Annotated in this window: 45 protein-coding genes and 1 pseudogene (1 of these 46 running past the window's edge); 21 read left to right on the forward strand and 25 right to left on the reverse strand. The window is 57.8% G+C overall.

The annotated features are described in order from the left end of the window. The coding region (locus VGC62_RS04260) for a biopolymer transporter ExbD (RefSeq protein ID WP_331185820.1) at positions 1 to 382 on the forward strand (382 nt) is incomplete at its 5' end. A 175-nt stretch (positions 383 to 557) separates the two neighbouring features. On the opposite strand, the gene VGC62_RS04265 is transcribed toward VGC62_RS04260, so the two are convergent. The 3 genes from VGC62_RS04265 to VGC62_RS04275 are packed head-to-tail and all read right to left on the reverse strand — an operon-like array spanning position 558 to position 4,021. Continuing rightward, positions 558 to 2,153, reverse strand: coding sequence for an ABC transporter substrate-binding protein (locus VGC62_RS04265; RefSeq protein WP_331185821.1), 1,596 nt, complete (start codon positions 2,151 to 2,153; stop codon positions 558 to 560). Positions 2,154 to 2,183: 30 nt separating this feature from the next. Further along, a complete protein-coding gene (locus VGC62_RS04270; protein ID WP_331185822.1) occupies positions 2,184 to 3,035 on the reverse strand; it encodes an ABC transporter permease in 852 nt (283 codons plus the stop codon). Next, positions 3,032 to 4,021, reverse strand: a complete 990-nt coding sequence (locus VGC62_RS04275; RefSeq protein WP_331185823.1) for an ABC transporter permease — start codon at positions 4,019 to 4,021, stop codon at positions 3,032 to 3,034. The genes VGC62_RS04270 and VGC62_RS04275 overlap by 4 nt, the downstream gene beginning before the upstream one ends. 289 nt (positions 4,022 to 4,310) lie before the next feature. Here VGC62_RS04275 and VGC62_RS04280 point away from each other — a divergent pair, with 289 nt between their 5' ends. The 5 genes from VGC62_RS04280 to VGC62_RS04300 all read left to right on the forward strand — a co-directional run bounded on the left by VGC62_RS04280 (position 4,311) and on the right by VGC62_RS04300 (position 11,771). Then, complete coding sequence (locus VGC62_RS04280) at positions 4,311 to 5,552, forward strand: acyl-CoA dehydrogenase family protein (protein ID WP_331185824.1); 1,242 nt, start codon at positions 4,311 to 4,313, stop codon at positions 5,550 to 5,552. Between the two features lie 152 nt (positions 5,553 to 5,704). Then, positions 5,705 to 8,242, forward strand: coding sequence for a TonB-dependent receptor (locus VGC62_RS04285; RefSeq protein ID WP_331185825.1), 2,538 nt, complete (start codon positions 5,705 to 5,707; stop codon positions 8,240 to 8,242). A gap of 71 nt (positions 8,243 to 8,313) precedes the next feature. Next, the gene (locus VGC62_RS04290; protein ID WP_331185826.1) at positions 8,314 to 9,480 is read left to right on the forward strand and encodes an LLM class flavin-dependent oxidoreductase; all 1,167 of its coding nucleotides are present in this window, start codon (positions 8,314 to 8,316) and stop codon (positions 9,478 to 9,480) included. A gap of 31 nt (positions 9,481 to 9,511) precedes the next feature. After that, positions 9,512 to 10,573, forward strand: coding sequence for an LLM class flavin-dependent oxidoreductase (locus VGC62_RS04295; protein WP_331185827.1), 1,062 nt, complete (start codon positions 9,512 to 9,514; stop codon positions 10,571 to 10,573). After that, the gene (locus VGC62_RS04300; RefSeq protein ID WP_331185828.1) at positions 10,566 to 11,771 is read left to right on the forward strand and encodes a JmjC domain-containing protein; all 1,206 of its coding nucleotides are present in this window, start codon (positions 10,566 to 10,568) and stop codon (positions 11,769 to 11,771) included. The genes VGC62_RS04295 and VGC62_RS04300 overlap by 8 nt, the downstream gene beginning before the upstream one ends. Here the strand turns inward: VGC62_RS04300 and VGC62_RS04305 are convergent. The 4 genes from VGC62_RS04305 to VGC62_RS04320 all read right to left on the reverse strand — a co-directional run bounded on the left by VGC62_RS04305 (position 11,768) and on the right by VGC62_RS04320 (position 19,138). Beyond that, positions 11,768 to 13,360, reverse strand: a complete 1,593-nt coding sequence (locus VGC62_RS04305) for an ABC transporter substrate-binding protein (RefSeq protein ID WP_331185829.1) — start codon at positions 13,358 to 13,360, stop codon at positions 11,768 to 11,770. The two genes, VGC62_RS04300 and VGC62_RS04305, sit on opposite strands and share 4 nt — an antisense overlap. A gap of 116 nt (positions 13,361 to 13,476) precedes the next feature. Continuing rightward, positions 13,477 to 16,020, reverse strand: a complete 2,544-nt coding sequence (locus tag VGC62_RS04310; RefSeq protein ID WP_331185830.1) for a TonB-dependent receptor — start codon at positions 16,018 to 16,020, stop codon at positions 13,477 to 13,479. A gap of 225 nt (positions 16,021 to 16,245) precedes the next feature. Beyond that, positions 16,246 to 17,499, reverse strand: a complete 1,254-nt coding sequence (locus VGC62_RS04315) for an SfnB family sulfur acquisition oxidoreductase (protein ID WP_331185831.1) — start codon at positions 17,497 to 17,499, stop codon at positions 16,246 to 16,248. 49 nt (positions 17,500 to 17,548) lie between these two features. Beyond that, positions 17,549 to 19,138, reverse strand: coding sequence for an ABC transporter substrate-binding protein (locus VGC62_RS04320; protein WP_331185832.1), 1,590 nt, complete (start codon positions 19,136 to 19,138; stop codon positions 17,549 to 17,551). A 307-nt stretch (positions 19,139 to 19,445) separates the two neighbouring features. On the opposite strand from VGC62_RS04320, the gene VGC62_RS04325 reads away from it, so the two are divergent. From VGC62_RS04325 to VGC62_RS04340, 4 genes are read left to right on the forward strand one after another with little or no spacing between them, the layout of a single operon-like run. Further along, positions 19,446 to 20,465 carry an ABC transporter permease gene (locus VGC62_RS04325; protein WP_331185833.1) on the forward strand — a complete coding sequence of 340 codons (1,020 nt, stop codon included), beginning with the start codon at positions 19,446 to 19,448 and terminating at the stop codon, positions 20,463 to 20,465. Positions 20,466 to 20,468: 3 nt separating this feature from the next. Next, complete coding sequence (locus VGC62_RS04330) at positions 20,469 to 21,494, forward strand: ABC transporter permease (protein ID WP_331185834.1); 1,026 nt, start codon at positions 20,469 to 20,471, stop codon at positions 21,492 to 21,494. Further along, positions 21,491 to 23,281, forward strand: coding sequence for an ABC transporter ATP-binding protein (locus tag VGC62_RS04335; protein WP_331185835.1), 1,791 nt, complete (start codon positions 21,491 to 21,493; stop codon positions 23,279 to 23,281). Before VGC62_RS04330 ends, VGC62_RS04335 begins: the two co-directional genes overlap by 4 nt. A gap of 45 nt (positions 23,282 to 23,326) precedes the next feature. Further along, complete coding sequence (locus VGC62_RS04340; protein WP_331185836.1) at positions 23,327 to 24,349, forward strand: aldo/keto reductase; 1,023 nt, start codon at positions 23,327 to 23,329, stop codon at positions 24,347 to 24,349. A 47-nt stretch (positions 24,350 to 24,396) separates the two neighbouring features. On the opposite strand, the gene VGC62_RS04345 is transcribed toward VGC62_RS04340, so the two are convergent. Then, a complete protein-coding gene (locus VGC62_RS04345; RefSeq protein WP_331185837.1) occupies positions 24,397 to 25,620 on the reverse strand; it encodes an MFS transporter in 1,224 nt (407 codons plus the stop codon). A gap of 364 nt (positions 25,621 to 25,984) precedes the next feature. Here VGC62_RS04345 and VGC62_RS04350 point away from each other — a divergent pair, with 364 nt between their 5' ends. From VGC62_RS04350 to VGC62_RS04365, 4 genes are all read left to right on the forward strand, one after another. Next, complete coding sequence (locus tag VGC62_RS04350) at positions 25,985 to 26,977, forward strand: ABC transporter substrate-binding protein (RefSeq protein WP_331185838.1); 993 nt, start codon at positions 25,985 to 25,987, stop codon at positions 26,975 to 26,977. Next, positions 26,970 to 28,694, forward strand: a complete 1,725-nt coding sequence (locus VGC62_RS04355; protein ID WP_331185839.1) for an FAD-dependent oxidoreductase — start codon at positions 26,970 to 26,972, stop codon at positions 28,692 to 28,694. Before VGC62_RS04350 ends, VGC62_RS04355 begins: the two co-directional genes overlap by 8 nt. A gap of 25 nt (positions 28,695 to 28,719) precedes the next feature. After that, on the forward strand, positions 28,720 to 29,115 hold the full coding sequence (locus VGC62_RS04360) for a 2Fe-2S iron-sulfur cluster-binding protein (protein ID WP_331185840.1): 396 nt from the start codon (positions 28,720 to 28,722) through the stop codon (positions 29,113 to 29,115). Positions 29,116 to 29,193: 78 nt separating this feature from the next. After that, on the forward strand, positions 29,194 to 30,261 hold the full coding sequence (locus VGC62_RS04365) for an ABC transporter substrate-binding protein (RefSeq protein WP_331185841.1): 1,068 nt from the start codon (positions 29,194 to 29,196) through the stop codon (positions 30,259 to 30,261). 310 nt (positions 30,262 to 30,571) lie between these two features. On the opposite strand, the gene VGC62_RS04370 is transcribed toward VGC62_RS04365, so the two are convergent. Beyond that, positions 30,572 to 31,306 carry an SDR family oxidoreductase gene (locus VGC62_RS04370; protein ID WP_331185842.1) on the reverse strand — a complete coding sequence of 245 codons (735 nt, stop codon included), beginning with the start codon at positions 31,304 to 31,306 and terminating at the stop codon, positions 30,572 to 30,574. Positions 31,307 to 31,419: 113 nt separating this feature from the next. Here VGC62_RS04370 and VGC62_RS04375 point away from each other — a divergent pair, with 113 nt between their 5' ends. Continuing rightward, positions 31,420 to 31,782: a helix-turn-helix domain-containing protein gene (locus VGC62_RS04375; RefSeq protein ID WP_331185843.1), complete on the forward strand. Its 363-nt coding sequence runs from the start codon at positions 31,420 to 31,422 to the stop codon at positions 31,780 to 31,782. Positions 31,783 to 32,011: 229 nt separating this feature from the next. On the opposite strand, the gene VGC62_RS04380 is transcribed toward VGC62_RS04375, so the two are convergent. The 7 genes from VGC62_RS04380 to VGC62_RS04410 form a co-directional block, all read right to left on the reverse strand. After that, entirely contained in the window at positions 32,012 to 32,848 is an 837-nt protein-coding gene (locus VGC62_RS04380; RefSeq protein WP_331185844.1) for a CmcJ/NvfI family oxidoreductase, read from the reverse strand. A 534-nt stretch (positions 32,849 to 33,382) separates the two neighbouring features. Next, on the reverse strand, positions 33,383 to 33,904 hold the full coding sequence (locus tag VGC62_RS04385) for a hypothetical protein (RefSeq protein WP_331185845.1): 522 nt from the start codon (positions 33,902 to 33,904) through the stop codon (positions 33,383 to 33,385). A gap of 101 nt (positions 33,905 to 34,005) precedes the next feature. Further along, positions 34,006 to 34,641, reverse strand: coding sequence for an XRE family transcriptional regulator (locus VGC62_RS04390; RefSeq protein WP_331185846.1), 636 nt, complete (start codon positions 34,639 to 34,641; stop codon positions 34,006 to 34,008). A 461-nt stretch (positions 34,642 to 35,102) separates the two neighbouring features. After that, positions 35,103 to 36,203: a sigma-54 dependent transcriptional regulator gene (locus VGC62_RS04395; protein WP_331185847.1), complete on the reverse strand. Its 1,101-nt coding sequence runs from the start codon at positions 36,201 to 36,203 to the stop codon at positions 35,103 to 35,105. 8 nt (positions 36,204 to 36,211) lie between these two features. Beyond that, the gene (locus VGC62_RS04400) at positions 36,212 to 37,399 is read right to left on the reverse strand and encodes an acyl-CoA dehydrogenase family protein (protein WP_331185848.1); all 1,188 of its coding nucleotides are present in this window, start codon (positions 37,397 to 37,399) and stop codon (positions 36,212 to 36,214) included. A 474-nt stretch (positions 37,400 to 37,873) separates the two neighbouring features. Next, positions 37,874 to 38,911: an ABC transporter substrate-binding protein gene (locus VGC62_RS04405; protein ID WP_331185849.1), complete on the reverse strand. Its 1,038-nt coding sequence runs from the start codon at positions 38,909 to 38,911 to the stop codon at positions 37,874 to 37,876. A 183-nt stretch (positions 38,912 to 39,094) separates the two neighbouring features. Beyond that, a complete protein-coding gene (locus VGC62_RS04410; protein WP_331185850.1) occupies positions 39,095 to 40,474 on the reverse strand; it encodes an LLM class flavin-dependent oxidoreductase in 1,380 nt (459 codons plus the stop codon). 466 nt (positions 40,475 to 40,940) lie between these two features. Between VGC62_RS04410 and VGC62_RS04415 the strand changes: the two genes are divergently transcribed. Genes VGC62_RS04415 through VGC62_RS04430 form a run of 4 tightly spaced genes read left to right on the forward strand, consistent with a single transcriptional unit; the run spans position 40,941 to position 44,524 of the window. Then, complete coding sequence (locus VGC62_RS04415; protein WP_331185851.1) at positions 40,941 to 42,002, forward strand: ABC transporter substrate-binding protein; 1,062 nt, start codon at positions 40,941 to 40,943, stop codon at positions 42,000 to 42,002. A 14-nt stretch (positions 42,003 to 42,016) separates the two neighbouring features. Beyond that, positions 42,017 to 42,886 carry an ABC transporter ATP-binding protein gene (locus VGC62_RS04420; RefSeq protein WP_331185852.1) on the forward strand — a complete coding sequence of 290 codons (870 nt, stop codon included), beginning with the start codon at positions 42,017 to 42,019 and terminating at the stop codon, positions 42,884 to 42,886. Positions 42,887 to 42,888: 2 nt separating this feature from the next. Beyond that, positions 42,889 to 43,668, forward strand: coding sequence for an ABC transporter permease (locus VGC62_RS04425; RefSeq protein WP_331185853.1), 780 nt, complete (start codon positions 42,889 to 42,891; stop codon positions 43,666 to 43,668). Continuing rightward, positions 43,658 to 44,524, forward strand: coding sequence for a transporter substrate-binding domain-containing protein (locus VGC62_RS04430; RefSeq protein ID WP_331185854.1), 867 nt, complete (start codon positions 43,658 to 43,660; stop codon positions 44,522 to 44,524). The genes VGC62_RS04425 and VGC62_RS04430 overlap by 11 nt, the downstream gene beginning before the upstream one ends. Before the next feature lie 178 nt (positions 44,525 to 44,702). Here VGC62_RS04430 and VGC62_RS04435 read toward each other — a convergent pair whose 3' ends face one another. From VGC62_RS04435 to VGC62_RS04470, 8 genes and pseudogenes are all read right to left on the reverse strand, one after another. Then, positions 44,703 to 45,881, reverse strand: coding sequence for a PLP-dependent aspartate aminotransferase family protein (locus VGC62_RS04435; protein WP_331185855.1), 1,179 nt, complete (start codon positions 45,879 to 45,881; stop codon positions 44,703 to 44,705). Beyond that, on the reverse strand, positions 45,878 to 47,254 hold the full coding sequence (locus VGC62_RS04440) for a cystathionine beta-synthase (protein WP_331185856.1): 1,377 nt from the start codon (positions 47,252 to 47,254) through the stop codon (positions 45,878 to 45,880). The genes VGC62_RS04435 and VGC62_RS04440 overlap by 4 nt, the downstream gene beginning before the upstream one ends. A gap of 371 nt (positions 47,255 to 47,625) precedes the next feature. Further along, on the reverse strand, positions 47,626 to 48,081 hold the full coding sequence (locus tag VGC62_RS04445) for a VOC family protein (protein ID WP_331185857.1): 456 nt from the start codon (positions 48,079 to 48,081) through the stop codon (positions 47,626 to 47,628). Between the two features lie 57 nt (positions 48,082 to 48,138). Beyond that, on the reverse strand, positions 48,139 to 49,530 hold the full coding sequence (locus tag VGC62_RS04450) for an NAD-dependent succinate-semialdehyde dehydrogenase (protein WP_331185858.1): 1,392 nt from the start codon (positions 49,528 to 49,530) through the stop codon (positions 48,139 to 48,141). Between the two features lie 247 nt (positions 49,531 to 49,777). Further along, on the reverse strand, positions 49,778 to 51,076 hold the full coding sequence (locus tag VGC62_RS04455) for a site-specific integrase (RefSeq protein ID WP_331185859.1): 1,299 nt from the start codon (positions 51,074 to 51,076) through the stop codon (positions 49,778 to 49,780). 264 nt (positions 51,077 to 51,340) lie between these two features. Beyond that, complete coding sequence (locus VGC62_RS04460; RefSeq protein ID WP_331185860.1) at positions 51,341 to 52,780, reverse strand: CoA transferase; 1,440 nt, start codon at positions 52,778 to 52,780, stop codon at positions 51,341 to 51,343. A 270-nt stretch (positions 52,781 to 53,050) separates the two neighbouring features. Then, a pseudogene (locus VGC62_RS04465) lies at positions 53,051 to 54,319 on the reverse strand (sodium:solute symporter family transporter); the annotation flags it as partial. A gap of 124 nt (positions 54,320 to 54,443) precedes the next feature. Further along, positions 54,444 to 54,692, reverse strand: a complete 249-nt coding sequence (locus VGC62_RS04470) for a DUF485 domain-containing protein (RefSeq protein WP_331185862.1) — start codon at positions 54,690 to 54,692, stop codon at positions 54,444 to 54,446. Positions 54,693 to 55,209: 517 nt separating this feature from the next. Between VGC62_RS04470 and VGC62_RS04475 the strand changes: the two genes are divergently transcribed. After that, positions 55,210 to 56,124 (forward strand): LysR family transcriptional regulator, encoded by a 915-nt coding sequence (locus VGC62_RS04475; RefSeq protein ID WP_331185863.1) that lies wholly within the window; start codon positions 55,210 to 55,212, stop codon positions 56,122 to 56,124. Between the two features lie 71 nt (positions 56,125 to 56,195). On the opposite strand, the gene VGC62_RS04480 is transcribed toward VGC62_RS04475, so the two are convergent. After that, the gene (locus VGC62_RS04480; protein ID WP_331185864.1) at positions 56,196 to 56,657 is read right to left on the reverse strand and encodes an Lrp/AsnC family transcriptional regulator; all 462 of its coding nucleotides are present in this window, start codon (positions 56,655 to 56,657) and stop codon (positions 56,196 to 56,198) included. 211 nt (positions 56,658 to 56,868) lie between these two features. Here VGC62_RS04480 and VGC62_RS04485 point away from each other — a divergent pair, with 211 nt between their 5' ends. Beyond that, a protein-coding gene (locus VGC62_RS04485) for a cysteine desulfurase family protein (RefSeq protein ID WP_331185865.1) crosses the window boundary here: on the forward strand, positions 56,869 to 57,671 show its 5' portion. 364 nt of this gene lie beyond the right edge of the window; only the first 803 of its 1,167 coding nucleotides appear in the window; it begins with the start codon at positions 56,869 to 56,871; its stop codon lies off the right edge, out of view.

A 57,671-nucleotide genomic window follows, 5' to 3' on the forward strand; every position in this document is an offset into this window, starting at 1 on the left:
CAGCGATGAAGTGCTGAGCGAGATCAACGTCACCCCATTGGTGGACGTGATGCTGGTGCTGCTGGTGGTGTTCATCGTGACCGCGCCGCTGCTAACCAACTCGATCCCGATCAACCTGCCCAAGACCGAAGCGGTTGCGCCGCTGGAGCAGAAAGACCCGTTGGTGGTGAGCATCGACGACAAGGGCAAGCTGTTCATCAACAAGGACGAAGTGCAGCCGGACCTATTGGAAATCAACCTCAAGGCCGCCAAGGACAAGAACCCCGACGTGCGCGTGCAGTTGCAGGCCGACAACGGGGTGAACTATGGCGAAGTGGCACGGGCCATGGCCTCGATCGAGCGGGCGGGGATTACCAAGTTGTCGGTGATGACCGCCAAGTGATCAGGGCGTGAGGCGTTGCAAGCTTGCCAGCGAGTGAGGTTGAGTCGCGCAAGAGGCGTTGGAGGTTCCGACGCTTCTTGCGGGCAAGGCTTAAACAGGCTCTAAATCATTGTTCTATAGAGGTTTTTACAGGTTGTTCCTCTGGCAGGGGACAACCTGTTTTTTTGCTTGAGAATCAAGCCTTGATGTAAATCTCTGCCGCATTACTGCCCAGACCCTCGGCCCCGACAAAAAAGTTGCTCACGCGCTTGTCGTAGACGATGGGGTTGACCAGGGTTGATATGCCCAGATCGGGCAGGTCCTCGACAATGGTTTTCTGGAATTGGGCGAACAACGCAAAGCGCTTCTGCACGTCGGTCTCCACGGCGGCGGCTTCCAGAAGCTGGTCGACCTTGGGATTGCTGTAGTGAGCGCCATTGGAAAACGGCACGCCGGGCTGGAAGTTCTTCGACCAATACAGTCGTTGTACGCCAACGGTGGGGTCGAACAGGTTGCTCATGCCATTAAGCGTGAAATCGAAATCGCGGTCGGTGTAGACGCGCTTCACATAAGTGGCGAAGTCTTGCGAACGCAAGGTCACCTCAATACCAATCTTTGCCAGTGCCTGTTTAATGTAATCAGCGGTGCGTCGATAGGTTTCAGGGCCCGGCAGCGGATCGAGGGTGAGCTTGAAGCGAGTGCCATTGCCGTCGCGCGGATACCCTGCATCGTCCAGCAACTGGTTGGCCTTGGCGACGTCGAACGCATAGCGCGGCAAATCGGGCGCATAGAAGTTTTTCATGTCCGGACTGATCGGCCCATACAGCGGTTTGCCGTAGCCCAGGAAGATGGTTTTGCGGATGAACTCAAGGTTGATCGCATGTGCAATAGCGGTTCGCACCTCATGTTTTTGCAGGTACGGGTTATCGAAGTTGAACTCCACGCGGGTGATGCCATTGATGTAGGGTTCGCCGCGGTCTTCAATGCTCAAGCGTGGATTGCTCTTGATTCGCTCGATGTCACTGAGCGGCACGCCGCCTGTTGAAATATCGATTTCCCCGGCTTCCAGTGCCGCGACCGTCGCCGCCGAATCGGCGATGAAACGCACGATGATGCGGTCCAGATACGGCTTGGGCGCGTCCCAATAATGGGGGTTGCGCTCAAGGATCACATGGCTGCCGCGCACCCACTCCTTGAACACGAATGGCCCGGTCCCGATGGGCGCCGTAGCGTTGGCATGGGTTTCCGGGCGCGCCTGGCCATAGACGTGCTTGGCCACGATGGGCGATTCACAGGCGGCCAACGCGGTGAGCAAATACGGCGCCGGCTTGCTGAGCTTGAGCTGCACCAAATGGGGATTGATCGCCGTAACGCTGGCCACGTTGGCGAAGGTGGCACGGCCACGTGGGTTTGAAGCCTTGAGCGTTTGCAACGAATACACCACGTCATCGGCGGTGAAATCCTGCCCGTCGTGCCATTTCACACCCTGGCGCAAGCTGAACGTGTACTCAAGGCCGTCATCGCTGACGGTCCAGGCGGTGGCCAGTTGCGGCAGCGGTTTGAGGTCCAGATCGTAGGTCAACAGACCTTCTGTAATCTTGCCAGCGATGTACACCGTGGCGCCCGCGGTGTGGGTTAGGTTGACCAGGATCGGCGGCTCGATGGCGATGTGCATTTTCAGCGTGCCGCCCCGTACCGGCGTGTCGTCGGCGAACGAGAATCGTGGGGTCAACTGCAACAGGGTGGTACTGGCGCCGGCGTAAACCAGCAACTGGCGTCGAGTCAGGCTCATGATGATGTTCCGTTGGGGGCAGGGCCAAGGTCACTTATGGCCTTGGGCATGAGTGGGATTGAAGGCATCGGTCAGGCCGTCGCCAATCAGGTTGAAAGCCAGCACAGTGAGAAAGATCGCAAAACCAGGGATCGCCGTCAGGTACCAGGCGGTGCGGATCTGCTCGCGACCGCTGCCGATCATGCTGCCCCAGCTCACCTGGTTAGGATCGCCCAGGCCCATGAACGACAATGCCGACTCCATCAGCACGGCCGAGGCGACCATGATCGACGCCGTGACGATCAGCGTCGGCAGGATGTTGGGCAGCACTTCGAGGACGATGATCCGCAGGTGCGTATAGCCGACGCTACGAGCGGCGAGGATATATTCGCGCTCACGAATCGAGCGCACTTCGGCACGCACCAGACGCGCAACCGTAGGCCAGGAAATAACACCGATGGCAAAGATCAAGGTCGACACCGAAGGCTGGGCAATCGCCACCAGTGCAACCAGCAGCACGAAGCTGGGCATGGTCTGGAAAATCTCGATCAGGCGCTGCAACGCATAGTCGATTTTGCCGCCGAAATAACCGGCCATGGCGCCAATGCTCAGGCCCAGCAATACGCCGAACAGGCTGGCAAGAATCCCTACCAGCAGCGATACGCGCCCGCCATGTACGACCCCGGCCATCACGTCGCGACCCAATGCATCGGTGCCCAACGGATAGTGCCAGTCTTGTCCAGGCCATAGCAGCGCATCGGCTTCCATGTCGAGCGGGTCCCCCGGATAAAGCAACGGGGCCGTCAGCGCCAGCAGGGTGATTACGATCAGAAAAACCAGCCCGGCCAATGCCGTCGGGTTACGCACAAAACGTCGCAGCGCAGGGCTGCGCTGCCCGCTCATCGACGACTCCGGATGCGCGGGTCGAGCCAGGTTTGCAGCAAGTCCACCAACACGTTGGTAATGATCACCAGCAGCGACGAGATCAACAGGATGCCCAGCAGCACGTTGTAATCCCGGGCCATGACCGCGTCATACGCCAGCCGACCCAAACCGGGCAAGCTGAACACGGTTTCAATCACCACCGCGCCACCGAGCATGCCGCCAAAGTGCAGACCGGCCATGGTGGTGATGGGCAGCAGTGCATTGCGCAACACATGTTTAAAGGTAATCACCCAAGGTGAAAGGCCCTTGGCCGCAGCCGTGCGCACGTAATCCTGGGCGCCCGCTTCGAGCATCGAGGCACGGGTCAGGCGGGCATAGATCGCGATGTAGATCAGCGCCAGTGAACTGGCCGGGAGCGCCATATAACGCAAGGTGTCGAGGATTGCCGGCCAACCGTGTAAATCGGCACCGATGGTGCCTGCGCCGCCCGTGGGAAGCCACGCCAACTTGACTGAAAACACCACGATCAGCATCAGGCCGATCCAGAAACCCGGGACTGAATAGAAGAACTGCGAACACACCGACAACAGCCGGTCAGGCCAGCGACCGTGCCATTTGGCCATGAGCATGCCCAGCGCGATACCCAGCAATAACGAGAAAAACAAGGCGAGCAGCATCAGTGTCAGCGTGGTGCCCAGACGTTGCGAGATCAACGCCTGGACCGACGAGCCATAGCGAGCTGAATAGCCGAGATTGAGGTGCGCCAGGTTGCTCAAGTAATGCCAGAGCTGGAGGGGAATCGATTGGTCCAGACCAAACTGGCTGCGCAACGCGGCGAGGCTTTCTTGGGTGGCCGAGCCAGACTCGCCGGCCATCACATCTGCCGCATCGCCCGGCGCCAATTGCAGCAGCAGGAAGTTAATCAGAAGAATACCCAGCATGGTGGGCAGAGTGTGCAACAAGGTGCGCCAGAGTGCGTTGCTTAATGTCCGCAGTATCTTCATTGAATATTCTCATCAAGTGCGGCGCTATTAACGGTTTGCTTATAACCTTTGTCAATGACGGAAAAAGTAATAACGTTATGCGTTTGTGTTTATCTAAGCATAGATAAAAAAGATATACGCCTGCTAAGTCTAGGTGATTGACGCGTTGGTGACGGATGATTACTGTCGGCAACCTGTCAGTTAAATCCCGTTAGACAGCGAATTTTTATTCTTAAAAGTTATAGGGTCTGTCAAACAGTGATGGATCATTTTCCTTGATGGGTTTCTTAATTAGTTAGATGAGGCAATTGTGGCGCTCAATCACTTTATTGATGTTGGCTCAACCCAATTCGACACTTCATCCTCAGACATCCTGCAACGCCTGCTGGGGCGCATACCCGCATTGGTCGAGGAGATTGCCAAAGGCGCATCGACCCGTGATCTCGAACGAGAATTACCGTTTGAAGCCTTTGGGCAGCTTAGCGAGGCGGGGCTTGGTGCGTTGCGGATTCCGCGTGAATTGGGCGGACCTGGCGGCAGCGTCAGTGATTACATCGAACTGATTAGCACCCTGGCCAGTGCCGACCCTAATGTGGCGCACGCGTTGCGCTCGCATTTCAATTTTAGCGAAGCGGTGATCCACAGCCCTGACAGTGCGGAGAAGCGTGATTACGTCAGCAAGATCCTGGACGGCAAATTGTTTGCCGGGGCCCACACCGAAGTCGGCGCACCATTGGGCACAATCCTCACGCGGCTGACCCGAGACGGCGACAGCTACCGTTTGAACGGCAAGAAGTGGTACGCCACAGGCTCGGCGTACGCCGATTTTCTGTCCTTTTCTGCCACCGACGACAGCGGACAACTGATCTCCGTGCTGTTGCCAGCGGATCGCCCAGGCATCAACGTACTGGATGACTGGGACGGCATGGGCCAGCGCCTGACCGCCAGCGGTGGTGTTTTACTGGACAACGTCCAGGTGCTGGCCAGCGAAGTCAAAACCCGCAGCCATAACGCCGATGTCGGGCGCCACTGCTCAACGTTGCGTCAATTGCACTTGGCGGCCTGCGCTGCCGGTGTGGTGCGCAATATCCGCGAAGATGCTATCGGTTACGTGCGCAATCAGGCGCGAGCGGCGATGCACAGCCCGGCCGATATCGCCCGTGACGATCAATTCGTGCAACAGGTGGTCGGCGAAATTGCCGCCAATGCCTACGCGGTGGATGCCTTGATCGCTGAGACTGCACGCATCCTGGGTGACAGTTCGGTCGCACTGTTTACCGACGCCGACACATTGGATCAACAGTTGATAAAAGCCTCGATCAGTAATGCGCAAATGCAAGTGGTGGTCGCCAAACTTGCGTTGCGTTCGGCCGAGGTACTGTTCGAAGTGGGTGGCGGTTCAGCCACTTCGCGTAAATATAATTTTGATCGGCACTGGCGCAACATACGTACCGTGTTAAATCACAATCCGCTCTTGCATAAAGCCAGGGTGGTGGGCGACTTTTATTTGAATGAAACCACCACGCACCTTCGAGAGGGTTTGGTTTTCTAAGCCCTGATAAGTCGGTTACATGTTTCAACCCAATGTTCGCTAGTACCCCTAACGCGCAAGACCCCACCAGGTACCGCTTTTTCATAATCCTTGTTCGATGGCCAGGAACGTCCACCACGCCAGCAATAAATTGATTTTTTGCAGGTAGTCGCATGAATGCTCGTTTAAATACCCCACGCTCGCCCCTCGGATTGATGGTGTCGATTGGTGTGATGACACTGTGTGGCAGTGCTGCAGTGCTCGCCGACGATTCAACCGGCGCACGTAATGCGGCCCAATCCGGTAACGGCGACGATGCACTTGAAACCGTGGTAGTGACGGGGTCTCGGGCCGAGAAGCGCACCGTTGCGCAAAGCCTTGCGCCGATTGATGTGATCAGTGCCGACGACCTGGCCCGTTCAGGCAAGCAGAACCTGCGTGACGCATTGGCCGCACAAGTGCCCTCGTATACCAACGATGCGGGGTTCACCGGCGCGACCGGTATCGCCGTGAAGTCGGCGACCCTGCGTGGCCTGGGCGGTAACTCGGTGTTGGTTCTGGTCAACGGTAAGCGTCGGCACAACACCGCGCAGATATTCCATCAATCATCCTCGACCTCCAACGGCCAGTCGCCAGTCGATTTGGATCTGATTCCGGTCAGCGCCGTCGATCACATTGAAGTGCTGCGCGACGGTGCCGCCGCTCAATACGGTTCCGACGCCATCGCAGGCGTGATCAATATCATCCTCAAGCGCAATAACAGTGGCGGGCAGGCGACAGCGATCTACGGTCAATACGGACAGCGAGAAGGCCACAAGGGTAACTACGGTGCCACCGGAGAAAGCCTGATCAACCAGGGTTTTGAATTGCCCAACGACGGTTTTTTCAATCTCAGTGGCGACATCAAGGTTCAGGAAACCAGCAACGTCGCCGGTGCTGTACCGGACCGCACGAAAATCTATTCCGGTAACGATCCGCGAGAGTTTGGCGACAGCCGCAACCGGCAAATCATGGGCCAGCCTCGGGCGCAGACCTATAACTTTGCCTACAACGCCGAACTGCCGCTCAACGACGCGCTGGATTTCTACTCGTTCTCCACCTTCAGCCACCGTGACTCGACAGGCTTTGGCACATACCGTACAGCCAACTCCGCACAAAACATTCCGGAAATCTACCCGGATGGTTTCCTGCCTAAATTCCGCTCGGTCGAGGATGACCTGCAAGGCGTGTTCGGTATCAAGGGCCAGGACGTGCTCGGTTGGGATTGGGACCTGTCGACCAGCTACGGCCGCAACGACGTTCACTACCACAACGACGATTCGCTGAATGCCTCGTTCGGGCCGTCGAGCCCGACCGACATCGACAACGGCGAAGCGATTTTCAGCCAATGGACCAACAACCTCGACATCAATCGCTCGTTTGACACCGGCTTGTTCGCCAACCCGCTGCACGTGGCGAGCGGGATCGAGTACCGGGTCGATGGCTACCAGATTCGCAAGGGCGAATACGCATCCTATGCCGATGGTGGCTACATCTACCCGGCAGGCTCGCCGAATGCGGGTAAACGGCCCAGTTCGGGTTCGGCCGGTTGGGGCGGTTTCAGCCCCGAGGCCGAAGGCAGTTGGGATCGCAGTAACACCGCAGGCTACATCGATTTCACGCAGAAGCTGACCGACAAATGGGAGGCGAGCCTGGCGGGGCGTTTCGAGCATTACAGCGATGTTGGCGACACCACCAGCGGCAAGCTGTCCACGCGTTATCAGCTGACCCCAACTTTCGCTGTGCGCGGCGCCATCAACAACGGTTTCCGTGCGCCATCGTTGCAACAACAGCACTTTTCCTCCAGCACTTCGGCATGGAATGCTAACCCTGTCACCGGCGTGCTGTACCAGGCCGTGACCAATTACGCGGTACCGGGTTCGGCGACGGCTGCAGCCTTGGGCTCCGAGAAACTCAAGCCTGAGAAGTCGCGCAACTACAGCGTCGGATTCGTGGCTACACCTGCCAAGAACCTCGACGTCACGGTGGATTTCTACCAGATCGACATCAAGGATCGCATTCTGCAGACCAGTTCGTTGAGCGGCGTCACCGACCCGAATATTGCCGCCTTGTTGGCCAACGCTGGCCTGGACACCAACCAAAGCGTCGCCTACTACGGCAACCTGGCCGACACCCGCACCCGCGGTATCGATCTGGTGGCTGATTACCGTACCGATTACGGCCCCTATGGTCGCGGCAAATGGACATTGACCAGCACCCAAAGCCTGCAGGAAATCCGCAGCATCAAGGAGCCCGATTCGTTGGCCGGCACCGGGGTGCAAGTGCTCGGGCGCGACAAGCAGGGCAACCTGACCAGCGCGTTCCCGAAGAACAAGACCGCGCTGTCGCACACCTGGTACATCGATGATTTCGAGGTCTCGCTCAAGGAAACCCGCTACTCGCCGGTGACTGGCAAGAGCTACTACAACCCCAACCGCGACGAGAAGGTCAAGTCGGCATTCATCACCGACCTGGACGTGGGCTACAACATCAGCGATTCGCTCAAGGTGTCGGTGGGTGGCTTGAACCTCTTCAACGAACGCCCGGAACAGCTCACCGAGCAAGCCAAGCTTTATTACTTCATGCCCGTCGATAACCCGGCCTATAGCTGGTATTCGCCCTACGGCGTGGACGGTGGCTACTACTACGCACGACTCGACTACTTCTGGTAATCGCGGTGGCGGGCAGGCCATTGCAGGCTTGCCCGCCCCAGCCTTTCATTCGCCTAAAAAAGGACACCGAAATGGCTCAGCCACAGCTCGATTCTACGTTTGAACGTTCCGCATTTACGACGCCGCTGGACTATCCCGACAGCCCGTTGAGCAAGGCCCTCAAGCAACCGTTGCTGCTGGGCGTGTTTCTCAACATGCAGGACATTCGCCTGACCAATCACCCGACCTCCAACACCTGGACATTCGACTACAACGCGAAGATCGTGCAGCAAGCCGAAGCGCTGGGTTTCGATCTGGCCTTCAGCCGCACGCAGTGGTTGCCCAAGGGCGGCTACGACGGTGAGGCGTCGCTGGATTCGTTCATTGCCGTGGGCGCAATGGCAGCCATCACCCACAGCATCATTCTGATCTCGACCATCCATGTGCTGTACGGCCCGTTGCACCCGCTGCACATCGCTAAATACGGCGCGACCTTCGACCATATCGCGAAAGGTCGTTGGGGCATCAACATCGTGACCGGCCATCGCCCTGTCGAGCATGAGATGTTCGGCCACCCGCAGATCGAACATGACCAGCGCTATCAACTGACATCGGAGCTGTTCGATGTGCTCAATACCCTGTGGAGCAGCGACGAGAACTTCACGTACGAAGGCCAACACGGCTGGAAGATAAAAGACGGCTTCATCACGCCCAAGCCGTTGTACGGGCGCCCGGTGTTGGTGACGGCCACCGGATCGCAGGCCGGTATCGACTTTGCCAGCGGCCAGTCAGACCTGGTGTTCATCACCAACTCGTCGGGTTCCGGGATTCGCGAAACCCTGGAAGACATCCCTGCGCATGTACAGAAAATCAAGGCGCGGGCCCGTCAGTTCGGGCGTGAGGTATGCACGATCATCAATCCGATCATCGTCAGCCGCGACACCGAACAAGAGACCCAGGATTACCTGGAGGCGATTGTCGGGAATAAGGTTGAGGGCGCTTTTGGCAACCACAAGGCTTATGCCAGCGATGCCCATGCCTGGCGTGGACGCGCAGAAGGCTCGCGCAATACCGGGCTCGGTCTGGGCGGCAACATTGAGATCGTCGGCACGCCGGAGCAAGTGGTCGAGCAACTGGTGGCACTCAAGGCGGCCGGCATCGACGGTGTGCAACTGAACTTCCATGACTTCGCTGTCGACCTGGCGCATTTCGGTGAGCGAATCCTGCCGCTGCTCAAGCAGGCAGGCTTGCGTCTGTAACGCGCCCTTCAACCCTCATCAGGAGCAGACCATGAGTCTGGAATTCATCGGCCACACCAGCAGCCGCAGCGGCGCAGAGGTGATCGAAGCCACTGGACCGATCATCGATAAGGCCTATATCAAGCGCATGGCCCATACCGCCGAGGCCAACGGTTTTGACCGCCTGCTGATCGGCAGCTTCTCGACCTGGCCGGACAACAACCAGATCGCCGCCTACGTGCTGCACAACACCGAGCGCCTGGGAGTGATGCTCGCGCACCGGCCCGGTTTCGTGGCGCCGACGGTCGCAGCGCGGCAGTTGGCAACCCTGGATCAATTCAGCGAAGGACGGCTGGCGGTGCATGTGATCAGTGGCGGAACCGACATCGATCAACAACGCGACGGCGATTTTCTGGCCCATGACGAGCGCTATGCGCGTACCGCCGAGTACCTGACGGTGGTCAAGAAGGTCTGGCACAGCGATCAGCCGTTCGATCATCACGGCGATTACTACCGGGTCAAAGGCGCGCTCTCCACCGTCAAACCCTGGCGTGCGTCCGGTGTGCCGATCTTTTTCGGTGGATCTTCGGCGGCGGCGTTCGAGGTGGCGGGGCAGCACGCTGAAGTCTATGCACTGTGGGGCGAATCACTGGCGCAAACGGCCGAGACCATCGCCAACGTGCGCAAGGCGGCGGCCAAATACGGGCGTGAGGATCAGATCAAGTTTTTGCTGGCGTTTCGACCGTTGGTGGCCGATACCGAAGATGCAGCGTGGGCCCGCAGTCGCGAGTTGTTGGCCGCCGCACGGGAAAAATACCCGGCCGCACCGGCCTTGCATCAAAACGTCGGTTCGCAGCGCCTGCGCGAGGCCGCCGCGCAAGGCGCGGTGCTGGATCAGCGGCTATGGACCGAGTTTGCGGCCGTCACGGGCGCCCATGGCAACTCCACCGCATTGGTCGGTACGCCGGAACAAGTGACCGATGCGCTGCTGGAATACCACAAGCTGGGTGTCGATAAATTCTTGATTCGCGGTTTCGATCCGCTGCCCGACACCCTGGTTTTCGGGCGGGATGTGATTCCACTGGTACGCGCCGCTGTAGCACGCAATGGCTGAAATGACGCTACTCAATCAACTGTTTGGCATCGATGGGCTCAAGGTCGAAGGGGAGGGTTGGCCGGCTGCGATCAAGGTCAAACACGGCGCCTTGACGAGATTACCCGGCCTGTTTCAACAACCACTGCTCAAAACGCCGGAGCAACTGGCCGACCGTTACCGTGGGCCGCTGTCGTTTGGTCGCGGCTTACGTTCGCCACAGACGTTCGACAGCCACGCCAACGCGGCAAGCCTTCTGCGGTTGGGGCTTACCGTGTTTCTGCAAGACATTGCTGGCAGTCTGCCTGGGGCTACGGCGTTTTTGCGCCAGTTAGAGCGCGAGTTGGGCGTTGTTGAAGGCAGCGCCCGTCTTAGCGCTTTCGCCTCGCCCGGAGACGACGGCGTGTCCTGTCACTACGACGCCGAAGAGGTGATCTCGATTCAGCTACTGGGTCGCAAGACCTTTCATGTGGCGCCAATGACCGAGATCGAGTTGCCTTACGGGGCGCAATTCGGGCCAGACATGGTGGCCGTGGAAAACCTTTACGAACAGGCGCGCGAGGGGTTCCCGGACCCATCGCAGGTTGCGTTTGAAGCACACGACATGCGGCCCGGGTCGGTGCTGTATTTGCCGCGTGGCACCTGGCATCGAACGCAAGCGTCAGAACCCTCGTTGTCGCTGAGTATTGTCATTCGGCCGCCCGTGCTGGCGCAGGCATTGCTGGGTTGGTTGAAGCCATGGTTGCTCGGCGACGCGCGTTGGCGCTTACCGTTGTATGGCGAAATCGAGGCGCACACGCCTCGCCTGAAGTCGTTGCTCAGGGAGCTGGCGGCGCAGTTGACGCAGCACGCAGAAACGCCAATTTTGAGCTGGAACTCGGCACCGTCGGTAGACAGCACTGACTTGTTGCGGGTCCCCGGTTCGCGACTCGATTGGCATGAACTTGCAGCGCAGCCGCGCTCAATGTCGGAGAACGCCGTTGCGCGTCTTCGACTTCAGGTCACGGCGCTGGACCAGGATTGGCGCGAACGCGTCACGCTGGACACTGAAATCCCCGCTGTCTTGTTGCCGGTAATCACTTGGCTACAACACCGCAAGACCGCCTTCGATGTACAAGGCATCAACCAGCAATTGCCGCACCTTGCCAAAGGCGATCTGCGCCAATTGCTGGAGTTGCTGCTCAAGGCGCACGCGTTGCGGCAACTGGTGCCGCGTTAGCCCAAGCGCACTTCAGACAGATTGCCGATGAAGCCACCGCCAGTGGAGTCCGTCAGGTTAAGCACGGTAGTGCGTGCCAGCAGCGCGTCTTCGCTGGAAATGATCGGAATACGCGGCAAGTCCTCCAACACTTTTGTCTGTACCTGGTGGTAGAGCTCCCAACGATGTTTAGGGTCGTTGTCGACCTGGGCCTGTTCCAGCAAGCCGTCGACTTCGGGGTTTGAGTAGTGAGTGGCGTTGGAATAGGCCACGCCCGACTGAATGTTCCGCGACCAGTAAAAGCGCTGCAAACCGATGGCTGGGTCCGGCGCGGTGGAGGCTGGCGACAGATTTGTGTCGAAATCGTAGCGGCCGTAGATGCGGTCGATAAATTGCGCATAGTCCTGATTGCGAATCTCCAGCTTGACGCCGATTTTGGCAAAGGTGCTGCGCAGAAAGTTCGCGGTCTGCTGGTACACCGCCGAAGGGCTGGGGTCGTTTTTGATTCGCAGGCGAATGCCGTCCTTGTCCTTCTTCAGCCCTGCGGCTTCCAGCAGCGCTTCGGCGCGCTTGAGATCGAACGGGTAGTGCGGCACATCGGCGCTGTAGAACTGCGGGAAGTTTTTGGGGATCGGCGAATCGGCGGTGGTGCCCTGGCCCAGCAGGATGTTCTTGAGAATGAATTCCTTGTCGATCGCGTGAGCGAACGCCTGACGCACTCGTATGTCCTGGAATTCCGGGCGCTGTAGGTTGAACTCCAAGGCCATGATGCCTGTGCCGCCATAAGTGTTCAGTTGATCGTAGACAGTCAGGGCAGGGTTGTTTTTCAGCCGCTTGATTTCGCTGTTGGAGAGGGTGTCGGCATAGGCGACATGCACCGCGCCGGTCTCCAGTGCCGCCGACACCGACGAGGGATCGGCGATAAACCGGTAGACCACTTGATCAAGAAGCGGCTTGCCGGACTGCCAGTAATGGGGGTTGCGCTCCAGGGTCAGGTAATTGCCGCGCACCCACTCCTTGAGGCGAAACGGTCCGGTGCCGACCGGCGCGGTATTGGCCGGGTTATTCAGGATGTCGGTCCCGGCATACAGATGACGCGGCAATACTTGAGAGTCCCGGGCATTCAAGGCACTGAGCAGGTAGGGCGTGGGTTTGGACAGGTTCCACACGGCAGTCAATGGGTCCGGGGTCTCGACGCTTTGCACGTTGGGGAACGCCGAGCGGCCGCGTGAGCTGTATTTCTTCCACACCTGCATGACCGAGAAAGCGACATCCTCCGAGGTGAACGGCTGGCCGTCATGCCAGAGCACGCCGGCGCGCAACTTGAAGGTGACTTGCAGGCCATCGGGGCTAAAGCTCCAGCTTTCGGCAAGCTGCGGCTGCGGGCCGTTGGTTGGGCTCAGATACAACAGGCCATCGAAGAGCTTGGGCGAAATCAATTGGGTTGCCGGCGCCGTGGTCAGGCCGGTGGTCAACACGGTCGGCTCGGGGTTTTGCGCGATGATCAACGTCCCACCGGGGCTGTCAGCAAAGGTCAGGCGTTGCCCGAGCAAGCCAAAGGCTGCTGTGGATGCCAGCGAATAGCCAAGAAATGTGCGTCGCGTAACCATGCAGGTCCATCCTCTACTGATGTTGTTGTTGCGTAACACCCGCCCCACCTGTGCCAGCAAGCTCGCTCAGGCGGGGCGGGGTGAGGCGCTGTTCGGTGAGCTGGCGCGACCACCGCTTACCAGTCGTAACTCACGCGTGCGTAATAGAACCCGCCGCCAATGCCATACGGTGTGTTGCGATTGGCGTAAGGGTCCTCATGGTTGATGGTCGAGGCCAGGGTGTCGGGCTGGTCTGGCGCACGTTTGTTGAACAGGTTATTGGCGCCCAACGTCGCCTTCACGTTGTCGGTCACCAGATAACTGAGGCTGGCATCGGTGATGAACGAGTCGCTGGTGGTCGAGTCCTGGGCGCGATTGAGCACGTTGTTCACGGCGCGGGTTTTGGAGTAGTAATGCTCGGTCAACTGCACCTGAAACCTGCCCAATTGCCAGTCGAGCGAACCGCGCACGATGTTTTGCGGCAGGGCTTGTTCCAGCAGGGTAATGCGCTCGCGATCCAACAGACTGAGCCCGGCGTTGGTCAATACCGCCGGATCGTCGACGCTTTTCACCTCGTTCTTGTTGCGTGCATAGGACAAGCCCCAGTGCGCGCGACCGTACTGATCGTAATCGGCGTCATAGTCGACCTTCAGCTCAATGCCTCGGGTCTGGGTGTCGCCGAAGTTGGTGAAATAACGCACTTGCTGCTGGCTGGTCAGTCCGGCGTTGGTCAGTGCTTGCGCCACGGCGGCATTGTTGAAGCCGTTGAAGGCGCCGGTGAGAAAGATCCGGTCGCGGATGTCGATCTGATACACGTCAATCGATGCCGAAAGCCGGTCGGTAGGGGTGAACACCAGGCCAAAACTGACGTTGGTGGATTTCTCCGGCTTGAGTTTTTTAGCGCCCAGCGCCTGGGCGGCGGCTGAGTCCGGGCGCAGGGTGTCGTAGTAATAGGAAATGTACGAGGTGTTGGTGATCGGATCGTTGACCGGCTGCACCGTTGCGCTTTGGTAGTTCTGTTCGGCCAGCGACGGCGCACGGAACCCGTTGCTCAAGGTCCCGCGCAATGCCACCTGATCGTTGAACTGATAGCGGTTGGAAAACTTGCCCGCCACCGCCGAGCCGAAGTCCGAGTAGTCCTCGTAGCGCACCGCCAGGCCGGTGTCCCACTTGGAGGTTATTTTTTGCGAGAAGTCGACGTAATACGCGGTGTTGTGCCGCGACTCATCGAATTCGAACTGCGGGCTGAAACCCGTCAGGAACGCCGAGCCCGCACCGGCCAGTTTGCCGCGCAGGTTCACGGCCGGGTAATCGTCGGGGTAACGATAGCCGCCACCGGCATACGAGTAATACTCGCCCGCACCCAACTCAAGGCTGTCGTAGCGATACTCGGTGCCCACTGTCACGTTCAGCGGCGCGTCGAACAACCGGGTGTCGAACGCCCGCTGGCCCGACAGCGAGAGGATACTTTCGGAAAACTTCAGATCACCGGCGTGCATGTTCTGCAACGGCAACAGCGCGCCGAACGAGGGGTTGGTGGTGTTGAGAATGTTGATGTCGGCGCGGTTTTGGCCGTAGCTCAACCCGGCGTCCCAACTCCAGCCAAGAATGTCTTGGGCCTTGATCCCCAGGTTGAGCTGTAGGTCGTCTTCCTTGGTTTGCAAGCGCGAGCTGTAGCCGCCCGGCGTGGTAATGACGTTGGATGTCGCGTTGGTCTCGGAGCGAAACGAGCCTTTGGCTTCCGAGGTGCGCGGGCTGTAGGTGGCGAAGGAATACAGCGACAGGTTGTCGTCCAGCGGCAGGCCAAGGTTATAGGCGAAGCTGGTGCTTTCCTGGATGGGCACCACCTCGTAGTTTTCCGGCACGTTACGATTGGCGCTGGCCTCTCGTGGGTCGTTGGGGTCGGCGTAGATTTGCCAGATCGATTGCGTGGGTTGTTTCCACGGTCCGACGGTGTGGCTGTCGCCGGTTTTCAGGTACGACAGGCTCAGGTTGGCAAAGCCGCCGTTCTCCCCCAGTGCAAACCCGGAGTTCAAGCCACCGGTATAGGTCGCACCGGCATCGCCCAGATTGCCGACCTTGGACACGTCATGGTTGTACTCGCCATATGAAACGTCTGCCGAACCGCCCGAAGACGCCGATTTGAGGATGACGTTGATCACCCCGGCAATCGCGTCCGAACCGTATTGCGCGGCGGCGCCATCGGTCAGTACCTCGACGCGTTCGACCGCCGAGATCGGAATCAAGCCCAAATCGGCAGCGGATGATCCCAAGGTAGCGCCGCCGCTGTTGTTGATCATCGAGGTGCCGTGCCGACGTTTGCCGTTGACCAGCACCAATACCTGGTTACCCGACAGCCCGCGCAGGGAAGAGCCTCCGACGTTTTTGGACAGGGCGCCACCGTTGCTGTTGATGTTGATATAGGACGGCGCGACCTGCGACAGCGCCCGGCGCAGATCGCTGGCACCTGTGGCGCGCAGTGCATCGCCTTTGATCAATTGCACAGGAGCCAAGGCTTTGAGGGCGGTCGTTTCGACCCGCGAGCCCGTCACGACAACGGTTTCAAGACGGTCTTTCTCGTAATCGGTTTCAGCTTTGGCAGAGTCGATGGGCGCAAGACTGACGGCGCCCATGGAAAATACAACGCCCAAGGTATGACGTCTGGACTGAAGTGAAGACATAGATGTGTGCCTGGTATTGCTTCTGCATTCTTGGCTGTGGGTGCAGGAGTGATTCGACGCTGGCTGATTCTAGCCTGGCAAATAAAGGTGGTTTTTTGTGCGGGGTGAAGTGCTGTCTAGGTGTGGTGGTTTCCTTATTGTTGTGCCGAGCGAGTGGGCTAGGCGTTGCCGAAGGCTGCGACGCCAGCCAGTCAGGCAGACTGCAATCGCAGCCTTCGGCGGCATTTACGCAGTCGGGTGTTTGTCTGAGTCCTGGCCGAGCAAGTGGTATTTACCGATCAAGTTGAATTTCCAGGCCACAGGGTCGTGAACCGTGTGGGTGCGGGCGTTGCGCCAGTGACGGTCGAAACCGTATTCCAGGCGCGTGGAGCTGGCGCCGCCGAGCTGGAACAACTTGTTGCTGGCAAGCAGCGCCGCCTCGGTGGTGAGGATCTTAGCCACGGCTAACGCCGACGAGACTTTGGCTGAAGGCCCCGGGCCGTGTTCTGCGGTGACCTGGTCGAACAACGCCGCCGCTTGCTCCAGCACCGCTTCGCCGGCATGAATCCGCGTGTGCAAATCGCCGATGATTTCCAACACATACGGGTCTTGCTCGACCGCCGTCACGCCAGTGCGAGCATAAGGTCGGGCATGGTTGCGCACGTAATCAAGGGTGTCGTTGAAGGCTGCGCGGGCGATGCCCAGGTCCAGCGCGCTGTGGAATAAATCGGGAATGCCGTAGGTATTGGCGCAGGTTTTGCCCTGCTCGGTGTCCAGCACATGACTGTGCTCGACGCGTACGTTGTCCAGCAGCAGCGTGCCGCTGGCCGTGGTGCGTTGGCCGAAGCCGTCCCAGTCATCGATGATGCTCAAGCCCGGCGAATGGCGGTCCAGCACGGCGGTTTTCGACAGGCCGTTCTCGTCCACGCAACCTATGGAAATCAACTGCGAAAACAACGCGCCGGTGGAGTAAGCCTTGGCGCCGTTGACCCGGTAGTGATCGCCTTCTCGGGTTATTTGGGTGCGCGTGGTGCCGGCCGGCAGACTGCCGCCTTCGGCATGACCGTTACCCCAGCGATAGCCCTGAACGATCTTGCTGAAGAACAACTGTTTCTGTTCCTCGCGGCCCACCGCCTCAATGACGCTGCAGGCCAGGATGATGCTCAACAGCAGTTGCCCGATCGAGGCGTCGGCCTCGCCGATGATCGCGACCACACGGGTCAGCATCAGGTACGACACTTCGGCGCCACCATAGGCACGGGGCACCCTGATTGCCAGTAATCCGCTGCGTGCGCAATCTTCCAGCTCTTGCCACGGCAGATGCCGTTCAACATCGCGAACCTGCGCACCGAGCTTAAATTGCGCTGCGAGCCGCTGCGCCACTTGCAACGCCTCGGCTTCGCTGGCAATCACGTGAGCGGGACTTGCGGGCGGCAGCACCTTGCGATAAAGCGTTTCTGACGGCGTGACAGGCGGTGAGGCTAATTGTGTATCGGTCATGGGTGGGTCCTGTTCCTTGGGAGCGTCGGTGATTCAGGCTCAAAGCCGCTCAGGCCTGGTAACTCGCATCAGCGAAATTGCCGTACAGCGCCTCTGATGAGTTGAAAAAGTCCTTGAGCTGTTTTTGCGTGACCACCACCACAGTGGGGGAAACGATGGGGATCTTCGGCAGGTCAGTCAGCACAATCTGCTGGAACTCCGCGTACCAGGCCTTGCGCTTGACCGGGTCGAGTTCACCCTGGCCCAGGTCAAGCAGTTCATCCGCTCGTGGGTTGGCGTAACGTGCGCCGTTGGAAAAGGCGATGCCGGGTTTGAAGTTCGATGAGTGATAAAACCGTTGCGTACCCATCACAGGGTCCGGCCCTGCGGTGGCGCTGATCAGCGTGGTGTCGAAGTCGCGGCGGGTATAGACACGATTGACGTATTCGGGGAAATCCTGGGAGCGAATCACCAGCTTGACGCCGATCTTCGCCAGGTTGCTGCGCAGGTAGTGGGCGATTTGCAGCGTTTCGTTGGCCGGATTGGGGTCGTTGAACAGCGTCAGGCGTATACCGTCGGCGCCTTTTTTCAAGCCGGCTTCTTCAAGCAGGGTTTCTGCTTTGGTCAGGTCGAAGGGATATCGCGGGACGCTGTCGTCGTAAAAGTCGCTCATGCTCGCAGGGATTGCACTGAAGGCCGGTTTTGCGTAACCGAAGTAGATGTTCTTGACGATGAAGTCGCGGTCGATGGCGTGGGCAAATGCCTGACGTACTCGCACGTCTTGAAACAGCGGTTTTTCCAGGTTGAACTCAAAACCCACCAGCCCGGGGGAGTAGGGCGCGCTGATTTCAGTCACTTGCAGTTGCGGTATGCCGCGCAAGCGCTGGACGTTGCTCAGCGCCACCGAGGCCAACTGCACCGCCTGGGTTTCCAAGGCTGCCGACGCTGCCGTCAGATCAGGAATGATACGGAAAATCAACGCATCCAGATGCGGTTTACCCGCGTCCCAATAGTGCTCGTTCTTCACCAGATTGATCGACACGCCACGGTCCCAGCGTTCGAACTTGAACGGGCCAGTGCCGATGGGTTTGATGTTGTGCGGATTGCTCAACGGATTGCCGCTGTCGTACAGGTGCTTGGGCAGGACTTGAGCGTCGGTCGACGACAGCGCGCTCAGCAGGTAGGGCGCAGGGGACGACAGCGTCAGTACCACCTGCAAGGGTGTCGGTGTTTCGACCTTGCTGACCGGGGCGAAGGTGGTGATGCCCCGGGAGTTGAATTTTCGCCAGATATTTTGCAGGGAAAACGCGACGTCTTCGGCGCCGAACGGCTGACCATCGTGCCAGGTGACGCCTTGGCGCAGGTTGAACGTGTAGACCAGGCCGTCGGCGCTGACCTGCCAGTCAGTGGCAAGGCGCGGCACCGGCTGGCGTTGAGCGTCATAGGACAGCAGGCCGTCGAACACTTTGCTGGTCACGGTGTAAATAGTGCCGTCGGTGGTCAGCGCGTTGGTCAGCACGGTCGGTTCGGGAAATTGCGAAACCACCAGTGTTTGCTTGCCATCGACTGTGGCGAATATCCCCGATGCATGACTCAGTAATCCGGCACCCGCCGCCAGAATCATGGAATCCTTGATAAACGTCCTTCTGGTTAACGACATGCTGCACCTTTGGCAAAACAAGTAATAAGAGAGCGCGCTGGAATTTGGTTCTATGGTTAGAACCAGGCGGCGTTTATTAAAGTGGGGGGTGAATCGAAGTTCTGTTGGGCATCAGAACAGAGTCGCGAGCCTAGCTGAAACTTTCCGCGTTATTCAAGTGCGGACTTATAACGTTAAGTACAGTTTTAATGCCTTGATTGATAATAAGTTTAGAACTTTTTTGTCGGTGTTCGTTTTTCATAATTGCTGTATTAGTGTTCGCCGTTGAAACAGTCCCCGCTCAATCCGATTGTTTGCAGAGAACTCGATGCCGGTCAGCACTATTTATCAGCGTATTACCCAACGCTTGCATTCAGGACTGCGTGGCCCTCTGTTGCGGGCCGTTCCAACCGCCGTTGGGGTGATTATTCTTAACTTCATTCTGTTGCAGATGGTCCCGGGCGACGCAGTCGACGCGTTGGTGGCCGAAGCAGGCTCGGCCACCGCAGAAACCACCGCGTTGCTGCGCCAGCAATATGGGCTGGACAAGTCATCGCTGGCGCAGTTTGGCGAGTACATCAATCAACTTGCCCACCTAAGCCTTGGCGACTCACCGCGCTACGGCATCCCGGTGCTCGACGTCATTACCCAACGCCTGCCTAACACGTTGCTGCTGATGGGCCTGGCGCTGGTGATTTCGCTGGTGGTGGGCGTCAGTTTGGGCGTGGTAATGGCGCTGTGGAAGGGCAAATGGCCGGATCGCGTGTTGTCCTCGATAGCGTTCGTGTTGTATTCGACCCCGGGCTTTTGGATCGGCTTGATGGCAATTGTGCTGTTTGCGGTCAAGCTTGAGTGGCTGCCCAGCGGTGGCGACGGCACCATCGGCGCGGGCCTGACGGGGGTTGATAAGTTCGTCGACAAGTTGCAGTACGCGATTCTTCCGGCGTTGACCCTGGCCAGTTTCTTCGTCGCCATCTATGCACGCTTGACCCGCGCCTCGGTGCTTGAAGTGCTGACCCAGGATTACGTACGCACCGCTCAGGCCAAGGGCTTGTCACCGTGGCGCATTACCTGGCGGCATGTGCTGCGCAATGCGTTGTTGCCGCTGACAACAGTAGCCGGGGCGCATCTGGGTGGTTTGCTGGGTGGAGCGGCGGTGGCGGAAACCGTATTTGGCTGGCCGGGCATCGGGCGTCTGACTCTGGAAGCCGTCCAGGCCCGCGAATACAAGGTGTTGCTGGGCATCCTGCTGATGTCGTCGTTCATTGTGATCGTGGCCAACATTCTGGTGGATTGGCTGCATGCCAGGCTCGACCCGCGAATCGCTGCTCGATTGAAGGGGCTCTGAGCAATGAGCACCCAGACTCCCCATCCTCTTTCGCCCCCCGTTAGCCGGCATCCGAGGCCCGCAGCGCTGCCAGACAGCTCCTGGCGCCGACAACTGAGCGCTGCATTGCTCGGACGTTTCGCCTCGGGTGACAAATCTTTGGTCGTTGAGGACGATGGCCTGCCACGGGATGAACGGTCGCCCAGCAGGGGCTGGCCCATTACCCGGGCGTTACTGCATTCGCCCGGTGCGGTGGCGGGCGGCAGCGTATTGCTATTGATCGTGTTGGTGGCGTTGGCGGCTGGCGTTCTCTATCCCGGCGATCCGCTGGACATGGTTGCGCAACCGCTGTTGACGCCGGGCGAAGATTGGCAATTCCCGCTGGGCACCGACGCCCTTGGGCGCGATCTGGCTGCGGGCCTGGCCCACGGCGCACGCGTGTCGTTGTTGGTCGGCGTGACAGCCGCGCTGGTCAGCGTGCTGATCGGCACCGTGGTTGGCGCGGTAGCGGGGTATTTTGGCGGTCGCATTGATCGGGCGCTGACCTGGCTGATCGAGATTTTCCAAACGACGCCTTCGTTTTTGTTGGTCGTGGTGATCGTGTCCATCACCCAATCGACCGTGACCATTATTGCGGTGGTGATCGGCCTGACATCCTGGGACACCGTTGCCCGCTTGGTCAGGGCTGAGTTTCGCGCCTTGCTCAGCGCCGATTTCGTCCTGGCCGCACGCAGTGTTGGCTACAGCACGCGCTGGATCATCTTTCGCGAAGTCCTGCCCAACGCCTTGCCACCGATCATCATCACCGCCTCGGTGATCGTCGCCTCGGCGATACTCACCGAATCCTCGCTGTCCTTCCTGGGTGTGGGCGATCCGAACAACGTCAGCTGGGGCAGCATGATCGGCACCGGCCGCGACATGTTGCGCAGCGCGCTGTACCTGACCGCGATCCCCGGCCTGACGCTGGTGATCACGGTGTTTAGCCTGAACCTGGTGGGTGACGCCTTGATCAGTGCCTTGAATCCAAGACTGCGCGGGAGAACAGCATGAACGCTGTAGCCAATATCGACGACCACAGCCAGCCGTTGCTGAGCGTTGCAGATCTGCGGGTCAGCTATGGCGACTATCAGGCGGTCAAGGGTGTCAGTTTTTCCGTCGCCAGGGGCGAAACACTGGCGCTGGTGGGCGAGTCCGGTTGCGGAAAATCGACCACGGCCATGGCCATCATGCGCTTGCTGGGCGCACAGGCCGGGATCACCGGCAAGGTGGACTTCGATGGGCTGGACCTGTCGCGCATTAGCGACCCACTGATGCGCGGCCTGCGTGGCAACGACATTTCCATGATTTTTCAGGACCCGATGACCTCGCTCAATCCGGTGCTCAGTGTGGGCGAACAGATTGGCGAGGTGCTGCGCCGACATCGAGGGCTGTCGCGCAAGGAGGCCCGAGCCGAGGCCCTCAACTTGCTGAACAAAGTCCACATTCCGAACGCGGCGGCGCGCCTGGATGATTTTCCGCACAACCTGTCTGGTGGCCAACGGCAACGCGTGATGATCGCCATTGCCGTCGCCTGCAACCCACGGCTGTTGATCGCGGACGAGCCGACCACCGCGCTGGACGTCACCGTCCAGGCGCACATCCTGCAGTTGCTCAAGGAGTTGAGCGAAGAGTACGCCATGGGTTTGCTGCTCATTACCCACGATCTTGGCGTTGTCGGCCAATGGGCCGATCGCGTGGCAGTCATGTACGACGGGCTGATCGTTGAATCGGGCACCACCGAAGCGATCTTCACCGCGCCACAGCACCCTTACACCAAAGGTCTGCTCGGGGCCTCGCTGCGGCTCGACACCGGCTCGCATTATGCCAACGCCTCGCTGCCTGAAATCAATGTACGCAAGCACGCAAACGGCAGTACTGAGTTTGAGCTGCACAGCCATCCGCGCTACCTCACCACCCGCGACGCCGACACCGGCGTGCTCGACCGGCCGATCCTTGACGTACGTCACCTGAGTACCGAGTACAAGACCAGTCAGGGGCTGGTGACGGCGGTCGATGATGTGTCGTTCCAGATCAGGCCAGGCGAAACCCTCGGGCTGGTGGGTGAGTCCGGATGCGGCAAGTCGACGCTCAGCAAAACCATTCTTGGTCTGATCAGGTCCAGTTCCGGGGAAATTCTGCTCAATGGCACCAATATCGCGGTGCTCGGTGAACGGCAACTGCGTGCCCATCGTCCCTTTGTGCAAATGGTGTTTCAAGACCCTTACGGATCGCTCAACCCTAAACACAGTGTGTATCGCATCCTCGATGGGGTGCTGAAGAACCACGGTGAAAAGAATGCGCAGACGCGCAGCCAGCACATTTTCGACATCATCCACCGCGTGGGTCTGCCGCCATCGGCGGTGTGGAAATATCCCCATGAGTTTTCCGGTGGTCAGCGTCAGCGCATCGGCGTGGCCCGGGCATTGATCCTGCGACCTTCGCTGGTGATTCTCGACGAGGCCGTGTCTTCGCTTGATGTGTCGGTGCGCGCACAGATCCTTAATTTGCTGGCTGACCTTAAGCAAGAGTTCGGCCTGTCCTATCTGTTTATTTCCCACGATCTGTCGGTGGTCAAGTACATGGCCGATCGGGTCCTGGTGATGCATGACGGCAAGATTGTCGAGGAGGGCGCCCATGATTCTATCTGGAAGAACGCCCGCCATGCTTACACCAAAAAGCTGATCGGTTCGGTGCCGGTGCCGCGCTACACGGTGTCCGACGACGAAACGGTGCCTTATTCCGATTCGGCCTGGCAGGAATTGCCGGTGGCCATGCTGCTGTCGCGTTTTGCAATTTAGCTGAGCTGTTTCCAAAAACGATGAACAACCATTGAGGGAGAAAACATGAGCGCTATCGAGTATCGAAATCTGGGCCGCAACGGTATCAAGGTTTCGCCTATTACCCTGGGCACCATGATGTTCGGCGGGCAGACCGACGACGCCGTGGCAAAGCGCATTGTCGACAAAGCCTACGAGCAAGGCATCAACTTCATCGACACGGCCAACGGTTACAACGGCGGTGCGTCCGAGGAAGTGGTCGGGCGCTTGATCGCTGACCGTCGTTCGCAATGGATTTTGTCGACCAAGTTTGTCAACCCCAACCCCGGCGCGCTGGGCCCCAATGATCGCGGTGCGTCGCGGCACAACGTCATCCAGTCCGTGGACGCCAGCCTCAAACGCTTGAACACCGATTACATCGACCTGTTCTATCTCCACCGCGAAGACCACACCACACCCGTCGAAGAAACCTTGCGTGCGTTGTCCGATGCTATTCGTGCCGGCAAGATCCGCTCTTATGGCTTGTCCAACCATCGTGGCTGGAAGCTGGCAGAGTTCAGTCGTACCGCTGATTTGCTGGGGATCGAGCGTCCTGCCGCCAGCCAGCCGCTGTACAACCTGGCCAACCGGCAGATCGAAAACGAACACCTGCCGGCCGCTGAGTATTACGGGATTGGCGTCGTGTCCTACAGCCCGTTGGCCCGTGGCGTACTCACCGCCAAGTACGATCCAGCCTTGCCGCCGTCCGAAGGCACCCGTGCCGGTCGCAACGACAAGCGCTTGCAGCAGACTGAATGGCGCCCCGAGTCGCTGAACCTGGCGCAGAGGGTCAAGGATCACGCCCAGGCGCGTGGTATCACACCGGGCCAGTTCGCTTTGGCGTGGGTGCTCAACAACCGATTGATCACCTCTGCCATCGCCGGGCCGCGCACCGAAGAGCAATGGAACGATTACGTCCCGGCCCTCAATTACGCGTTTACCGCTGAAGATGAAGCGTTCATCGACGACCTGGTCATTACCGGGCACTCCTCGACGCCAGGCTATAACGACCCAAGCCATCCATTCGCCGGACGCAAATCCCGCGTTTGACGGCCGGGCCGGCACTGATCCCTGCATCAATCAATGCCGGCACCTGCTCAGCTTTTTGCCAGATCCCAACTGCGCCATTGCGGTTGTGCCAAAAGCAGGCTGGCAATTGTGACTGCCACCAGACCCCACGAGGCAATGGTGGTGGCCACTCCCAATTGGTCGGCCATGTAGCCGCCAACCAGCGTAGCCAAGGGCTGCAGCCCGAAACCAATGATACTGAACAACCCCATCAAACGCCCACGCATCGCGGGCGGCGAGAGAATTTGCACCATGCTGGTACAGGTCACCATGGCTTGGGAGGTGGCCAGCCCGAACATAAACAGCGCAATCAGTTGCAAATAAAGCCGGTCGCTTAGCGCGCTGACCACAAGCCAGGCGCCCATCCAGATCAGGGTCAATGACAGCGTCAGGCCCATGCGTTTGATGTGGCTGATCACCGGCGACAGAAAGAACGCATACACCAGTGATCCGCCAGCCGCTGCCGCCAACAGCAAGCCGGTACGTTGTGGGTCGCCGAGGGCGACAGCAGGCAGCAACGCCAGGGTTCCCAGACCGAACATCGTCAGGACGGCGCAGCAGATGTAGATATTGCGCAAAGGCAAGGTGTTGCGAATATGAGTGATGGCGTCGCGCAGCGAGGCCTGTTCATGGGCGTGCGCACGACTCTGCTCGATTGCGTGCAACGACAACAGCGAAATGATCACTATCACGTACGACAAGCCGTTGGCCCAGAAGGCCGCAGACATGCCTACTTGCGCCACCAGATAACCCGCCAGCGTCGGCCCCAGCGTGCGGCAAACGTTGAGGATCATCGAGTTGATGCTGATCAGCTTGCGGATGCTGTCGATGCCGGCCAGATCAAACAAAAACGCTTGCTGGGTAGGGAAATACACCGAGTTGACGCAGCCCATCAGGAAGGCGAAGACATAGATATGCAGCAGTTGCACCTGCTCGCCCTGGATCATCGCCGCGATGGCGAAGGTCAGGACGATCTCCACCAGATGGCAGCCGATCAATAACTTGCGGCGGTCGTAACGGTCAGCCAGACCTCCGGTAAACATGCTCAACAGCAGAAGCGGCGCGCTGGAGCACAGCGCGCTGACGCCCAGGGCAAACGCCTGACCGCCAGATAACTGATAAACCAGCAATGCCATGGCAGTTTGCTGTAGCCAGATACCAATCATGGAGACTGCCTGGCCTGAGAGATAAGTACGGGTGGGTGCAGAGTGCAGCGGGGTAAAGTTGTTCAGCCACAGCGAAAGGGCAGACATAAAGGTGTTATATCCAGCAAATGAGCGTTATTGGAGTGCGGCAGAAAGTGCGGTGCGGTATTGCGCGCGGCGAACAGGCTGCGCAATACATATTGCGCTGTCAATTAGCGCTCGGTCATAAACTCAGAACGTAACGATCTATGTAAGCAAAATGACTTTCCATTACACTCGCCAAACCTCGTACGGGGCGCTTTATAGACAATATTTCCAGTTTCTATTCAGTTCAATGTCGTGCGACCACGTCCGCCATTAATAACGTTTTGACTGTTTCAGTGTGCCCGGCTCGTTGTGGGCTCGCTGTCATCTTTTGCTGCACCCGCTTTTTATTCAATGGGTATTCAACGGCTATTTAATGGCGAAAAACATGACGGATCTAAGTCTCTGGTATACCCGCTGCCCTACGCCGACACCGCTTGGACTTGCCGTCAAGTTGGGCTTTCTGGAATCGGCACTGGCGCAACAATCGGTGCGCATACAATCGCTGCAAAGTTCGACGGATGAGAAAGTCCGGGCCAGCCATTTCGATCATTCGCAACCCTGGTCGTTTCGTCAGGGGGGCAATATCCCGCCGATCCATGCCAGGGCAAATGGCCGTGACACGCGGCTGGTGGGCATCACCTGGATAGACGAATTCCAGGCCGTCATCACCTTGCCGTCATCGGGTGTGCGCAACGTCGCAGAACTGGTCGGCAAACGGCTCGGTCTTCCACGCCAACCTCCCGGCATTATTGATTTCCAGCGTGCGACGGCGCTCAAAGGGCTGTTGTCGACCCTTGAAGTGGCGGGCATTGCGCGTACACAGGTGCGTTTTGTCGATGTGCTGACCCAGACCCCGCAGTTGGGCGGCACCACGCCGGGCTATCCGGCCGAGCTAAAACGTCGATTGCCATATGCGGCGGAATTTACCCAACTGATCAAAGGTGAGATCGATGCGTTCTTCGTCAAAGGTGCGGAGGGCCTGAGTGTCGCTCATCAATTCGCAGCGGTGATCCTCAGTGAAACGGGCAGCCACAGCGACGCAGCCATTCGCATCAATAACGGCACACCGCGCTTGTTAACGGTGGACGGCACGTTGGCGCGTGAGCGGCCGGACCTGGTGCAATCGCTGCTGGCCAGTGTTGATGAAGCCGGTCACTGGGCGGCACAAAACCCTGATCTGACTCGACGTTTCGTTGCCCAGGAAATCGGTGTTTCCGAAGAGTCAGTGCAGGCGGCGTTCGGACCGGACCTGCACCTGAAATTCACCACCTCAATCGATGCGCCGGGCCTGGAGGCGATTAACGCGTTCAAGCATTTCTTGCTCAGCGAAGGGTTTATCGACAGCGATTTCTCCATCGAGCACTGGCTACATGTCTGATCAGTCGACGGTTTGGGATGTCATCGTCCTGGGTGGGGGCGCGGCGGGTCTGGTCGCCGCGTTTCATGCGCGTCAGGCGGGTGCCTCGGTGTTGGTGGTCAACAAGGGGCTGGTCGGTCGCAGCGGCGCGACCATTACCTCTGGCGGCGGGGTCTCGATTGCTGGCCAAAGTTTAAGGGCAATGGGCCTTGAAGCCGACGCCAGCGACACTGAAGAACGCTTCCTGCACGACACCATTGCAGCGGGCTCATGGCTCAACGATCAGCGACTGGTCGACAGCATGGTCACCGGCATCGGCGCAGAGTTGCAGCGTCTGGTCGACTGGGGCATCAAGTTCACGGTCAACAAACGCGCGCCTGGCCACAGCAGCGGGCGCGGCGTGCATATCAGCGGCGTCGACATGCAACGGGCATTGACCCGCATCGCCGTGCAGGCTGGGGTCAGTTTTCGGGAAGACTTCCAATCAACCCAGTTGCTGCGTCGTGATGGCGCGGTAATCGGTGTGCTGGGGCTCGACCGCCGAACCGGCACCGTGGACAGCATTTACGGGCACAGTACGGTGATCGCCACGGGCGGCGCCACCTCCAACTGGAGCTTGCGTACTGCGCCCGAAGAGCTGTCGGGGGAGGGCCTGCGCATGGCGGTGGAGGCGGGCGCGACCTTGATCGACATGGAAATGATGCAGTTCTTGCCCTGTTGCCTGGCGGCTCCGGCGATTTGGCGCGGGTTGCAGTTTCCGTGGATTTTGGGCCCACAAAGCGGCATTCACGCCTGGTTGATGAACCGCTTTGGCGAGCGCTTCATGGCCCGTTGGGACCCGACGAGAATGGAGTTGGCGACGCGCGACATGGTCTCCGCTGCCTGCGCCACCGAAGTCTATGAAGGCCGAGGCAGTCCCAATGGCGGTGTTTATCTGTCCTGGAAACATTTGCCTAACGACATCATCGATAACTTTCCGGCAACGTCGCGTTCCATCAGCGCCCAATGGCAATGGGAGGGCTTTGACATGACGCCGTTAGTCGAGCGCATCAAACAGGGCTACGCCATTGAGGTGGCACCTGCGGCGCATTTTTCCCTTGGCGGTGTGCGCGTTGACGCTGGCGCATCCACTGGCGTGTCCGGTCTGTTCGCTTGCGGCGAAGTCACCGGGGCCATGCACGGTGCCAATCGATTGTCTGGCAATGCAGGCGCTCAGGTGTTGGTGCAGGGGCGTGTCGCCGGTCAGGCTGCGGCGCGCGATGCGCTCGAACGGCGAGCCCGTGATCAATTGGCCGATAACCATGAAGCGGCCCTGGCGGTCACCGCCGCGCCATTCGAACGCTCGCATGGCATTGCGCCGTTCGAACTCAAGAAAAGCCTCTCGCAACTGGCCGAAAAGTCATTGGGGCCCGTACGCACGGCACAGGCGTTAGGGGAGGGGCTGGCGACCTTGACGGACTTGAAAAATAACGTACTGCCAGAGCTGGCCTGTCGGACCCGCGACCTAATGTGGAACCGCGACTGGAGTGATGCGTTGGAATGTCAGGCGGCATTCACCGTCATCGAGGCGGCGTTGCTTGGCGCGGCAGGCAGGGAATATTCCATTGGTGCCCATCAGCGTCATGACCACAAAACCGCCGCTGCCGGGGTGCTGACTCACTCGCTGATCAGTTTCAGCGCCGGGGCATTGGCACGCCACACCACGCCCGTGGCTTTCCCATTCCTGGCGCAGCCGTGAACGATTGTTCTCTTGGGAGTTTTGCATGCTGATGCACTTGACGCTGTTGCGTGACGGCGAACTTCGGCAGTTGGACATTGAGCTGCCACCGCCTGCCGGTCTGGGTTTGGGCATCGATCGCTGGGAAGGCGCCTCGGTGAGCACTGCGCTGCAATATGCACAGCGGGTATTGGAGCCGAACCTTGGCTATGCGCTTTCCTGTCGCCGTGGCCTGTGCAAGCTCTGCGCAATGCGCATCGACGGCGAAGTCAAGCTGGCCTGTACCGTGGCGCTGCATGACGGCATCCGCATTGAGCCGGCCAAACCCAAGCTGGTCCTGCACGACACCGTGGTCGAGTTGAGCCTGGTCCGAGTCAAACCGGGCAAAGCCAAGCCCGACCGAGCCAGCGCCGAGCGCGTCAGGCCCACTGGCCACGCGTAACTGACACCATCAACCACCTGACTGCCTGTCGGGCTTGCACTTTCCACTCGCCAAGCGAACCCATTCAGGAGATAGATCATGTCTGAAGCACTGCTCAAACAAACGCCACACGATTCAAGCAACGCCGCACCTGCCACGATCTGGTACACCCGTTGCCCGGTGCCCACCACCTCGGGCATCGCGCAGCACAAGCACTGGCTGCAGAACGAATTCGCTCGCCACGGCATCACGCTCGATTCGATCCGCGCGTCGCAGGACCGCGCAGTGCGCGAGTCACACTTTCGTCACAGCCTGGCCGGCAGCTTCCGCGAGGGCGGTAACGTGCCGCCGATCTGGGCTCGCGCACTGGGCCAGGACACGGTCGTGGTCGGCATCACCTGGGTCGATGAAGAACAGCAGGTGTTTGTCCGTGGCGACAGCGATATCAAGACGGTCGCCGATTTACGCGGGCGCAAGCTCGGTGTGGTGCGCAAGGCTGCCAGCGACCTGGTGGACGTTGGGCGCGCCGAAGGTCTGCGTGGGCTGCTGACAGCCTTGCAATTGGGCGGCGTACCACGCGACAGCGTCGAGTTCGTGGACATCGCCTCGCCAGAATGGGACCTCAAGGAAGTTTCCAAGACCCGCGAGGACCATCACGCCATCCCGACACTGGCGTTACTCAACGGCACTGTCGACGCCATTTTCATTAAGGGCGCGGGGAGTGCGCGCGCGTTGGCCCAAGGCTTGCGACCGATCATCAACATCAACGAACAGGAAGACCCGTTGCTGCGCCTGAGCGCAGGTTCGCCGCGCCCGATTACCGTCGACCGGCAGACCCTGATCGATTCGCCCCAGATCGTGGCGCGTTACCTGGCTGTGCTGTTGAAGACCGCCGAGTGGGCCAAGGATCATCCACATGAGGTGGTGACCACCATCGCCGCAGAAACCGGAACCGATGAAGACAGCGTGCTGCTGGCGTTCGGTAATCAGCTGCATGTGTCGTTCGAACCCAAGCTTTCAGAGGTGTACGTCGAAGGCTTGCGTCGACAAAAGGATTTCCTGCTGGCCGAAGGTTTTATCGACAAGGATTTCGACATCGACAGTTGGATCGATCCATTGCCATTGCAACAAGCATGGGCAATCAAGGATGAAATCGTGCTCCAGTGATGGCGTGAAAAAGGCACTCGCCCAGACTGTGTCGAAGCATCTGCGGCGGGTGTTTTTTATTTCATGATGACGCCAGCACCGAGTTTTGCGGGACTACGCCGACACCCGATATGGCCCAGCCGGTTGTGGCACCGGACTGGAGTTGCCCTTCGCCCACGTTGAAGCCCATAACCAGTCTTGCACCCGTGAAGGCCTGCGCGACGACCTTGGAAGAAGGCTCACCTCCCAGTTCCTCAGGGGCACGCCGCAGGCACTGGTTACATCGATGATGATCTTTCCCTTCCAGGTCGTGAGGGCCGGGCGTAGCGTGTCAGATTTGCGCCAGGCCGCCGTCGACGGCAACCTCGCTGGCGGTCATGAAGCTGCTGTCCTGCGAGGCGAGAAAGGCGGCCACCGCTCCGATCTCCGCCGGATCGGCCATGCGCTGGAGCGGATTGAGCGAGGCGAAGACCTTCATGCCTTCCTCGCCTAGCGCTTGCTTGGCGAGTTCGGTCGCAGTCGGCCCGGGCGACAGCACGTTTACCCGGATGCCGGTGCCCTTCAGGTCCTGCGCCCAGGTCCGCGCAAGGTTGCGCACTGCCGCTTTGCTCGCGCTGTAGGCGCTGAATGCCGGGGCGCCCGTCGTGCCAGCGCTTGATCCGGTCAGGATGATCGAACCGCCCTGGCTCATCAGCGGCAGTGCCTTCTGGACCGTGAAGATCAACCCCTTCACGTTGGTGTCGAAGATTTCGTCAATGTGCTCGGCGGTGATTTTGCCGAGCTCAAGCTGGCTTCCCGCCCCCGCATTGGCGAAGACGATGTCGAGGGTTCCACGCTCGGCCTTCACCGCCGCGTAGAGTCGGTCGAGGTCGGACTCATTGGAAACCGAGCCCTTTACCGCGCGGGCATTGGGCCCGAGGTCGGCCACAGCGGCGTCGAGCGCTTCTTGCCGGCGGCCAAAGATGAAGACGAAGGCGCCCTCTTCGATGAAGCGCTTTGCTGCGGCGCGGCCGATGCCGGTAGCCCCGCCGGTGATCACGGCGGTCTTTCCATTCAGCCTGGTCATGTCGTGCATCCTTCGTTGGAGTTGTACACAAGCAGGAAATTGCTTGCTTGAGGAAGAGGATGCAGCCCTGATAACCTAAGTACAAGTATGCACCTTTTGGTAAGTATCAAAAAATGACGACGTCTTCTGAAATCTGCGGTACCGGCTGCGGGCTCAATGCCACGCTGCGCATCATCTCGGGCAAGTGGAAACCGCTGGTCCTTTTTTTCCTGCGCGACAACCCGAAGCGCTACGGCGAGCTCAAGCGCTTGATCCCGGGCGTCAGCGACAAGGTGCTGATCCAGCAATTGAAGGATCTGGAAGCCGATCGCGTGCTAGCGCGGACCGACTACAAGGAAGTGCCGCCGCGTGTGGACTACGCGTTGACCCCGCTCGGTCGCAGCTTGGCCGACGCGATTGTGCCGCTGTGTACCTGGGGAACTGAGAACGCGGTGCAAATGGCAGGCATCTTCGCCAAGCGCGACGCTTTGCGTTAGCAGGATGCTCAAAAGCCACTGACACGGATAACCCGCCTGCCGCACATGACTGCCGCGATACACCTCTGTGGCCCTTGGCGAATGGAACGTCCAGCGAAGTGATGTCCTGGGTGCATATTTGATAAATAAGGAGACAGCGCATGGTTGACCCGACACTCGCCACCTGGCTAGGCGCACTGAAGTCGTTGATCTGCGCACAGGCAAACTCCCGGTCTGCACCAAAACCGTCTTAATCGGCAAAGAACACCAGCGCGCGTAATTCGATGCTACGCCGCGGCGGGGCATCGACCGGCGTGGTGGGGTCGTCAAAGGCGGTGTGCGCACCCGCCCTGGCAACGCCGTCGGTCCGCGAGTCGTAGATTTTCAGCAACAGCGCTTCTTCGGGGCGCAACTGAGGGTAGTAATACCAGCGATGATTCGGGTTGGCGCGCAGCGAAAAGGTTTCCCCTACCTTGTCGCGATACACCAAGTCGCTGGGCAGGAAATCGGCCGGATCGAGGGTGCGGGCATCACACAACGCCAGCGGTGTGGTAAAAATCGGCCCCCCGACGGGGCGCCACAGGTTGATGATCGCGAAACGTTTGAGCAGGCGCTGCTCGGCCTCTTCGGCGGGCAAGTGGTCACGCACCCGGCGTATGGCAGAACGCTCGGTCTGATCGTTATGGACATAACGTACCGGCTCGCGCAACCCGGCTGCTTCTCTGCCCGGCTGATCGATGCGAATGGTGTGATCGAAAATAACGGTTTTGACGGCGCCGGTGTGGGCGCGAATCAAAGCATCGGATTCGGCGTAATAGCGCTGTCGCACCTGCTCTTCGTCTTCCAGGTTCGACACTGAACTGGGTTGCTCAACCCGTTCGAATCCTTGCGCATCGAGGGTGGCCGGGCTTGCGAGCAAGCGGGCGTTATGAATATCGACCCGAGTCGGCTGCAAGATGCCCGTGCGTTGCGGCTGGCCTTCGGGCTGCGCGAAGGCGTAATTGATCGGCCGTATGCCGTTGTCCAGCAGGTAGTTGAGCTCGCCGATGACGGATACAGGCCCGAGATTTTGCTGATGAATACCCATGGAAAAACTCCTCCAGTCGATCCCCGTCGCTTCAGAATGATTGCCTGAAGGGGCGTAAATCCAAAGCACTGACGCCATTGATTCTGGCAACGTCTTTTGCGATTGAGGGCATGACATCGGTCCTTCAACATAGACGCGACGTTTACTTTACCGTTGGATACAGGGTCGAGATTAGACTTTTGAACGCTAAGGATATAGCTGTCGCCCCTCTCACTAAAAAAGCACACAAACAGGGGCTTGACGTAGCTTCAGTCCGCCAAACGGCAACTGACCGTAATTGTTTTGTGCTGGTTAGAACGTTTATTTCCTTCTGGTAGGTTGCTATTCCTTTAGGAAATATCTACTGCACGATTAACTTGGCTATATCGTCATATAAAGATGCTTAAACACTATAAAAGACGCTGTAGCGGATTTTACCGATGTGTTTGGACGATAAAACTCCACACAGCGCCAATTGCTGGCGCTGGGCTAACACCTTGCGCGGTTGTGTTGTGTCTCTAGAATTGGCTCAAGAATTTAGAACATTACTGTCGATTACGGAGTTTCGAACATGATGAATGCAATGCAAATGCCGATGAACACGTCCATGCCGATGATGCCAATGATGGGCATGCCAATGATGATGGCGACCATGAAGTGCGAGATGACTTCCGACGCCATGATGTGCACCATGAAACCTGCCGCAGGCATGGACATGGCGATGTTCAAGAACAACGCTGACATGATGGCGATGATGATCAATTGCGGCATGCCGATGATGATGCATTGCGGCAATATGTCGATGATGTGCATGTCCGAAGACGGCATGGCGATGATGAACATGATGTCCACCATGAACATGCCGATGATGATGCCGATGGGCATGCCCATGCCACTGATGAAGTGCATGATGGAATGCACCGTTGAAGCTGACTGCATGAAGTGCAAGATGATGCCAATGCCTGGCATGAGCATGGAAATGATGAACAATTGCTGCGCGCTGATGATGAAAATGATGAACGATTGCGCAATGCCAATGATGATGAGCTGCAACGGCATGCCCATGATGTGCTGCACTTGCTGAGCCGCCTGGCAATAAGCTAACGGGCTTGCTGCAAACCGACATACAAAAGCCCTGACGTTTCGGCGTCAGGGCTTTTTTAATTCAATTGAGCGATTCAATCCAGGCGTTCCGGGTAGGTCATCACCAGAAACGCAACCGCTTCACTGTCGGCGGGGTTGCGGTAACGATGGGGCTGGTCTGCATAAAACAGGATCGAGTCGCCGGTAGACAGCAGATAACGCTCTTGATTGACGCTGACTTCGAGGACGCCTTGGGCGACCACCAGGTTTTCTTGAATACCCGCTCCGTGGCCCTCTGAAAACTCTTCGCCCAGTGCGCTCAAGCGTATTTCGTAAAACTCCGATTGGCGCGCCATATCGTAGGGAAAGAGCGCTCGGCTAACGAAGACGCCATTGGCGCTGACCAGGCGTTTGCTCTGTTGGGCAGGTAACAATTCGACGCCTTCAAATGCCCGGTTATCGAGGAAAGCGGCGACCGAGACTTTCAGCCCCTTGGCAATTTTGCAGAGCACTTTGATCGACGGCACACTGCGCCCGGATTCAATTTGCGCCAGCATCGCCCGGCTCACACCGCATGCGCGGGCCAATGCATCCAGCGACAAGTAGCGTTTGCTGCGCAATCGCTGCAGATTTTGTGCAACACGCTGGCCTATCAAGTCATCGTCCGAGGTGTTGCACGCCTTTACGCCTGGAGCGGCTTCATCTTCATCGACCGTGTGCAAATAATTCATTGCCTCATGCCTGACGCGTTTTGCCGGACCCTGTCGTCGATTGCACGGTAAACGTCGCAAGCCCCATCCGGGATGCATACATTGCCCACATCAGCTGAGCCGTGATTCTTGCCTGGCGGCGCTTTCGGAACAGAGTGAAGTCAACGACGTTTTCAGAAGCGTGCATGAGGCAGTTCTCTATTGGCAGGATGTTCAAGTGGAACTCACCATAATCCCGGATCGCATAGTTCTATAAATACTGAGTTTTCATTTAGTAATTCCATTTTGAGCTTAGCAACCGCTATTGGATTGTGATTGCAGCCAATGCGCCTGTTCGCCGCGCAGGATCGGCCCATGGCAGTTTTTTGGGGGCGGTGAGGGCGGCTAAACGCCAAGGCAAGCATAGCCCCGGACACCCACAAGGGTGCCCAGGCTCTACGCGATGAATGGCTCGACGATGACTCCACCGAGCGACTGTGAGATCAGATAGACAGTTGCAGCACCCGCTCATCTTTTGGTGGTGTTTGCGACCTGCGCTTGTTGACCTTCAGCTCTCCCAGGTTGATCAGCAGCGTGCGCGTCACGTTGCGGCTCAATCCCAGCAAATTGGCCGTGTGTACCTGGTTGTGGTGGCAGAAACGATAGGCTGCGCGTAACAGACTGTGTTCGACCTTCTCGTGCAGATCGGTTACCTGTTCTTCAAACAACTGCTGGAATGCACGCTCCAGCAGCCCATCTGCCGACGGGTCGATTGCCGTGCTGTCGTCCTGACGCTCGATGCGTAAATTGGACATGCGCAGGTCGTCGCTCTGGATAACCCCGTCGCGGCAGATCAACAGCGTGTGGTGGATGACGTTTTCAAGCTCGCGAATATTGCCGGGCCAACTGTAGTGGGTCAGCTTATGCTCGGCTTCGGGGCTCAGCGTAACGTCTCCATAGCCGAGTCTGCGGCTGTAGGTGTCGATGAAGTAGCGCGCCAGCGGCAGGATGTCCCCGGGACGTTCCCTGAGCGGGGTGAGTTCGATGTTGACCACGTCGAGCCGGTAAAACAGGTCTTCGCGAAAGTGCCCGGCGTTGATCGCCTTTTCCAACTGCACATTGGTTGCCGCCAACACCCGCACGTTGATCGCAATGCTCTTGCGCGAGCCCAGCCGCACCACCTCTCGCTCCTGCAATACACGCAACAGCTTGACCTGTATGGGCATTGGCAGATCGCCGATTTCATCGAGAAACAGCGTCCCACCGTTGGCTTCTTCAAACCAACCGGCCTTGGCGGTCAGGGCGCCGGTGAAGGAACCTTTTTCATGACCAAACAGCTCGGCCTCCACCAGCGACTCAGAGAACGCACCGCAGTTCACGGCCACAAAGGGCTGGGTCTTGCGCGCACTCAGGTTATGGATATGACGGGCGACCAGTTCCTTTCCGGTGCCGGTTTCACCAATGATCAGCACGCTTGCTTCGCTCGGCGCAACTTGTTGCAGGTGCTGGAGCAAGGCTTTGGACTTGGGGTCTTCAAAGACTTGCGCAGTCGCCCGGATCGAGGTGGCCAGAGCGGGTGAGGGGGGTAATGTCAACAATCGCATCTCAATCCCTATGAATAGAATGTCGGGATGGGGGGCGTGCCGTTAAGTGCCCAGTCGCCCAATTCTTGTAGTTTGTAATCCAGCGGGTCATGCAGGCTCTGAGTGCGCAGGTTGCGCCAGTGCCTGTCGAGAGCAACGGAGGCGTGAGTGGCACGCGCGCCGGTGACTTCGAAGACCTTGCTACACAGCTCCAGGCCATTTCGACTGGCGGACACTTTGGCGGTGGCAATGGCAATCGCGACTTCACCTCTTTCTTCGCCGGTCAAGGCCGAACCTTTGGCCCATGCAGTGTCAAGCACAGCGCCCGCGCGCTCGACCAACAAGCGTGTACTTTGCAGCGCCACCCAGAAGTCACCGTAGTGACTGAGAATGTAAGGGTCCTGGTTGTTGTGCGGCGAGGTGGACCGAAACCACGGCCGGGTTTCTTCAAGGGTGTATTTACGAGCCTCCTCAAAGGCACCTTCAGCGATCCCCAGGAAAACATTGGCAAAGTGCAATTGAGCGATCAGCGGCCGCAGACACGCGAAGGGCGTGCTCAAAGGCCCGGGCTCCAACAGCAGATCGGACTCTTCGACCCGCACGCGCTCAAAGGTCACACTGCCGCTGTCGGTCTGGCGCTGGCCCATGTTGTGCCAGTCATTGTGCTGGGTGATGCCGGTACGCTTGCTGGGAATGGCGGCGATGAGCAGCTTGCCGCCAGCCGCTTCGTCCACGGCCGAGGCGATGAGCATCTCTGAATCACTGGCGCCGGAGCAAAAGCTCTTCTTGCCGGAGAACTCGCGCCAACCGTCCCTGTTTCTGACAACCGTGCGGGTGTCCAGCGGGTTAAGCGTATTGCCCCAGAACCAGTTTTTACTCGCCGTGAGTCGGAACCAGGTCTGCCACTGCGAGGGCTTGGCGAACAGCCTGACGGTCGCCAGCATCAGGTGATGAAATCCGAACACGTGAGCGATTGAGCTATCGACCCGCGCAAACTCGCGCACGATTTCAAAGGTTTCAGACCACGTCGCATCCAGGCCGCCAAACTGGCCAGGGATACTCAATGCCAGCAGGCCGCTGCTGCGTAACTTATCGCGTTCGGCCTTGGGCGTTCCGCCACGGGCGTCCCGTTCAACGGCAGTGCGTGCGAATTCGATCGCCAGTTCGCGGGCGATTTCCAGCGGCGCCAGCCGGGCGTTCAGTAACTTGACAGTCACGCGTACTCACCTCGTCTTAACTTGATTTTCCCGGCCTCGTACCGGCAGGTAATGGTCATCTATGTGCCTGATACACAGGCTTTTGGCCTTTGTCAGCCACCATACGAGCCCTTTATCTATCAGGGCGCACATGGGTTTCATGAAGCTAATGCAAAAACTACTCCAGTTATCCATCAGCCGAATAAGCCGAATAAGCCGCGATAAGGCCGCGAGTGGTGTCGATAAAAAGAGCTCAGGACAACTTTTTGTTAGATGGCTGTTGCCAGAGCAACAGTGGGTGGGCTGTTTGCTTTAGTGCGCCTGCATGCCATGTTATGTCGTGGGCGTCGATGCACTGATCGAAACCCTGGGCCACAGCATCTATCCCTGGGTTTATCTGCGGGGATTGGGTGAAGGGTGATTTTGTAGTTCATGCCCGGATAACCAGGCGAACCTGTCTGTATCGACAGGTCCGCTGGCCCAGCAGGTCAAGCATTAACTGCCTTCAAGCAACTTTGAATCCTGGAAGAAGTAATCCTTCCAGGACGCTGGCTTGTTCTTGATGGCCCCGACCCGGTAGAGGAACTCGGCGAGCGGGTAAGTGTTTTTCGGGTTGATCGTGAACTCGAATTGCGGGTTCTCGATAATCTTGATCAGTTGCGCACGATCAATACTGGCTTTGGTGACGCGGATGTAGGTGTCGGCCGCCCCTGGTTTGTCGCGCTTGATGTAATCTGCGGCTTCGACCAGCGCCTCGATGAACGCCTGGTAGGTCTTGGGGTTTTCTTCGCGGAATTTTTCTGTCGCGAATAGCAGCGTCGGCGAGTTCGGGCCTAATACGTCGTAGGAGTTAAGGACGACGTGAACATTCTTGTTTTCCAGTTCCTGCTCCTGGAAGGGTGGGTTGGAAAAATGTCCGGTCAGCTCGGTGCCGCCCGATCTGATTGCGGCACTGGCGTCCGGGTGAGGCAGGTTGACGGTGTATTTGTCCAGACGGGCGTACTCGGCATCGCCCCACAACTTGGCCGAGGCCAATTGCAAATAGCGCGACTGAACCGAGACACCCACCGCGGGCACCGCAATGCGGTCTTTTTCGGTGAAGTCCGCGATCGTTTTGACGTTCGGGTTGTTACTTACCAGGTAGTAGGGAAAGTTACCGAGTGAGGCAACCGCTTTCACATTCTGTTTGCCGTGCGTGCGGTCCCAGATCGTCAGCAGCGGTCCGACACCGGCCCCTGCGACGTCGACAGCACCCGCCAGTAATGCATCGTTGACCGCAGAGCCTCCGGACAATTGCGTCCAGTCGACCTTGATGTCGACACCGGCTTGCTTGCCGTGTTTTTCGATGAGCTGTTGGTCGCGAGCAACATTGAGCAGCAGATAAACCACACCGAACTGTTCGGCGATACGAAGCTGGCCTTCTGCCTGAGCCACCTCAGGGGTGATCAAATTTCCTGTAACGACGCTTGCAGCCAACACCACCGCTGCACTCAACCGCCCCAGGCGCGGTAACCCCAAACGAGCTTTGGACATGAAACGCTCCGTTAACAAATGGACAGGGGCCTTGTGCGCCGTCCTTGGTCGAACCGACTTTATAGCTATAAATACGTTATTTTAAATACCAATAAGGCATATCAATATGTTCATATTCTGGATGCTGGCAGATGAGGGCCGCGGCGTTTTCCAGGTGTTTGAGCACTCAAAAAAGATTCGAGTTCACAGGGCGACCGACTGCTCATGTTCACGCTGCAACGTCGCCGGGTGCGCCGGATAAGGCAGTCCCAGGCGTTCGCGTAGCGTCCTGCCTTTGGGGCCATCGACTGGCACCAAGCCACGACGCCGCAGTTCAGGCAGGATCAGGGCAATGAAGTCGTCCAGGCCCTCGGGATACGTCGGCGGCAAGATGTTGAAGCCATCTGCGCCGTACCCTTCGAACCACGCTTGCAACTGGTCGACCACCTCGGTAGGGGAGCCCACCAGCGTCCAGTGACCACGCGCGCCGGCCAGTTTCAGGTACAGCTCGCGAATGCTCAGGCCTTCGGCAGCCAATTGCACAATCAACTGCTGGCGGCTTTTGGAAGCGTTGGTGGCGGGCAACTCTTTAGGCAACGGGCCGTCCAGCGGCAGATGCGAAAGATCGACGCCGCCCAGCAAGCCGGACAGCAAGTCCAGACCCACCTGCGGATGCACCAGATCTTGCAAGCGTTGATGCTTGGCATGTGCCTCAGTCGAGGTCGGCGCGGTGAATATGGTCACGCCAGGCAGGATCTTTATATGCTCGGGATGACGCCCCGACACCGCCGCACGGGATTTGATATCGCTGTAGAACGCTTGCGCGTCGGCAAGATTCTGGTGCGCGGCAAAGATGGCTTCGGCGGTGGCGGCCGCCAACGCACGACCGTCTTCAGACGCGCCTGCTTGCACTAGAACGGGCTTGCCTTGCGGGGACCGCAACACGTTCAACGGCCCGCGCACGTTGAAATGCTCGCCTTCATGATGGGTGAAGTGGAGTTTGTTGCGGTCGATGAACACGCCGTTGGCTTTGTCCACCAACAAGGCGTCGTCTTCCCAACTGTCCCACAGTGTGTCGACCACTTGATGGAACTCTCGGGCCCGGCTGTATCGATCAGCATGGGCCGCCTGAGCCGGTTGGCTGGAGGTGCCGAAATTCTTCGCCGCTTCCGGATCGCTGCTGGTGACCAGATTCCAGCCGATCCTGCCGCCGCTGATCTGGTCCAGCGATGCAAACTGACGGGCCAGGTTATAGGGTTCGCTATAGCTGGTGCTGGCGGTCGCCACCAGGCCGATGCGCGAGGTCACGGCGGCCAGGGCGCCGAGCAGGGTCAAGGGCTCAAAACTCAAGCTGGGGGCAATTACTCGATCAAAACTCGGCGAATCGATGCCACGAATGGACACGCTGTCGGCCAGAAACAAAGTATCGAACCCGGCGTCTTCTGCCTTGCGCGCCAGATCGACATAGTGATCCAGGCGAACCCCGGCATCGGCCTGTGAGCCACTGTCGCGCCATGCCGCGATGTGGTGGCCGGTGGCGCGCAGGAAGAGTCCGAGTTTGAGCGTATCAGTACGTTGAGTCATAAGAATATTCCCTTTCCGACATTGAACTTCATCCTTCTGTGATTGCAATGCGTATGCCGATTAGGAAAGTATTTTTTAAACACCACGTAACTCATGTAACTAAAGGAAGGAGGCCAACCAATGACCGCGAACCGGACTTTTGTAAACACTGTGCATGCATCACGGTTTCTGTTTATTGGCTGTTGCTCAATCAACACTTGCCCTCTTGGCGGGGAGCTTAATGCATAACTTTAGTTGAAAATGTTATAGCCAAAAAATAGTCGACGATTGACGTGGTGTGAGGTCATTCATTATCGTCGCAGCCTACTGCTATATCGCGCCCGTTGTAGTCATTGAATGCCAGTCATTGAACTATCTGTGGCCGTCTCCGCAATCATATATTTCGAAGCAAGTGCTTAAGCGCAACAGCTTCGGCGCAGTCTGTTCGTTGCTTTATAAACCCACCCGCCTAATAAATGGAGCTGCCATGAGCGACCTGCAAATACCGGCCTTCTTGCGTGAGCGCAACAGCCGTAGAGACTTTATCAAACAGGTCGCTTTACTCGGCGCAGCCGGGGCGGCCGGATTGATGTTACCGGGCTGTGACAAGCCGGACAAAGTGGTCAATGCCGCACCTGCGGTGATAAAAAATCGCGCCGATCAAGTCGTCAGTTTCAAATACCCGGACAACCCGGCGTTTGACCTGGTGTACCTCGCCGATACGCTGGGTTACTTCGAGGGCACGCGCACGCGCCCCAACTACATCGGCAAGATCGCCGCGCCGCAGATCATCCCGTTGGTCGGCACCGGCGAAATTGACTTCGGCACGCGGATGGTACCGTTAGTGATCTCGGCCATTGCCAGTGGCCTGGACCTCAAAGTGGTCGCAGCCGGTGGCAAGACATTACAAGAGGCGCCGCACATGAAGTATTTCGTGCGTGCTGACTCCGGCATCTTTACCCCCAAGGACATGGAAGGCAAAACCGTTGGCTTCAACAGTTTTGGCGCCTGCGCCGAATTCGTTACCAAGAAGTATCTGCGTGAGCATCAGGTTGATGTCGATAAAATCAATTGGGTAGTCATCCCCGATAACCAGGGTGAACAAACCCTGGCCAGCGGTAACGTCGATATCGCCATTATCCATCCACCGGCTTCCGGTGGTGCAGAGCACAATCCTGAGTTGCGCAAACTTTGGAGCGATTACGACCTTGATCAGGGTCTCGGCGGTATGGCGCCTTATAGAGTGTTTGGCAAATTCAGCCGGGAAAACCCTGAGGCCACTCGTGATTTCGTCGCGACCATCGCCAAAGCGGCTAACTGGGTCAACGCGAATCCCGATGACGCCCGCAAAATCGTTTCCGAACGCATTGGCACCCGGCTCGAATTGGTCGAGCGTTACGCTTACATCGAGGATCTGGTGATCACCGAGCCGCCCATTCAGTACTACATCGACATCCTGGAAAACGAGGGCAAGCTGAAACGCGGTGCCGTCTCGGTCAAGGACGTCTACACCAATGATTTCAACCCGTTTGCCAAGGCTCACGTGTAATGAAGGAGCGGTCAGTGCATAAGATCTCTGCCTCAGGCGTACAGATGGAATACCAAGCGCAAGATGAGGCAGGGCGCAGCGAGCAGGTGGTGGTACTTAACGACTTTGATCTACAGGTGCGCGAAGGCGAGTTTCTGTCGATTCTTGGCCCTTCGGGCTGCGGTAAATCCACGTTTCTTAACATCCTTGCCGGGCTTGCGAAAAAAACCGGCGGCACGCTGGAGATTGACGGCAAGCCATTGCAGGGGATCAACCGTAATCAGGGCGTGGTGTTTCAGGGCTATGCGTTGTTGCCCTGGCGTTCGGTGCTCGACAACATTGCGGTGGGGCTGGAGATCCGTGGCGTTGGCAAAGCCGAGCGCCTGGAAAAAGCCCGCGAATACCTCGATTTGGTGGGCCTGACCGGGTTTGCTTCGCGTTATCCCCATGAGCTGTCAGGCGGGATGCGCCAGCGCGTAGCCATTGCCCGCTCGTTGGTATACGAGCCAGACGTTTTACTGATGGATGAACCGTTCGCCGCCCTCGACGCACAAACCCGAGAAACGCTGCAAGACGAATTGCTGCGGATCTGGGACCTGCACAAGAAAACCATCGTGTTCATTACCCACAGCCTGGACGAGGCGATCTTCCTGTCAGACCGGGTCGCGGTCATGACGCCGCGCCCAGGGCGAATCAAGGAAATCATCGACATCGACCTTGAGCGTCCTCGGTTGCCGCAGCTGCGCAACAGCCACGCATTCGTGCAGTTGCGCCAGCGGGCGTGGACGTCTTTGCGCGAAGCCATGGGCGGGGCGATGGATGATGATCAAGAACGCGATGAGCTTGCCCGACACGAGAGTTGGCAACAGGTCGCGCAGCGCAGCGGCTACCGGATTGGGGTGTAATCATGGGTTGGAATAAAACCTCGCGTCGGCTGATCGACAGTTCTGTCGGCATCGTGCTTTTCCTGGCGCTATGGGAGGCGCTGCCGCGGCTGGGCGTGGTCAATCCGGGTTACCTCAGCCCTCCGACGGCAGTGGTTGCGGCGATCATCGACATGGCCAAAAGCGGGGTGTTGTTCAAACACTTGCAGGCCAGTCTGATTCGGTCCCTCGCGGGCCTGGCCTTGGCAATCGTTACTGGCGTCACCTTGGGTTTGCTGATGGGATGGTTCGCCAGACTGGAGCGTGTGCTCGACCCACTGCTGCAGTTTTTCCGGCAGACCTCAGCATTGGCGCTGTTCCCTGTGTTCATTTTGTTTCTGGGCATCGGCGAGATGTCCAAAGTGGCGATCATATTCTGGGCGTCGTTTTGGCCGATCCTGTTAAGCACCATCAGCGGCGTGAAGCAGGTAGACACATTGCTGATCAACTCAGCGTTGTCCATGGGGGCTAATCGCCGTTTTCTGTTTCTGAAAATTGTCCTGCCTTCCGCCTCGCCTTCGATTTTCACCGGGGTCCGTCTGGCGGGTGCCTATTGCATCACCGCCCTGGTGGCCGCAGAAATGATTGGTGCGCACTCGGGGCTGGGCTTTTTGACGCTCAACTCCCAAGAGGTGTTCCAGATTCCGAGCATGTACGCCGGCATCCTGTTGCTGGCGGTGGTGGGACTGTTGCTCAACTTCCTGTTGGCGCTGTTGGAACGGCGTTTCACGCGTTGGCGCCGCGGCCTGAAACATGCTGGCTAATCCTGCCCAGTCGTTCGTTTGGATACGCTACGCACTGGCTTTGCTGGTCGGTGGTGCGGCGGTGTGCTGGGTCTGGTTGCTACCCATGCTTGATGCCCCCGATATGCGCGGCGGGCCGGTGATCGAACAGGCACGGCAAAATCAGGTACTGCGCATCGGCGTGCGCAGTTATCCGAGGCCGACCCACAGCACGCAAGCGTTGGTGTCCGAACCGGACGAAATGGACAGTGACCTGGCGGCGGCATTAGGTCGGTATCTGGGCATCGCGGTACGTCTTGTCGCACTCCCTGAAAAAGACATTCCGCGCATCTTAAGCAAGGGCGAAGTGGACGCGGTGATCGTGGGCAGTCTTGATCTACCTGAGCTTGCTCAGCAACGAGCGGCACTCACCGAACTGCCTTCCTCTTATCGTAAAGGCGCGTTGGTGTCTTTGCGTAATACGGTGCAGGCTGGCGGGTCGGTGCAAGGTCAAACGGTCTGCGTTGCGTTCGGCAGTCCGTGGGCCTCGGCTTTGCAGCGTCAAGGTGCCCAGCTTCACACCTTTCCTTCGAACATCCGCGCTGCCACTGCATTCATGGCGGGCGAGTGCCGTTTGCTGGCCGATGAGCGCACGGTGCTGACAAGCCTGCTGCAAACCCCCGACTGGCGATTTTATCGAATCCTCCCGCAAACCCTCGAAGCGAGCGCCGATGCCCGGATTTACCTGGCCCAACTGGATCAGAAAAGCCTGAAGTTGCTGCAGGCGGGACTCCGCGATTGGCAATCGCGAGGCGGGCAGGCGAGGGCGTGGGACCTGCACAGTAATGCATTCTTGCTGGACAGTTTGAAAGTGGGTGACGGGCTGGTGTGTCATTAGGTGTAACGACCTGCATTTATAAACCTTCCGGCCTGCAATCCTCGTGTGTTTCGACCGGAATTAATTGCGTCTATCCACCCCGGAAACCACGATTAATTGCTGCCGGATCGTATCTCCCAGCTTGTGTCATTCCTTCAGCGCACGCTGGTCAAATTCAAGGCTATATTGCCATTACCGATCAAATCCGCGCCAATGCCTGTGCCAGGTCCGCGCGCAAGTCTTCGACATCCTCGACGCCCACCGACAAACGCACCAGCGCATCACCGATGCCGAGCTGAGCGCGAGTTGCTGCGGGAATGGTGGCGTGAGTCATGATCGCCGGATGCTCGATCAAACTTTCCACCCCACCCAGGCTTTCGGCCAGGGCGAAGATTTGCACGCTCTCAAGGAAACGCCTAGCGCCCGCCAGATCGGTGTTCAGGTCTAGGGATATCATCCCGCCGAATCCGCGCATTTGCCTGCGCGCCAGATCCTGCTGCGGGTGCGAAGCCAGCCCTGGGTAATAGACCCGCGCTACCTGTGGCTGATGCTCCAGCCATTGCGCCAACTCCAGCGCATTGCTGCAGTGGCGCTCCATGCGCAATGCCAGAGTTTTCACGCCGCGCAGGGTGAGAAACGCGTCGAACGGCCCGGCGATCGCACCCACTGCGTTCTGCAGGAAGCCCAGCCTTTGTGCCAGTTCTGGGTTCTGCCCGACCACCGCGATCCCGCCAATCACGTCCGAGTGGCCATTGAGGTACTTGGTCGTCGAATGCACCACGATATCGAACCCCAATTCCAGGGGGCGTTGTATCCACGGGCTGGCAAAGGTGTTGTCGGCGACACACAGAATGCCCCGAGCGCGGCACAGGCGCGCAATGGCGGCGAGGTCAGTGAGGCGTAACAGGGGATTGCTTGGCGTCTCAACGCAGACCATTCGGGTATCGTCCTGCAGCGCCGCTTCGAGTGCTGACAGGTCCGTCAGATCAACGAAGCTGAAGCGATGACCGGCGCTGCGTTGTCGCACCTTGTCGAACAGTCGGAAAGTACCGCCATACAGGTCATTGCCAGAGACGATATGCGAGCCAGCGTCGAGCAGCTCCAGCACGGTGGAGATCGCCGCCAGCCCAGAGGCGAAGGCGAACGCTTGAGTACCGCCTTCAAGGTCTGCCACACAGCGCTCCAGCGCCCAGCGTGTCGGGTTGTGCGAGCGACCATAGTCCAGACCCTTGTGTACGCCGGGGCTCTCTTGCAAATACGTAGAGTTGGCGTAAATCGGCGGCATCAGCGCGCCCGTCGACGGGTCTGGCGCTTGTCCGGCATGGATGACACGGGTGCCGAAAGCGCGTGGTGGGGCAGCTTTATCGTGCAGGCTCATGTAAGGGATCTCCGTAAGTGGTTAAGCAGGTCAACGCGTGTGATCAAGCCGTGGAAGCCCGAGGCGTCGGCGATAAAGGCGACCAGCCCACGAGCAAGCTCGGCTTGCAACTGCGCCATGCTGGCACTGGGCGGCAGAGTTTCCGGCGTGCCGGTCATCGCACTGGCCACGCTCATACGTAAGTGCGAAGCGTCTTCATGGACGCCAAGCAAAATATCGGACTCATCGATCACACCGACCAGCCGTTGTCCGTCCGCCAGCACCGGCAGTTGCGACACATCGGCCAGACGCATGCGCTGGAAGGCCGTCAGCAGCGTATCGTCCGGGCTGACGCTGATGACACGACCGTCCTCGAAACGCCGCGCGATCAGGTCGCGCAGATCACCATAACGTTTGCGCTGCATCAGCCCCTGATCGGTCATCCATTGGTCGTTGTAGACCTTCGACAGGTAGCGCGTGCCGGTGTCACAGACGAAGCTGACCACGCGTTTGGGCTCGGTTTGTTCGCGGCAGTAGCGCAGCGCCGCTGCCAGCAATGTGCCGGTCGAAGAGCCGCCGAGAATGCCTTCGGCGCGCAGCAGCTGGCGAGCATGATCGAAACTTTCCTCGTCGCTGATCGAATACGCCTGGCTGACGCTGGAAAGGTCGGCAATGGACGGAATGAAGTCTTCGCCGATGCCTTCCACCGCCCAGGAGCCCGGCGTCCCAAGGGTGCCGCTGCGGCTGTATTCGGCGACCACCGAACCCACCGGATCGGCTAGCACCATGCTCAGGTTCGGCTGTACGCGACGAAAGAAACGGGTCAACCCGGTAAGCGTACCCGCCGAACCGACACCGACGACAATGGCATCCAGATCATGCTGAGTCTGTGCCCAGATCTCCGGCGCGGTGCTGCATTCATGGGCCAGCGGATTGGCCGGATTGTTGAACTGATCGGCGAAGAAGGCGTCGGGAATGTCCTGTGCCATCCGCGCGGCAACGTCCTGGTAGTACTCGGGATGACCCTTGCCGACATCTGAGCGGGTGATGTGTACTTCGGCGCCCATCGCCTTGAGGTGCAAGACCTTCTCGGTGGACATTTTATCCGGCACCACCAACACCACCCGATAACCCTTGGCTCGGCCAACCAGGGCCAGCCCCAGCCCCGTGTTACCTGCGGTGGCCTCGACGATGGTGCCGCCTGGGCGCAGGCGACCGTCACGCTCAGCGGCGTCGATCATCGCAAGGCCAATGCGGTCTTTGATCGATCCACCGGGGTTTTGCGACTCGAGCTTGAGGAACAACGTACATGGGCCCGTATCAAAGCGGCTGACGCGCACCAGCGGCGTATTACCGATCAGTTCGAGCACGGCGGGGCGGGAGGGGTTCGACATGCGGTGTACCTCGCGGCAGAATTTGCAAGGGCTGGGCAGCGCCCACGGCTAGCGTTCGCGCGCCCTATGCAGTCAGTATCCTGCTTGGAACATAGGCCGGGATTGCTATACCTGCAACTGTGTAAAGCCAGCCGGTTGCATGTGCTATGGCAGAACTTCTGCCTGGAGCAGGAGCAGATTTTCGTGAGGAGCGGGTAGCGTTTGAAAGGGCTGAACAAGGCGCAGACTGCAGGGCCACTGCTTTTACGCCGAATACTTACCGAGAAACTTAAATGCAGGCACATGTTTGCCTGGATGTCAGCAAGCAGAGCGGTTTGAGGACTCAACGGGGAAGGGCGTCGCTTAGTTTCTGCCTTGTTTGAAGAGGGAATTTACTCTTGACCAGCATCTCGTCGCAATTTTCCGAGCAAGCGCCGTTTCTGTTTTTCCAGGAAGAACATCACTTCAAGCTTCAGGTCGTCGGGGTCAAGAAAATAAACCGCGTAATAACCCTCGCCATAATCCGGGTAGTCAGCCGGTGGATCGACGATGGTTACGCCACTCTTGAGCAAGAACGCATACAGCGCATCGACATCGTCACGCGCTGTAAGCTCGAATGCATAGTGGTGATAGCCCACATCTCCAGTTCGGTGTTTATGCTTGCGACCCTGGGCATCGGCTTCGGTGATCCAGAACATGGTCTCACCGTTGGTCCAGCCGATAACCCGATCAAACTCCCACTCAATGGTGAATCCCATGAAACCGAGAACCTGGTCATAGAACGCTTTGGAGCGTTCCAGATGACTGACACGAATGGCTAGGTGATCTATCCCTACTACGCTCACCATGTCAGCATCCTTTTTGAAGGTTTCGGTTTCCTGGTTAACAAAGGGCTGCGTTGAAACTCAGAAGTGTGCGTCGATATCGACCACAACAATGAGTTTATGGTTGACGAACTCCTTGAGCCCAAGCCCGATCAACTCGCGGCCATAGCCTGAGCGGCGGACGCCACCGAAAGGTAAATCGGCTTCGACCTTGGTCGGATGGTTGACGAACACCATGCCCGTGGAGATTTTCTTCGCGACCTCTGCGCCATGTGCAGGATTGGAGGTAAACACCGAGCCGCCGAGACCAAAGGGCGAGTCATTGGCGATTCGCACCGCATCGTCTTCATCCTTAGCCCGAAAAACCAGCGAAACCGGGCCAAAAAACTCCCAGTAGCGAGCCGGGTTATCTTCAGCGACATCGGTCAGGATGGTTGGCTGCACGAACGCGCCTTCAGTAGGTACGGGTGGTCCAACCTCTTCGGCCTTGGCGCCTAGCTTCACGGCTTCGAGTATCTTTTGTTTGACTTCATCGGCAGCGCCCTGCGAAGAGAGCGGAGCCAGGGTGGTTTTCGGATCGAACGGGTCGCCCGCAACCAGTTCCGTAATGCCCTTGCGATAAAGCGCGAGGAAGTCGTCATAGACCGAGTCGACAACGATCATGCGCTTGGAGGATACGCAGACCTGGCCTGCGTTCCAGTGGCGACCGAACACTCCCCATTTAGCTGTTTTTGCCAGATCCGCATCCTCCAGCACGACGAACGCATCGGCGCCGCCCAACTCCAGGGTGGACTTTTTCAGCGCTTTGCCAGCTTGCGACGCAACGACCGCACCTGCACCTTCCGAACCCGTCAAGGCCACGCCCTGAACGCGTTCGTCGTTGATGATCAACTCAATTTGTGAGCGCGTGGCGTAAAGGTTGCGGAAGACACCCTCAGGTAGACCGGCATCTTTCATCAATTTCTGAAAGGCGGCAGCACTTTGCGGCACGTTCGCTGCGTGTTTCAGAAGTACGGTGTTACCCGCTGAAAGCTGTGGCGCGATAATCCGGGCGATCTGGTAATACGGGAAATTCCAAGGCTCAATGGCCAGCAGTACGCCGAGCGGCTCGCAGACGATAACTGCCTCGCCCTCGGCAGGGTCGAGAACCGGGAGTTTCTCCGGCTTGAGCAAGGTTTCAGCATTGCGCACGTAGTACTCAAAAATCTTTGCCGACAGCTCGACTTCAGCCTTCGCTTCGGTGAACAGTTTGCCCATCTCAAGCGTTAGCAGTTTGGCAAAAGCGTCGCTGTCCTGGCGCAAGATGTTGGCCGCATTCTGGAGAATCCGCGCACGCTCGGCGAAAGGGGTGTCCTTCCAGACAAGAAAGGCCTCATGTGCCTTGCTGATGGCCGCTGTTACCTCTGCATCGGTCGCATCGGGAAAGGATTCAAGTTTCTCGCCCGTATAGGGGTTGATGGTTGCATATGCCATGGTAAAAGCTACTCCGGGAATGGTTCTGACTTAACGGACCCACCCGCCGCTGAGCGTGCGGGCCGGGGCTGACGAGAGTGCATTTGGACATTGAGCCGTGTCGCCGACCAACCGAGCAAAAAAAACAGCGGTCACGCTGGCACGGTACATTCGTCACTCCGAACTGTACACCGTTCGGCTCGCCGAACCACTAGCATCTAGATCAAAGTTGACCAACGTCAAGGTCGGGCCTCACAAGAAATCAGCCTTAGCCCCTGTCTTTGATGCCTAGCCCCTTAATTGATTTGGCTCTCTTTTGATCGAGTGAGTTGTAGTACGTATTTTGTGTGGTTGACATATTTTCGTGACGCAAATCAGCCTGGAGATCCTTGATATCGCGAAACGGCGCATCAAAGGTAGCTGCCGTGTGGCGAAGCCAGTGCAGCGATGCAGAACGAAGCTTATCCATTTCCAGATCTGTTTGACCTTCGTCCTTCATGCGCTGCAGGGACCTATCGAACACCATCTGGATCAACGCCCTAATGTGACGATCAGACAGCCCGCCACGCCCGCTGATGGTTCTCACCAGCGGCGTGCTTTCTTTATGGGACGGCAGCGGTGGGAGGGAGAGGGTGGCGCGATATCGCTTCAAGTAATCTTCAATGTACTCGTCCCGGACGCTGATTTTGGCTGCCTTGTTGCCCTTGCCCACGACGTTGAACCACCAGTTTTCACCGTCGTACTCGAACGCACCCATTGTTGGCTGCCAGTTATCGCGACCGACCAGATCAGAGACCCGCAGATAGAGAGAGAACAGGGTCGCTACGATAAATAGCGTCCGCTCGTGCCTGAGGTCTTCCTCAGCCATGACTTCGGCGGTCTCAATCACATAATTCCACTGAAGTGGCGTCAGCGCCTTGCCAGAATCCATGACAGTGTTGCGTTGCTTGAAATTGGATTTCTGCTTGACCGCCCGCACAGGGTTAGCTTCTGTGGTGAGACCCTCATCTGTTGCGTATTGGTAAAAGCTGCCGCAGACGGCAAATACTTGTCCCATGGAACCTGCGGACATCTTGTAGGCGATGTCTTCTACATCCTTATTGTTTTCTTCGGCAACCTTGCGAATTTGTTTATCGATTTTGATATTAAAGGGTCGCCAGTCCTCGTTGATGATGTACGTATCGGTTTCAGCAGCCTTGCGGCCGCCAACCCGGTTGAATCTCGATTTGACGATAGGCCCAATCCACTCAGGACTTGGGTGTAGGCAAAACTCAAGGAAGCGCTCACAATCATGGCGCTTAAGCTCTAAAAGCGGTTTCTTGGCTATTAGCAAAGACCACAGCAGCAGACGCTCGACATGGGTGCGGTATGAGTTAAATGTGGCTTCATTGTTTGAGTAGGACTTCAAAAAGCCGCGCGCTGCAAGGTAGCCTTCCTGCGCTTTGAGTTCAGGTGGAAAAGATAAAAGGTAGTCCGTGACAACAGGAAGCTCATCAGAGAGTCGACTGAAATTTAAATCTCGAAAGCGTTTGTAGGTTTCAAACAACGGAATCGGAGACGAAGACATGGGATCACCGAGTTAATTGGGAACGGTCGAATTGTGCAAGCCTAATCAAATTTCCCTATATGTGCAATATCCGGGTCTGTTCGTTATCGGATATTGCATCTGTCTGAATACCACACCCACAGGTATTGATCGTCTACTTAGTTTGGCTTGCGATGGTTTCGGCCAATGCTTTGTTTCTTGTGCAGTACCTTCTGAAGTTTCTATGCCGCGACCAAGGCTAATCAGCATGCCTAGCCTTGCCGCACAACGCTGATTACCTGGAATCTAACGAGGCAACCAACCGGGTAACGCGCTTCCCAGTTCAGGGGTCGTGGAAAACCACTTGCACGGCGTCTCAGACATTCTCAGCACAGGCCCCAGTGTTTTCAGATCGCCGTAAACGGTGTTCTCATCGCACACAGCCAAGGCTTCAAATTCATCAGGCGTCAATCTGCCAGGCGCGTCCTCGAAGCCTGCCCGCAGACCCTGTCGCTGAAGCAGCATTGCCGACTGACAAAGGGAGACTTGAACTCGATAACTGCCGCCTTCTTTGGCCCTTCGTGCAAGAGCGACCATCGCTGCGAAAGTCGCCAGAAACCCTGTCAAAAAATCGCACATGAAAACTGGAGTTAGCTTCGGTTGCCCTGCACCCGTGGCCACTCCTTGCGTATGGCAGATTCCGGTTACCGCTTGTGCTACCTGATCCCAGCCTGCCCGTGACGCGAACGGGCCGCCCGATCCGAAACAATTTACCGACACATGAATCAACCCGGGTCGAAGGTCCATAAGGCGTTCTGCACCAAACCCATGGGCTTGAAGTCGCCCCGGGCGATAACCATCAATAAAGACATCGGCGGACTTGACCAACTCATCAAGCATGGCGGCTTGGTTGTCGTCGTCCACGTTCAAAAAGCAACTCCGTTTGCCGTGGCTGGTATCCCTGACAAAAGCGGGTACCTGGGGTAAATGCGCGGCTGTCACCATTAATACGTCGGCACCATGCTCTGCCATGCCGAGCGCTGCTGTGGGTCCTGCGAGTATGCGCGTCAGGTCCAGCACCCGTACCCCTGAAGCGGGTTGATTGCCCGGATGCAAGGGCTCAATCGGACTGTCGGCAACCTTGATTATTTCTACCACCGGCAGCCCGGCGAGATATGCCCCATGCGGATGCTGCAACCATTCCTCTGGCGTCCTGACTTTGCCAGCACACGCGCAGGCATCAGCAATCGCTTGTTCAAGGTCGTCGGAGTTCCATTTGGAGACTCCTTCACTCACTGACTCAGGAGTGCTCTCGCAGTTGAGAACATCCAATACCCTGCGTTCCAGATGTGGGAGATTGGTGTGAGGCAACACCCATCGACCGTCTTTCGCTTTCCACGGCTGTGTCAGGGAAACCATATGCCTCATGGCCGCAGAATATTCGATGGGTTGATAACGCCCTTGCTCGTCACGGCGCTGGGTCATGTCCCCTCCATACAATGAAGTGGCCGCGGCCGCGCGTACGTCGACATTGATCTTCTGCCGCTTTCCGGTGCGTAACTCCCAGAGATCGTTAGCAGCAACGCCTCGGGCAGCCAGAGCGGCAGCTGCCGTTTCACCGATCAGAAAAGGCGAATAAAAGAACGGGTCTGATCCGGTGATACTGATTTCGTCAGCGTCTGGGAGCTTAAGCCCGCGAATGGCCATAAGCTCAGCATAAGCATCAGGGAGTTCTACATTCGACATGCTGTAAAACCTCAACGTCATAAATGGATTTCTGTGAGCTGTACTGCCAGGTATTCCTGTTGGAGAAGTAGCTCAGGACAGGTTGCCTTGGGGGATGCGGACTACATCACGCTCAAGCAGCGATACGCCCAGGCAAACGACAAAGGCTAATGGCACCGTGATGAGTGCCGGCGGATCAATTGAAAATGCGGCCGTTGGGAAACCCAACACTTTGACCCAAATGGAAGGCCCCAGTACGGTAAGCACCAGGGACGAAATCAGTCCGGCCCCTCCTCCCCACACGGCCCCTTTGGCGGTCAGGCGTTTCCAGTACATCGCCAGGATCAACACAGGAAAGGTCGACGAGCAAGAGATGGAAAACGCCAGGCTGATCATGTAAGCGATGTTCTGCCCCTTGAAAAGCAGCCCGAGTACTACCGCCAGTGCGCCCAGCGCCAGCACTGCGGTTTTCATGATGCGCATTTCCGTTTTTTCGTTACCGCCGCCCTGCCCCTTTGTGAACAAACTGCCGTAGATATCATGGCTTATTGCAGAGGCGCCCGAGATGGTTAGCCCAGCGACCACGGCGAGGATCGTCGCGAACGCCACCGCAGACAGAAACCCAAAGAAAGCATCACCCCCAAGTGCATAAGCCAAATGCAACGCCGCCGTATTGCCCCCGCCAAGCAATACACCTTTCGCGTCAAAAAACTCAGGGCTGGTACGCAACAGGTAGAGGGCTCCGAAGCCGATGATAAAAATCATCGCGTAGAAGCTGTTCATGATCAGGGTCGCCCACAACACTGAGCTGCGCGCGGCACGGGCGTCTGGAACAGTGAAAAATCGCATCAGGACATGTGGAAGGCCTGCCGTGCCGAGCATCAGTGCAATCCCCAAAGAGAAGCCAGACAGTGGGTCTTTAGGCAACGCTGAGGGTGCCAGGATTGCTTGCCCGGCAGGATGCACACCCACCGCCTCCCTGAGCAACGTACTGAAGCTAAATCCCGTGTGTTGGAGCACGAGGACACTCATCAGTAGGCAGGCAAATATCATCAATACGGCTTTGATAATCTGCACCCAGGTTGTGGCCATCATGCCGCCGAACGCGACGTACAACACCATCAGCGCCCCGACCAGCAGGACGGCATAAAGGTAGTCGATACCGAAAAGTATCTGAATCAACTGCCCTGCTCCCACCATCTGTGCGACCAGATAAAACAGCACAATGATCAAGGATGCACAGGCTGAAAAAATGCGAATAGACCTGCCTTCCAACTGAGAGCACACCACATCGATAAATGTGAAGCGGCCAAGTTTTCGCATCCTGCCTGCCATCAGGAAAACGACGATAGGTAGCCCTGTGGTGTAGCCGACGGCATAAACCAGCCCATCGAAACCTGATGTGAAAACAAGGGCTGTCAGTCCAAGCAAGGCGCCTGCGGACATGGCGTCCCCCGCTATGGCCAAACCATTCTGAAAGCCGGAGATCTGGCCTCCACCGTTGTAAAAATCGCTGGCTGTTTTGGTTTTCCTGGCGGCCCACCAAGTGATGTACAACGTTGTAGCGATGACCAGCATGAACAGCGAAATAGATATCCCGCTGGTCGAACGTGCATGCGCATCGGCGGCAAAAGCAGGTGTTACTGTCAGGGGCAGAATCAGCAAAGGAATAAGACGATTCATCTCAACTCTCCCGATAATTTGCGGCAACTACATAAACGGCGGTCAATAGTGCGCCGCACACTATCACCGACAAACCCCACAGAAACGAGAGTGGAATACCTATTTCTAATTTATCCTGACCTAAGGCTTCGGCGTGGAACGAACAGGCGTATATAAATGAAAAGAACACAACGATCTGAATGATCGCCAGTGCTATCCCCAAGCCAAGTTTTTCTTCATTCCCAAGAGGGATTTTGTTAGCGCTGATCATAATACTCGCTCCCGAACTCGTGCAATTAACCGCTTGGCCTTTCTCTCGCCTTGTAATAAGCAAAGCCAGTAGGTAGGGCAATTCCATGTAATGAAATATGCAGAGCCCATACCAGTTAAATGAGGGATCACTGAATGAGATTTCACATCCCTGTTTAAGTGATGGTCGCAAGAGCTCGCACTCCGTATTCGCTAAAAAGCCACAAACCCAATCGATAATAAAATCTCCCAATCAGGTTTTCGCTTAACAGGGAGCAACGAAAAATACTTCTTTGTGTAAGTCCGCGTCGTAGCGGCCATATATCGGTGCGGCACGCACCAGACAAGTGCGCCAGATCGGTCAGTAATCTGCTACGGACACTTATATTTTTATGATTATGTACACTCAGTGCCTAAAGCCGCTCATCGAAGGTATGTGCAGTACATGGCATGTGCATTGCGTTCTTTTAAACGTCGGTACTTTTTCAGGCTGACGCCCCCATCCCTACCCGCGAGGAAACATCATGGACTCTGGAGACTTGGTCTACTTCGCCGCCGTTGCCAAGATCGGAAGCATCACAAAGGCTGCGTTGCTGCTCGATACCGTTCAGTCCAATGTCACACAACGCATCCGAAGGCTGGAGCAGGAGCTGGGGGTTCCGTTGTTTCATCGTCACGGACGAGGGGTAACGCTGACGGTCGCGGGCACGCAATTGCTCCCTTATGCCAGTCGCATTGACCACATGATGGAAGAAGCGCGACGAGTCATCGTCAATGAGATGTCGCCAGGCGGTGCGCTGCGCATCGGTTCCATGGAAACAACTGCAGCATTGCGGCTGCCGGATGTACTGGTTGATTACGCCACGCAATACCCTTTGGTGGATATTTCTTTGCAGACCGGCACCACCCAGAGCCTCATTGAGGATGTGTTGGAACGCAGGGTTGAAGCAGCGCTAGTGGCAGGCCCGGTTGACCACATTGACCTGGCAAGTGAAATTATTGCGTCTGAAGAACTGGTGGTTGTCACTGCACCCTGGTATCCAAACAGTACACGAACACACGCCGGTTGGGTGTTGTCACAGAAGGAAGTAAAAATAGCAGTCTTCCGAAACGGCTGCATGTATCGAGAAAAACTTGAATTCGCCTTGATTCGTCATGGCGTGGCGAGTATTCGAAAGATGGAGTTGGGCACCCTTGAAGGGTTACTGGGTTGCGTACGCGCCGGTATAGCTGTAAGCATGCTCCCGCGTGCAGTCGTCGAGTCTTATGCGAACAAAGGTCAAGTGGCAGTCCATGAACTTCCCAATAATCAAGGTGCCGTTGACACGGTGCTTATTCGACGTCGTGACGCATACCGATCTTCGGCACTCAATTGTTTCACTGAAACCTTGCGTCAGCATAATCAGATAAAAGACGTTGCGGCGGGTAATCCCACTCAAAACATCGTTCATTGAGTGTTGATGCGCCGGCATTATTTGGAGTTTGCACCGGAGTGAGAATAACGGTTCAGGTTAGAACCTCCCTCCTAGCCCATATATCCCAGTGGCAACTCGGTGGTCGATTTGATTTGCTCCATGGCAAAACTGGAACTGATGTCGGTAATGCCGGGCAGTTGGATCAGGCGCTTGTAAACGGCGTCGTAGCCGGCGATGTCCGGCACGACCATTCGCAGCATGTAATCGGTGTCGCCTGCCATGCGGTAGCACTCCACGACTTCCGGCAGGGTGGCCATCAATGAGTGAAAGCGGTCCAGCCATTGAGCGTTGTGCTGGTTGGTGCGGATCGCTGCGAACACGGTCACCGCGACCTTCAGTTGTTTGGGATCGAGCAAAGCTACCCGCTGACGGATGATCCCCTGCTCTTCGAGTTTTTGTACCCTTCGCCAGCACGCCGTACTGCCCAGGCCTATGGCATCGGCGATCTCGGCGATGGGGCGTGTGCAGTCGGTCTGAAGAATGCTCAGGATCGCCTGATCGAATTTGTCCATGACAGTAGCTCCCTTGCATCAGGCGGTGCCTGTTTATGCCAATTGAGCACAACGATAATCCAGAATGATCGGTCCCTGGAATTAAAATCCTTTAAAAGGCCATAAATAAGAATTTTATTCTTATAATTTGTGATTCCAACGACCACTTATCAATTTTTTTTCGGTTTGACGATAGTAACCTTTTCACATCATCAGACAGCGCAGACTTACCATGTCCACATTCCCTCGTTATTTTGATTACGCCGCTACCACGCCTGTCGACGAACGTGTCATCCAGCACATGGTCACCTGCCTTGGTAGAGAAGGCACGTTCGGCAATCCCGCCTCCAATTCTCATGCTTATGGTACTCAAGCTCGCCAGGCCGTTGAGCTGGCTCGTCGTCAGGTGGCTGAACTGGTGGGTGCGCAGGCGCAGACACTGGTGTGGACCTCGGGCGCGACAGAATCCAACAACCTGGCGATCAAGGGCATTGCCTTAGGCCACGAGCGTCATAACAAGGGCGCTCGCCGGCACCTTATCAGCAGCGTTATCGAACACAAGGCAGTGATTGATACCGTGCGCCAACTTGAGCAGGCAGGCTATCCGGTCACGTGGCTTACGCCCGACAGCCACGGCTTGATTCAACCCGAAGCGGTGCGTCAGGCATTACGTGATGACACCCTTTTGGTCTCGCTGATGCTAGTCAACAACGAGTTGGGCACCTTGACCGACATCGCCAGTATTGGCCGCCTCGTCCGCGAGCATGGGGCGATCTTTCACGTCGATGCCGCTCAAGGCACTGGCAAGGTTGCCATCGACCTGAAGAACCTGGACGTCGACCTGATGTCATTCTCGGCGCACAAAACATACGGGCCCAAAGGTATCGGCGCTTTATACATTGGCGAGCGTGCCCGTCCGTTGCTCGAAGCGCAGATGCACGGTGGCGGTCATGAGCAGGGCTTTCGTTCCGGCACCCTGGCCACGCATCAGATCGTCGGCATGGGCGCAGCGTTTGCCTTGGCGAGTGCCGAGAT

Origin of the sequence: Pseudomonas sp., assembly GCF_036404235.1 — a bacterium.
Classification (GTDB): domain Bacteria; phylum Pseudomonadota; class Gammaproteobacteria; order Pseudomonadales; family Pseudomonadaceae; genus Aquipseudomonas.

Excerpts from the sequence above, each read along its gene's own strand:
- VGC62_RS04265 (WP_331185821.1), bottom strand. The coding sequence starts at position 2,153 with ATGAGCCTGACTCGACGCCAGTTGCTGGTTTACGCCGGCGCCAGTACC.
- VGC62_RS04270 (WP_331185822.1), bottom strand. The coding sequence starts at position 3,035 with ATGAGCGGGCAGCGCAGCCCTGCGCTGCGACGTTTTGTGCGTAACCCG.
- VGC62_RS04275 (WP_331185823.1), bottom strand. The coding sequence starts at position 4,021 with ATGAAGATACTGCGGACATTAAGCAACGCACTCTGGCGCACCTTGTTG.
- VGC62_RS04285 (WP_331185825.1), top strand. The coding sequence starts at position 5,705 with ATGAATGCTCGTTTAAATACCCCACGCTCGCCCCTCGGATTGATGGTG.
- VGC62_RS04290 (WP_331185826.1), top strand. The coding sequence starts at position 8,314 with ATGGCTCAGCCACAGCTCGATTCTACGTTTGAACGTTCCGCATTTACG.
- VGC62_RS04295 (WP_331185827.1), top strand. The coding sequence starts at position 9,512 with ATGAGTCTGGAATTCATCGGCCACACCAGCAGCCGCAGCGGCGCAGAG.
- VGC62_RS04300 (WP_331185828.1), top strand. The coding sequence starts at position 10,566 with ATGGCTGAAATGACGCTACTCAATCAACTGTTTGGCATCGATGGGCTC.
- VGC62_RS04305 (WP_331185829.1), bottom strand. The coding sequence starts at position 13,360 with ATGGTTACGCGACGCACATTTCTTGGCTATTCGCTGGCATCCACAGCA.
- VGC62_RS04310 (WP_331185830.1), bottom strand. The coding sequence starts at position 16,020 with ATGTCTTCACTTCAGTCCAGACGTCATACCTTGGGCGTTGTATTTTCC.
- VGC62_RS04315 (WP_331185831.1), bottom strand. The coding sequence starts at position 17,499 with ATGACCGATACACAATTAGCCTCACCGCCTGTCACGCCGTCAGAAACG.
- VGC62_RS04320 (WP_331185832.1), bottom strand. The coding sequence starts at position 19,138 with ATGTCGTTAACCAGAAGGACGTTTATCAAGGATTCCATGATTCTGGCG.
- VGC62_RS04325 (WP_331185833.1), top strand. The coding sequence starts at position 19,446 with ATGCCGGTCAGCACTATTTATCAGCGTATTACCCAACGCTTGCATTCA.
- VGC62_RS04330 (WP_331185834.1), top strand. The coding sequence starts at position 20,469 with ATGAGCACCCAGACTCCCCATCCTCTTTCGCCCCCCGTTAGCCGGCAT.
- VGC62_RS04335 (WP_331185835.1), top strand. The coding sequence starts at position 21,491 with ATGAACGCTGTAGCCAATATCGACGACCACAGCCAGCCGTTGCTGAGC.
- VGC62_RS04340 (WP_331185836.1), top strand. The coding sequence starts at position 23,327 with ATGAGCGCTATCGAGTATCGAAATCTGGGCCGCAACGGTATCAAGGTT.
- VGC62_RS04345 (WP_331185837.1), bottom strand. The coding sequence starts at position 25,620 with ATGTCTGCCCTTTCGCTGTGGCTGAACAACTTTACCCCGCTGCACTCT.
- VGC62_RS04350 (WP_331185838.1), top strand. The coding sequence starts at position 25,985 with ATGACGGATCTAAGTCTCTGGTATACCCGCTGCCCTACGCCGACACCG.
- VGC62_RS04355 (WP_331185839.1), top strand. The coding sequence starts at position 26,970 with ATGTCTGATCAGTCGACGGTTTGGGATGTCATCGTCCTGGGTGGGGGC.
- VGC62_RS04360 (WP_331185840.1), top strand. The coding sequence starts at position 28,720 with ATGCTGATGCACTTGACGCTGTTGCGTGACGGCGAACTTCGGCAGTTG.
- VGC62_RS04365 (WP_331185841.1), top strand. The coding sequence starts at position 29,194 with ATGTCTGAAGCACTGCTCAAACAAACGCCACACGATTCAAGCAACGCC.
- VGC62_RS04370 (WP_331185842.1), bottom strand. The coding sequence starts at position 31,306 with ATGACCAGGCTGAATGGAAAGACCGCCGTGATCACCGGCGGGGCTACC.
- VGC62_RS04375 (WP_331185843.1), top strand. The coding sequence starts at position 31,420 with ATGACGACGTCTTCTGAAATCTGCGGTACCGGCTGCGGGCTCAATGCC.
- VGC62_RS04380 (WP_331185844.1), bottom strand. The coding sequence starts at position 32,848 with ATGGGTATTCATCAGCAAAATCTCGGGCCTGTATCCGTCATCGGCGAG.
- VGC62_RS04390 (WP_331185846.1), bottom strand. The coding sequence starts at position 34,641 with ATGAATTATTTGCACACGGTCGATGAAGATGAAGCCGCTCCAGGCGTA.
- VGC62_RS04395 (WP_331185847.1), bottom strand. The coding sequence starts at position 36,203 with ATGCGATTGTTGACATTACCCCCCTCACCCGCTCTGGCCACCTCGATC.
- VGC62_RS04405 (WP_331185849.1), bottom strand. The coding sequence starts at position 38,911 with ATGTCCAAAGCTCGTTTGGGGTTACCGCGCCTGGGGCGGTTGAGTGCA.
- VGC62_RS04410 (WP_331185850.1), bottom strand. The coding sequence starts at position 40,474 with ATGACTCAACGTACTGATACGCTCAAACTCGGACTCTTCCTGCGCGCC.
- VGC62_RS04415 (WP_331185851.1), top strand. The coding sequence starts at position 40,941 with ATGAGCGACCTGCAAATACCGGCCTTCTTGCGTGAGCGCAACAGCCGT.
- VGC62_RS04425 (WP_331185853.1), top strand. The coding sequence starts at position 42,889 with ATGGGTTGGAATAAAACCTCGCGTCGGCTGATCGACAGTTCTGTCGGC.
- VGC62_RS04430 (WP_331185854.1), top strand. The coding sequence starts at position 43,658 with ATGCTGGCTAATCCTGCCCAGTCGTTCGTTTGGATACGCTACGCACTG.
- VGC62_RS04435 (WP_331185855.1), bottom strand. The coding sequence starts at position 45,881 with ATGAGCCTGCACGATAAAGCTGCCCCACCACGCGCTTTCGGCACCCGT.
- VGC62_RS04440 (WP_331185856.1), bottom strand. The coding sequence starts at position 47,254 with ATGTCGAACCCCTCCCGCCCCGCCGTGCTCGAACTGATCGGTAATACG.
- VGC62_RS04445 (WP_331185857.1), bottom strand. The coding sequence starts at position 48,081 with ATGGTGAGCGTAGTAGGGATAGATCACCTAGCCATTCGTGTCAGTCAT.
- VGC62_RS04450 (WP_331185858.1), bottom strand. The coding sequence starts at position 49,530 with ATGGCATATGCAACCATCAACCCCTATACGGGCGAGAAACTTGAATCC.
- VGC62_RS04455 (WP_331185859.1), bottom strand. The coding sequence starts at position 51,076 with ATGTCTTCGTCTCCGATTCCGTTGTTTGAAACCTACAAACGCTTTCGA.
- VGC62_RS04460 (WP_331185860.1), bottom strand. The coding sequence starts at position 52,780 with ATGTCGAATGTAGAACTCCCTGATGCTTATGCTGAGCTTATGGCCATT.
- VGC62_RS04470 (WP_331185862.1), bottom strand. The coding sequence starts at position 54,692 with ATGATCAGCGCTAACAAAATCCCTCTTGGGAATGAAGAAAAACTTGGC.
- VGC62_RS04480 (WP_331185864.1), bottom strand. The coding sequence starts at position 56,657 with ATGGACAAATTCGATCAGGCGATCCTGAGCATTCTTCAGACCGACTGC.